Below are 57671 nucleotides of genomic sequence, written 5' to 3'. Positions count from 1 at the left end.
GGCCATCATCCACCCGCACCACGCACGAATCATTATTGTGCCCCGCGACCGGCAGTGCTGGCGGCCACAGAGCGGTAAAGCGCAGCCGCCCCCACTGCCACTGCTGGCCACGCACGCAAGGCAGATGTCCGGGTTCCCCCAGCGCGCTGCGGATCGTCAGCGCCGGGCGGGCACGTAGCAGCGCGTTCAGCCCGCCACGGTGATCGAGATGCCGGTGGCTCAGTATGACACCCTGTAGCGTGCGCCCGGTGTAGTTCAGCCAGGGCAAAATAGTGCGCTCGCCGGCATCGCCCTGCTGCCACGCCGGCCCGGTGTCATACAGTACCACCTCCCTTCCCTGCGTGATCGCAACCGCCAGACCATGACCAATATCGAGAAAATCGATTTGCCAGTCGCTCTGCTGCGCGTCAGTGCGTCCCAGCAGCAGTGCCAGCAGCAGGCTGGCGAAGCGGGCCGACGTACGGGCAATCAGCCCGCTGCGCCACAACAGCAATCCACCCCAGATCACCATGAGAGCGGGCAACGTCTGATGCAGGCTCAGCCAGCCAGCGGGCAGCCACTGGAGCGCCTGCACCAGATAGTCCACTGAACGATCGGCTAACCACCACAGCGGCTGTGCCGCCTTTTGCAATGGCACAAGCAGCGCCAGCAGCAGCAGCGGCACCGTAATAAAGGAGATAACCGGCACCGCCAGCAGGTTGGCCAGCAGCGCGGTCAGGCTGATGCCCTGAAACAGAAAGATCTGCAGCGGCGCCATCAGAATCATCATGCCGAGCTGCAGATGCAGTAGCTGCAGCGGCAGCCAGCGACGCCGTGTGCGGTAAGGATATGGCAGGGCGAACCAGCTGAACCAGATAATCAGCATCGCTACCGCCAGGGCCGAGAGCCAGAAACTCTCCGACAGGACCGCCAGCGGATCAAACAGCAGCAGTGCGCCCACGCACAGCAGCCAGATTTGCCAGGCGCTGAGCTGCCAGCCCGCTGCGCGTATAGCGCTCCAGAGCGTCAGCGCAAGCATAGCCCGCTGCGCGGGCGCATGGCTGCCGGCGATCCAGCAGTAGAGAGCAGCGGTCAGCCAGCTGACGATCAGCGGGAACCGCCAGCTGATATAGCGGGCAGGTAACGCAAACTGTATCGCCCGCGCCAGCAGCCAGCCACCAGTGGCCGCCAGCGCAATATGCATTCCGGAAATGGCCATCAGGTGCGCGGTGCCGGTATCGCGCAGAAGCTGTCGCAGCGGCGCCTGCATCTGCGAGCGATCGCCAAACGCCAGCGCCTGCAGAATTGCCGGCTGCTTTAGCTCCGCGAGCGCGGCCTGATAGCGAGTCACCAGGGTTGCCCGCAGGCTGCAGCGTTCTGAAATCTGCTGCTGATGCATGATACGCCCCTGCAGCGGCAAATGATTTGCAACCCGCACGCGCTGCAGATCGTATCCGCCCTCATTCAGGCGACCATGTACTGCCCGCAGCCGCAGCCGCATGTGCCAGCGCTGCCCTGCGCACCAGTTTTCTGTGTCACTCACATTACTGATTTGTACAAACAGCGGCGGAAACTGCAGCCGTCCGTCAACGCGGATAAGCCTGACCAGCAGCAGGTTTTGCCGGGTGTCGATTGCGCTGACGCTGACCGTGGCGTCCACCGGCCGTCGGGTGAGCAGCTCCATCGCATTCAGCAGGCTGCGCGCTTCACCCTGTGCCCAGCACGCTACCAGCAGCGTTATCCCTGCCAGCACGGCAGCTTTATGCGACCGATGCAGTAAAAAAATAGCGATGAGAGTCAGCACGGCCAGCGTGATGCCGGATGGGATCTGCGGCAGCAGCAGCAGAGGCAGGGTGGCAAGAATGGCGATACCTGCGCCGGTGGTCCATGTAATGTGCATATTTCTCTCCGTCAGACAGCGCCATTGTGCGGCAGTCAGTGAGAGAAAAAAGCTTACGTCAAATGAAGTTGCGTCAGCGCGTCAAAACTTTTCCAGGTGCAGCGATATACATTACAGCGCGGCGGGATCGCGCTCGCAAATCACAGAGCGGCAGCAAAAAAAAACGACACCCGGAGGTGTCGCTTTATGGTTCGGTAACGGCTTAGCCGTAGATATTTGCACGGTCACGCAGTTCTTTGCCTGGTTTGAAGTGGGGAACGTATTTACCTTCCAGTTCCACTTTGTCACCCGTTTTCGGGTTACGACCAGTGCGCGGTGCGCGGTAGTGCAAAGAAAAGCTGCCGAATCCCCGGATTTCGATGCGCTCACCCTGTGCCAGCGTCGTGGCCATGTGCTCGAGCATCTCTTTGACCGCATCCTCAACGACTTTCGCCGGAATATGAGTATGCTGGCCAGCAAGTCTTTCAATCAGTTCTGACTTGGTCATGAATCCTCCGGTTAATCCCTGTTTGGAAAGGTATGACAGCTTTTACCGAAACCGGACGATATAACTATCGTCCGGTGCTTCGGGTCGATTACTCGCCTTTAGCCGCTTTGAACGCTTCAGCCATTGCGTTAGAGAAGTTGCTCTCATCCTGTTTGGTGTTAACAGTGTTGATAGCTTCTTTCTCGTCAGCCTGGTCTTTTGCACGTACAGACAGGCTCACAACACGGTTCTTACGGTCAACGCCGGTGAATTTAGCTTCAACGTCGTCGCCTACGCTCAGAACCTGAGTCGCGTCTTCGATGCGATCCAGTGAAGCTTCAGAAGCGCGCAGGTAACCCTCTACGCCATCAGCTAATTCTACTGTAGCACCTTTCGCGTCAACTGCAGTGACTTTACCAGTCACGATAGCGCCTTTCTTGTTCAGGGTGATGTAGTTGTTGAATGGATCTTCAGCCAACTGCTTCACGCCCAGAGAGATGCGCTCGCGCTCTGCATCAACCTGCAGTACAACGGCAGCGATTTCGTCGCCTTTCTTGTACTCGCGAACGGCTTCTTCGCCGGTTGCGTTCCAGGAGATGTCAGACAGGTGAACCAGACCGTCGATGCCACCGTCCAGGCCGATGAAGATACCGAAGTCAGTGATTGACTTGATTTTACCTTCAACGCGATCGCCTTTGTTGTGGGTCTCTGCGAACTGCTGCCATGGGTTAGATTTGCACTGCTTCAGACCCAGGGAGATACGACGACGCTCTTCGTCGATGTCCAGAACCATAACTTCAACAACATCGCCCACGTTAACAACTTTAGATGGGTGAATGTTCTTGTTGGTCCAGTCCATTTCAGAAACGTGTACCAGACCTTCAACGCCCTCTTCAATTTCTACGAAGCAGCCGTAATCAGTCAGGTTGGTTACACGACCGGTCAGGCGGGTGCCTTCCGGATAGCGCTTAGCGATAGCAACCCATGGATCTTCGCCCAGCTGTTTCAGGCCCAGAGATACGCGGGTACGCTCGCGGTCGAACTTCAGCACTTTAACAGTGATTTCGTCGCCCACGTTGACAATTTCGCTTGGATGCTTAACGCGTTTCCATGCCATGTCGGTGATGTGCAGCAGGCCGTCAACGCCGCCCAGGTCAACGAATGCGCCGTAGTCAGTGAGGTTCTTAACGATACCTTTGACTTCCATGCCTTCCTGCAGGTTTTCCAGCAGCTGATCGCGCTCAGCGCTGTTTTCAGATTCGATAACGGCACGACGTGAAACCACGACGTTGTTACGTTTCTGATCAAGCTTGATTACTTTGAATTCAAGCTCTTTGCCTTCCAGATGCAGAGTATCGCGAACCGGACGCACGTCAACCAGTGAACCTGGCAGGAACGCACGAATACCGTTCAGCTCAACTGTGAAGCCACCTTTAACTTTGCCGTTGATAACACCGGTAACAGTTTCAGCGTCTTCGTAAGCTTTTTCCAGCGTGATCCAAGCTTCATGACGTTTAGCTTTCTCACGGGACAGCAGGGTTTCACCGAAGCCGTCTTCTACTGCGTCCAGAGCAACGTCAACTTCGTCGCCCACCTGGATTTCCAGTTCGCCAGCTGCGTTCTTGAACTGCTCTGCAGGAATTGCAGATTCAGATTTCAGACCCGCATCAACCAGCACGACGTCTTTGTCGATAGAGACAACAACGCCACGAACAATGGAACCCGGACGGGTTTCGATTTCTTTCAGGGACTCTTCAAAGAGTTGAGCAAAAGATTCAGTCATATTGATAATCTTAGGATTCTTCAATTTAACGTCCACCTGACGTCACTGTCGGATGGGGTTGTTTCACATGCCCTGCACCGGTTCCGTGGTACAGGGTTACAGCAATTCTGTCACCGAAAGATTATACACCCAGTTTCTGCCGGGCGTAATCAAGCGCCTGCTCAATCACCTGCTCAATCGACATGCTGGTTGAATCCAGCACCAGAGCATCAGCGGCAGGCACTAAAGGGGCGATAGCGCGATTACGATCGCGGTCATCGCGTTCCTTTATCTCGGATAAAAGGCGCTCAAAGTTAACATCAATGCCGCTTTTCTGCAACTGCAGCATACGTCGCTGAGCACGTTCTTCCGGGCTGGCATCAAGGAAAATCTTCACTGGCGCATCGGGGAAAACCACCGTGCCCATATCACGCCCGTCGGCAATCAGGCCAGGTTCTTCACGGAAAGCGCGCTGGCGACGCAGCAGCGCTTCGCGCACGCGCGGAAAGGCTGCAACGCGTGAGGCGGTGTTGCTCACCTCCTGCGTGCGGATTGCGCTGGTCACATCCTCACCTTCCAGCACCACCTGCATCTCGCCGTCAGCCGAAAGAAAACGCACGTCAAGATGGGCGGCCATCGGCACCAGCGCCTCTTCGGATTCAATATCTACCTGGTGATGCAGCGCGGCGAGCGCCAGCACGCGGTAGATCGCGCCAGAATCGAGCAGGTGCCACTGCAATGACTCCGCCATCGCTTTGCATAATGTCCCTTTGCCTGCGCCGCTTGGGCCATCGATAGTAATTACCGGGGCGATTACCGTCATTGTTCTCTCCTGTTACAGCCTGCTTATTAACAGTCTCGTAGACTATCTGAATTGCGCAGTAGTATACGCTGCCTGCGGCCGGTTAGTTACCCCCGCACACCGACAGCGGTGACAGTTTGCGCTTTTTCAGATGAATTTCTGTACGGAAAGACCAGCGGAGTACAAAGCGATCCGGCGCCAGCGCGCCGGATCGGGCTATCAGGAGGCGCGGCTGACTTTTGCCAGCTGCTGGAAATAGTCCGGAAACGTTTTGGCCGTGCAGCCTGGATCGAGGATCGTCACCGGCGTATCGGACAGCGCGACCAGCGAAAAGCACATCGCCATGCGGTGATCGTTATAGGTGCCGATATCCGCATGCCGGAGCTGCGCAGGCGGCGTAATCCGGATAAAATCGTGGCCCTCTTCGACTTCTGCCCCCACTTTACGCAGCTCAGTTGCCATCGCCGCCAGCCGATCGGTTTCTTTCACGCGCCAGTTGTAAATATTACGCATCAGCGTTGTGCCCTGCGCAAACAGCGCCGTCGTCGCGATAGTCATCGCGGCATCCGGGATATGGTTCATATCCATGTCGATGGCGTTCAGTTCACCACGCGTACAGGCGATGTAGTCATCCCCCCACTCGATAACCGCACCCATGCTTTCCAGCACGTCAGCAAAGCGGATATCGCCCTGTACGCTGTTGCGGCCAATGCCGGTAACCCGAACGGTGCCGCCGCGAATGGCTGCGGCGGCGAGAAAATAGGAGGCTGAAGAGGCGTCACCTTCCACCAGATAATCGCCCGGTGACTGGTACTGCTGCTGGCCTTTGACAATAAAGCGCTGATAATTCTGGTTTTCAACCTCTACGCCAAAGCAGCGCATCAGATGCAGCGTGATATCAATATACGGTTTAGAGACCAGCTCACCTTTGATCGTGATACAGGTATCCTGCTGCGCCAGCGGTGCCGTCATCAGCAGCGCAGTCAGGAACTGGCTGGAGACGCTGCCGTCTACGCTGACGTCACCGCCACTGAATCCGCCATTCAGGCGCAGCGGTGGGTAATCACTCTGTTCCAGATAATCAATTCTGGCACCGCCCTGACGTAGCGCATCGACCAGGTGACCGATAGGACGCTCTTTCATGCGCGGCTCACCGGTTAACACCACGTCGTGATCGCCCAGGCAGAGTGCAGCAGCCAGTGGACGCATCGCGGTACCCGCGTTGCCGAGAAACAGCTCCAGCGGCTGTTGCGCATGAAGGGCGCCACCGTTGCCTGTGACTTCGCATACGGTGCGGTCAGGAGAAAGCGTGTAGCTGACGCCCAGCGCCTGCAGCGCAGTGAGCATATGCTTTACATCGTCGCTGTCCAGCAGGTTAGTCAGACGCGTTGTGCCGTTAGCCAGCGCGGCCAGCAGCAGGGCGCGGTTTGAAACGCTTTTTGAACCTGGCAGGTTGACCGTGCCGTCGATGCGGGCAATCGGTTGAAGAGTGAGGGAGTCCTGCATGTGAAACGAAATCTCCAAAAATACGAAACCCCGTCTGGTGACGGGGCCTGATACCAGACAAGCTGGCGTGAAACACAGATTAGCCGTGGCGACGCTCGAACTCTGTCATAAATTCAGTCAGCGCCTTAACGCCTTCCAGCGGCATGGCATTGTAGATAGACGCACGCATACCGCCTACGACACGATGGCCCTTCAGCGCATGCAGGCCTGCTTTCAGCGACTCTTCCAGGAACAGTGCATCAAGTGAGGCATCCGCCAGCTGGAACGGCACATTCATACGCGAGCGGTTTGTGCTGGCAACCTCATTACGATAAAAACTGCTGTTATCAATGGTGCCATAGAGCAGTTCAGCCTTTGCCTGATTCAGCTTATCCATCTCACCAATACCGCCCTGCTCCTTCAGCCATTTAAAGACCAGACCAGAGAGATACCAGGCGAAGGTGGGCGGCGTGTTAAACATGGAGTCGTTTTCTGCCAGCACGCTGTAATCAAGAATGGAAGGAACATGGCGCTGTGCTTTGCCCAGCAGATCCTCACGTACCACCACCAGCGTCAGTCCCGCCGGACCAATATTTTTCTGCGCACCGGCATAAATAACGCCATAGCGGCTGACGTCGATCGGCCGGGAAAGAATGGTAGAAGAGAGATCGGCAACCACAATTTTGTCGCCAAAATCGGGCTCTTCATCAATCGCCAGACCGTCAATGGTTTCGTTAGGGCAGAAATGCACGTAAGCAGCACTGTCGCTCAGCTGCCAGTCGCGCATCGGCAGCAGCGCGCGCTTACCATCCAGCGTGGTTTTGATATCGATCGCGTTTGGCGTGCAATACTTTTCTGCTTCTTTGATTGCACTGTGTGCCCAGTAGCCGCCATCGATATAATCAGCAGTGGTCGCGTCACCCAGCAGGTTACCCGGGACAGCCGCAAACTGCGCGCGGGCGCCACCGTGACAGAATAAAACTTTGTAATTGGCCGGGATTTTAAGCAGATCGCGAAAATCCTGTTCCGCCGCTTCCGCCACGGCCATAAACTCTTTACTGCGGTGGCTAATCTCCATTACTGACGTGCCTAAACCATGCCAGTTGGTCAGCTCCTGCTCTGCGCGACGAAGTACTTCCACCGGCAGCATTGCCGGGCCGGAGCTAAAATTGTAAACCTGCGTCATGTCCCCTCACCACTCTCAGCTTGAACGGTTATGAATCTCTCCCCGGTTTTATCATTGCCTCCGGACGGCTGCAATCATTTATCCGGCCGCGATCACATTTCTGGCGCCCGCTCCGCCGCAGCTTATATTACAAATGTAACGCACTGCGGGATATTGTGAGGCTTGCTGCACCAGGCCTGCGCGGCAGCGGCCCGCTGCTGTCCGTACCGGCGTCATGCAGAGAGAAAATGCCGGCGATGATAGCGCCACTGCGGTAAAACCCGTATTATTGCGCGCTTTACGCCCACCTTATCGACTTGAGAGAGCGCCACTATGACGCAAACGTTTATTCCAGGAAAAGATGCTGCGCTGGAAGACTCCATCGCCCGTTTCCAGCAGAAGCTGCAGGATCTGGGTTTTAATATTGAAGAGGCTTCATGGCTGAATCCGGTTCCGCACGTCTGGTCCGTACATATTCGCGATCGCGATTGCCCGCTCTGCTTTACCAATGGCAAGGGCGCGAGTAAAAAAGCGGCGCTGGCCTCCGCGCTGGGTGAATATTTTGAGCGTCTCTCAACCAACTACTTTTTCGCCGACTTCTGGCTGGGTAAATCCATCGCGAACGGCGATTTTGTTCATTACCCTAATGAGAAGTGGTTTCCTCTGCCGGCTGACGAAAGCCTGCCTGAAGGCATTCTTGATGCACGCCTGCGTAAATTCTACGATCCGGACGACAGCCTGAGCGCCGCTGATTTAATCGATCTGCAGTCCGGTAATGCAGAGCGCGGCATTTGCGGCCTGCCGTTTACGCGCCAGTCCGATCAGCAGACTGTTTATATCCCGATGAATATTATCGGCAACCTCTACGTTTCTAACGGTATGTCCGCAGGCAATACCGCTAATGAAGCGCGCGTACAGGGGCTGTCTGAGGTTTTTGAGCGGCATATTAAAAACCGTATTATCGCTGAATCTATCAGCCTGCCGGAAATTCCGGCTGAGGTGATGCAGCGTTATCCTGATGTCATTGAAGCTATCGGACGACTGGAAGCGGAAGGCTTTCCTATCTTCGCTTATGACGCCTCTCTGGGTGGCAACTATCCGGTTATCTGCGTGGTGCTGTTCAATCCGGCCAATGGCACCTGCTTCGCCTCATTTGGTGCCCATCCTGACTTTGGTGTGGCGCTGGAGCGTACCGTTACCGAACTTCTGCAGGGACGCGGTCTCAAGGATCTCGATGTTTTCACGCCACCAACTTTTGACGATGAAGAAGTGGCTGAACATGCCAACCTCGAGACGCACTTTATCGATTCCAGCGGCCTGATCTCCTGGGATATGTTTAAAGATGAAGCAGACTACCCGTTTGTGGACTGGAGCTTTGCCGGCACCACCCAGGAGGAGTTCGCTACGCTGATGGCGATCTTCGCTGCGGAAGATAAAGAAGTCTATATCGCAGATTACGAACATCTGGGCGTGTATGCCTGCCGCATTATCGTACCGGGCATGTCTGATATCTATCCGGCTGAAGATCTGCTGCTGGCGAATAACAACATGGGCGCTTCACTGCGCGAAACCCTGCTGGCACTACCGGCCAGTGAGTGGCAGCCTGAGGAGTATCTGGCACTCATTGAACAGCTGGATGAAGAGGGTCATGACGACTTTACCCGCGTGCGTGAGCTGCTGGGCCTTGCCACCGGTAAAGATAATGGCTGGTACACGCTGCGTATCGGCGAGCTGAAAGCGATGCTGGCGCTGGCGGGAGGCGATCTCGATCAGGCGCTGATCTGGACGGAGTGGACCATGGAGTTCAACCAGTCTATTTTCAGCGCGGAGCGTGCTAATTACTACCGCTGTCTGCAGACGCTGCTGCTGCTGGCTATGGAAGATGAGCGTGAACCGGTACAGTATCATCGTGCGTTTGTGCGGATGTATGGTCAGGCGGCGGTTGATGCCGCGTCCGCTGCGCTGAGCGGTGAAGCGCCGTTTTATGGTCTGCAGGTTATTGATGAAGATCTTCATGCGCTGCCTGCCCATCAGGCGCTGCTGGCCGCCTATGAAAAACTGCAGGCGGCAAAACGTCGCTACTGGTCTGCTGCATAACCGCTGCGCCAGCGTGGTCTGCTGACTCATCTGAAACCGGTATGGCCAGGCGGTCATACCGGTTTTTTAACCGTATGAAATGCTGATTAAAATAATAATGTAAAGTTTAAAATTATTTTTTTATAACATGTTCAAATACTTAAATGATTTTGCTGCTGCATTTCTTCTTCTCTTCCGCTTAAAGATGATCCATATCAATTCCGCTGCTTACCCGCTTTGTTAGCATCTCCTCAGACCTGTTACGGAGAGCGTAAGCGTGAAAGCTGACAACCCCTTTAATGCTTTACTGCCTGCGGCAATGGCTAAAGTTGCTGAAGAAGCGGGTGTCTATAAAGCGACCAAACATCCCCTGACAACCTTTTTCCTTGCCATTACCGCCGGCGTCTTTATCTCAATCGCATTTGTGTTCTATATCACTGCAACCACCGGCAGCGCGCCGCTGCCCTGGGGCATAGCCAGGCTAATCGGCGGCATCTGCTTTTCACTGGGTCTGATGCTGGTAGTGGTATGCGGTGCCGATCTTTTTACCTCAACGGTGCTCATCGTCGTGGCTAAAGCCAGCGGGCGTATCAGCTGGCTACAGCTGGCCCGTCACTGGCTGAATGTCTACATCGGTAATCTGTGCGGCGCGCTCTTTTTCGTCATGCTGATCTGGCTGGCGGGTGAGCATATGGTTGCCGGAGGTGCATGGGGTCTTAATCTGCTGCAAACCGCCGATCACAAGATGCATCACAGTTTTATACAGGCCGTTGCACTGGGTACGCTGGCCAATCTGCTGGTCTGCCTGGCCGTCTGGATGAGCTATTCCGGCCGCAGCCTGACTGACAAGATGATTGCCATGATTCTGCCGGTGGCGATGTTTGTCGGCAGCGGCTTCGAGCACAGCATCGCCAACATGTTTCTGATCCCGATGGCCATCCTGATCCGCGATTTTGCCGCACCGGAATTCTGGCAGCTCACCGGCGCCACTGCCGCTCAGTTTCCGGCACTCAATCTCAGCGACTTCGTTTTCAACAATCTGATCCCGGTTACGCTCGGCAATATTGTTGGCGGTGGTGTGCTGGTTGGATTGACCTACTGGGTTATTTATCTGCGCGGCTCCGCGCCGGCAGCGTGATTGCGGCCGGAGGCAGCGATGCGTCCGGCAAGAAAGTCTCCTTACATAAGGCAGGTATATCATGTCCGAACTGAATGAAAAAATGGCAGCAGCCTGGAAAGGATTTAAGGCCGGCGAGTGGCAAACCCGCGTTAACGTACGCGACTTTATCCAGCTGAACTATACGCCGTATGAAGGCGATGAGGCATTTCTCGCAGGTGCCACCCCCGCCACAACGGCACTGTGGAACCGCGTGCTGGAAGGGATCAAAATTGAAAACCGCACGCATGCACCGGTGGACTTTGATACCGATCTGGCTTCAACCATTACCTCGCACGACGCAGGTTATATCGATAAATCGCTGGAAACCATCGTTGGGCTGCAGACTGAAGCACCGCTGAAACGCGCCATTATCCCTTTTGGCGGCATCAAAATGGTGGAAGGCTCCTGTAAGGTCTACGGGCGCGAACTCGATCCGGCGCTGAAAAAAATCTTTACCGATTACCGTAAAACCCATAACCAGGGGGTATTTGATGTCTATACGCCCGATATTCTGCGCTGCCGTAAATCAGGCGTGCTGACCGGCCTGCCTGACGCCTACGGCCGTGGTCGTATCATCGGCGATTACCGTCGCGTTGCGCTCTACGGCATTGACTATCTGATGCAGGACAAAGTGGCGCAGTTCACATCGCTGCAGCACGATATGGAAAACGGCGTGGATCTGGAAGCCACCATTCGCCTGCGCGAAGAGATCGCTGAACAGCATCGCGCGCTGGGCCAAATCAAAGCGATGGCGGCAAAATATGGTTGTGATATCTCGCTGCCGGCTACCACCGCACAGGAAGCGGTACAGTGGACCTACTTTGGTTATCTGGCGGCAGTAAAATCGCAAAACGGTGCCGCCATGTCGTTTGGTCGCGTGTCTACTTTCCTCGATATCTACATTGAACGCGATATGCAGGCTGGCAGGCTCACCGAAGAGCAGGCGCAGGAGCTGATTGACCATCTGGTCATGAAGCTGCGCATGGTGCGTTTCCTGCGCACGCCGGAATATGATGAGCTCTTCTCAGGCGACCCTATCTGGGCGACCGAATCACTCGCCGGTATGGGCGTTGACGGGCGCACTCTGGTGACCAGAAATACGTTCCGCTTCCTGAACACGCTGTACACTATGGGTCCCTCCCCTGAACCCAACATGACCATTCTCTGGTCCGAGAAGCTGCCGCTCAACTTTAAGAAATATGCGGCTAAAGTCTCCATCGATACCTCGTCGCTGCAGTATGAAAATGATGACCTGATGCGTCCTGACTTTGATAATGATGACTACGCTATCGCCTGCTGCGTCAGCCCGATGATTGTCGGCAAGCAGATGCAGTTCTTTGGCGCACGCGCCAACCTGGCTAAAACGCTACTGTACGCTATCAATGGCGGGGTTGATGAAAAACTCAAAATGCAGGTCGGACCGAAAGAAGCGCCGATTACTGACGAAGTACTCGACTTTGACACGGTCATGGCGCGTATGGATCACTTTATGGACTGGCTGGCGAAGCAGTATGTCACCGCGCTGAACGTCATCCACTACATGCACGATAAATACAGCTATGAAGCTGCGCTGATGGCGCTGCACGATCGCGACGTTTATCGCACCATGGCGTGTGGTATCGCCGGGCTATCAGTGGCAGCAGACTCCCTCTCCGCCATCAAATATGCACGGGTAAAACCGGTGCGTGACGCGGATGGGCTGGCCACGGACTTTGAGATAGAGGGCGACTATCCGCAGTTCGGTAATAACGACCCGCGCGTAGACGATCTGGCCTGCGAGCTGGTAGAGCGGTTTATGAAGAAAATTCAGCGGCTGCAGACCTATCGCAATGCCGTGCCGACCCAGTCCGTGCTGACCATTACCTCAAACGTGGTATACGGTAAAAAAACCGGTAATACCCCGGATGGCCGCCGCGCCGGTGCGCCGTTTGGCCCGGGGGCTAACCCGATGCACGGACGCGATCAAAAAGGTGCCGTGGCCTCGCTGACCTCGGTGGCTAAACTGCCGTTTGCCTATGCAAAAGATGGTATCTCCTACACCTTTTCTATCGTGCCCAACGCGCTCGGCAAAAATGATGAGGTACGAAAATCAAACCTGGCGGGCCTGATGGATGGCTATTTCCATCATGAAGCGGCGCTGGAAGGCGGCCAGCATCTGAATGTTAACGTCATGAATCGCGATATGCTGCTGGACGCAATGGCGCATCCGGAAAATTATCCGCAGCTCACCATACGTGTTTCAGGTTATGCGGTACGGTTTAACTCGCTGACCCGGGAGCAGCAGCAGGATGTGATCACCCGGACCTTCACTGCCTCACTCTGATGATAAACAGGGCTCCCTGACAGGAGCCCTGCTTCAGAGTGCGTTTTGCCAGCGTGCTGACGCGGGAACGCTGGCAAAACGGACTTCCCTGCTGAGCACAACAGAGATTGTGCTGCCTGAAACAGGCCAAACCGGAGAACCATCGCTATGTCTGCTGTCGGTCGTATTCACTCTATTGAATCCTGCGGGACCGTCGACGGTCCTGGCATCCGTTTTATCACCTTTTTTCAGGGCTGCCTGATGCGCTGCCTCTACTGCCATAATCGCGATACCTGGGATACTCACGCAGGTAAAACAGCGACGGTTGAAGAGCTGATGCGGGATGTGATCGCCTGTCGCCATTATATGAACGCGTCAGGCGGTGGTGTGACCGCCTCCGGCGGAGAAGCGATCCTGCAGGCTGAATTTGTGCGCGACTGGTTCCGCGCCTGTAAGCATGAGGGCATTCATACCTGCCTGGATACCAACGGCTTTGTGCGGCGCTACGATCCGGTAATCGATGAGCTGCTGGAGGTCACCGACTTAGTGATGCTCGATCTGAAACAGATTAACGATGAGATCCATGAAATTCTGGTCGGCGTTTCCAATCACCGCACGCTCGATTTTGCCCGCTACCTGCAGAAGAAAAACAAACGCACCTGGATCCGCTACGTGGTTGTGCCGGGCTATTCAGATGATGACGACTCTGCACACCGCCTCGGCAGGTTTACCGCCGACATGCAAAATGTGGAAAAAATAGAGCTGCTTCCCTATCACGAGCTGGGCAAGCATAAATGGGAGGCTATGGGGGAAACGTACCCGCTGGCTGGCGTCAGGCCGCCAGCCAGGGAGACGATGGAGCGGATCAAAGCGATTCTGGCAGGCTACGGGCACAGCGTAATGTACTAAACCCCGCGCGCGCGACCTGCTCTCTGATATTTACACCAGTCAGGCGTGCGCCACCGGCGTCGCATGATGATCGGCTTTGCGCAGCAGCATGACCAGATAGACCAGTGCCACCGCAGCGATCATCACAAACAGCAGCTGGTCAGAGTAACGCTGCATCAGCATTGAAGTCATTGCCGGCCCCACCAGGCTGCCCACGGTATAGCTGAACAGCAGCGCCTGATTCATCGCCACCAGCTCATGGTGCGCAACGGTCTCACAGGCCCATGACATGGCAACCGGATAGAGCGTAAAGCCTGCCAGCCCCAGCACAAACAGTGCCGGTGCCATCGCCGTATCGCCCAGCATCGCCACGGCGCCGAGGATCACGACAAACACCTGCACGCGCAGGACCATCAGGCGGCCAAAGCGATCGGCCAGACGTCCGACGGGCCACTGTCCGATAATACCGGAACTTACCAGCAGCGCCATCCAGTAACCTACTGAAGCATCGCTCATACCGCGATGCGACAGATAGAGCGGCATCAGACCATAGAGCGAGCCCAGCACAATACCGGAAATGATGCAGCCATTGATGCCCAGACGTGAACTGCGGCGGCGCAGCATGCTCCAGATACGCGTAGTGGACGCCTCTTCGCTCTCTCCGGCCGTGCTCACCTGCACAAAAAGCAGTGGCAGCATAGCGCAGACAATCAGCGCCGTGACCCAGGGGATCACGTGCAGCAGTTCAGTGGACACGCTGCTGACCAGCAGCTGTCCGGCTACCGTACCGAGATAATAGACAATCATATAGGCAGCCAGCAGCTGACCGCGGTTACGCACCGTACCGCTGCAGAGCAGCGCGCTTTCAACCACTACCCAGATTAGCGCGCAGCCCACGCCAGCGCTGAAGCGCAGCAGCGTCCAGCTGGAGAAGCCTTCCAGCAGCACCATTCCCATCGTCGCCAGGGCAAAGAGCACGCTGGCAAAATAGAAGCAGCGGTTAAAGCCGTAGCGCGCAATCAGCCAGCCAGCCAGCAGCGTGCCCGCCAGATTACCGGTGTAATAGGCGGAACTCGCCATTCCTACCTGCCAGGTAGGCAGCTGCTCGTGAGCAAGCCAGAGCGGCACCAGCGTATTCAGCACAGCGATAGAAACCGTCATCAGCATTAAGCCGCAGAGCAGCAGCAGGACGGGGCGCGACCAGGTAAGCATAAGGATAAAACCAATGGAAAGAAGCGAGAATTGCGCGCAGTTTGCCACTGGAAAATGGAAAGTCAACGAACAGAAAAACAGCACCGCACAATTTGCTGCTGAACAATTTATTTTTTTTATCTTCAGGCGGTTAGAAGCATCATCGCCAGAGCGGAATTAAAATCTATCGCTATGAATTTACAGATTTTTAGCGCTTAACCGCTGCTTCTCTTCGATAACGTTTATTTGTGATAACTTTGCAGCAAAATCAGATTGCTGCGAACGGCATCGCCCATAAAAAAACCCGGCCAGTGCCGGGTTCTTTTTATCAGCATACGATCAGCCGATATACTCCAGACCGCCCATATAAGGACGCAGCACGTCCGGTACGGCAATGCGGCCATCAGCCTGCTGATAGTTTTCCAGAACCGCGACCAGCGTACGCCCTACCGCCAGACCCGATCCGTTCAGCGTGTGCAGCAGACGCGGCTTTTTATCGCTCTTGCTGCGGCAGCGTGCCTGCATACGACGCGCCTGGAAATCCCACATGTTGGAGCAGGAAGAGATTTCACGATAGGTATCCTGCGCCGGCAGCCAGACTTCGAGATCGTAGGTTTTGACTGCGCCAAAGCCCATATCGCCGGTGCAGAGCAGCACTTTACGGTATGGCAGATTAAGCAGCTGCAGCACTTTCTCCGCATGTCCGGTCAGCGCTTCCAGCGCATCCATAGAGGTTTCCGGCGCCACGATCTGCACCATTTCCACTTTATCAAACTGGTGCATACGGATCAGCCCGCGCGTGTCGCGACCGTATGAACCCGCTTCAGAGCGGAAACAGGGCGTATGCGCGGTCAGCCTGATCGGCAAACTCTCTTCTTCGACGATTTCATCACGCACCAGGTTGGTCAGCGGCACTTCAGCGGTAGGGATCAGCGCATAGTTGCTGCTGCCCGCTTCTTCACCCAGCGGTTTGGTGTGAAACAGATCTTCGCCAAATTTTGGCAGCTGCCCGGTGCCATACAGCGTATCGTGGTTAACCAGATATGGCACATAGGTTTCCAGGTAGCCATGCTCCTGCGTGTGCAGATCGATCATAAACTGGCTCAGAGCGCGATGCAGACGCGCAATCTGGCCCTGCATGACGATAAAGCGGGAGCCGGTCAGTTTAACGGCGGCGGCAAAATCCAGCCCTTTAACAGATTCACCCAGCTCTACGTGATCTTTTACCGGGAAATCAAACTGGCGCGGCTCGCCCCAGCGGCTGATTTCCAGATTCTCACTGTCATCTTTACCCAGAGGAACGTCATCAGCTGGCAGATTAGGCAGCGCCAGCGCAAAATCGCGGATCTCATTTTGCAGCACATCCAGTTCCGCTTTTGCCGCATCCAGACGTTCACCCAGCGTATTCACTTCCTGACGCAGCGGCTCGATATCTTCCCCACGGGCTTTTGCCTGGCCGATGGATTTGGATCGGGCATTACGCTCAGCCTGCAGATTTTCGGTTTCGACCTGCAGTACTTTACGGCGCTCTTCCAGGGAGCGCAGCGTATCCACATCCAGTTTAAATCCCCGGCGTGCCAGTTTTTCTGCGACTGCGTCTGGCTCGTTACGCAGCAGATTGGGATCGAGCATGCTTATCCTGTGTAATAAAAAGTTGATTAAAAAATGAGGGGTTGCATCCCACTGGAATGCAATGAATTCCTTACTCACCTTACCGTAACGCGTTTATCAGCGGTAGCGTTTTATCGGGCTATTTTCATCCTGCTCAGCCAGCCAGGCGAGTTTTTCACCGATCTTCCCTTCCAGTCCGCGCGGCACAGGATGGTAATAACGGATATCGCGCATTTCCGGCGGGAAAAAGACTTCGCCGGCCGCATAGGCGTTGGGTTCATCATGCGCGTAGCGATAACTTTTACCCAGCCCCATCTCTTTCATCAGCTTTGTCGGCGCATTACGCAGATGATCCGGCACATCGTAATCAGGATGCTCGCGCGCATCGCGCAGCGCCGCTTTGAAAGCCGTGTACACTGCGTTGCTTTTCGGCGCACATGCCAGATAGACAATCGCCTGCGCAATCGCACGCTCGCCTTCTGCTGGCCCGACGCGCGTAAAGCAGTCCCAGGCTGAAATGGCTACCTGCATTGCACGCGGATCGGCATTACCGACATCTTCCGAGGCGATAGCCAGCAGGCGCCGTGCGACATAGAGCGGATCCCCGCCGGCGGTAATAATCCGGGCGTACCAGTAGAGCGCCGCGTCGGGCGCAGAGCCGCGCACCGATTTGTGCAGCGCCGAGATGAGATCGTAAAAGCGATCGCCCTGGTTATCAAAGCGCGCTGCACGCTCGCCAGCCACTTCGGTCAGCAGCTGCGGCGTCAGCTCCCGCTTGCCCTGCGCGCTGACATCTGCCATATCCGCCATCATTTCCAGCGTATTCAGCGCACGGCGCGCATCACCGCTTACCAGTTCGGCAATCATCCGGCGCGTGGCGTCAGGCAGCACGATATCACTGTCACCATAGCCACGGGTGCTATCTTCCATCGCCTGCGTCAGCACCTGCTCAATATCCTCTGTCGTCAGTGATTTGAGCAGATAGACGCGCGCACGCGACAGCAGCGCAGAGTTGAGTTCAAACGAAGGGTTTTCTGTGGTAGCACCGATAAATGTGATGGTGCCATCTTCGATGTGCGGCAGAAAGGCATCCTGCTGGCTTTTATTGAAGCGATGGACCTCATCCACAAACAGGATAGTGCGGCGGCCGGCGTGGCGGTTTTGCCGGGCGCGCTCGATCGCCTCACGAATATCTTTTACGCCTGACGTGACCGCTGAGATGCGTTCCACATCAGCATTACCGTAGTGCGCGATGATCTCTGCCAGCGTGGTTTTGCCGGTGCCCGGCGGTCCCCAGAGGATCATCGAGTGCAGCTGCCCGGCTTCAATCGCACGCGGCAGCGGTTTGCCAGGGGCCAGCAGATGCTGCTGGCCGATATACTCCTGAAGCGTCGTGGGCCGCATTCTGGCGGCCAGCGGTTTAAACGCATTTGAAGGGGCAAAATCCAGAGAGAGATTACTCAACTCAACCTCACTGACGCTGGTCGTCTACCGTTACCCCTTTTGGTGGCGTAAAGGTAAATTTATCGGGACTGATAGCACCATTTTTCTGGCTCTTCAGCTGATAGCTGCTGCGCTGGCCATCCTGCTCAACCGCGCTGAACTGATTGATAGTGCCCGATGACGATACGTTAATGGTAAACTGTTTCAGGTTACCGTCGCTGTTTTTCGGCGTCAGTTCAAAGCTGTCACCCTGCTGTTTGATGTTGTACTGCTTCCAGTCGCTGGGCTGGTTACGGGCAATAAGCATAAATGGCGTATTGCTGGTGGCATTCTGCAGCAGGCTCACGCTGGCCTGTTCAACAAACGGATTGTAGAACCACAGATTTTTGCCGTCGGAGACAATAACGCTCTCATCCGGCGCCGTCATGTGCCAGTTAAACAGGCTGGGACGCTTGACCCACAGCTCACCTTCACCATCCTGCACATTGGCACCGCTGCCGTCGGTGACTTTCTGGCTAAAGCTGGCATGGAAGCTGTTTACTTTATTCAGGCGCTGCTGCAGGTCGCCGGAGGCATCCGCCAGAGCTGATGCTGAAACAAAACCGGCCAGCAGGCCACAGGCAATAACGCGTAATTTCATCTGATTCGATTCCTTATTCACTGTTCCTGATACTCACTGCTATTAAACGTAGTTGCCGTATTGTCTCTTCGACAGAAGAAAAAGCCGAAAGGTCCTAAAGAGATATGGGGATTGCGCAACAGATAAACAATGGGCCAGTTGTTAACTGGCCCATCAGGAAAGTTGTGCTGTCAGCCGGCGTTACATCTCATGTGGCGGCGGTGAAAGCACCTCGCGGTTACCGTTATGGCCCGGCTCAGAAACGATCCCCTGCGCTTCCATCTGCTCAATGATACGTGCCGCACGGTTATAGCCGATACGGAACTGACGCTGTACACCAGAGATAGAGGCGCGACGTTTCTCAACCACAAAGGAGACGGCCTGATCGAATAGCGGATCGAGCTCTTCATCACCATCCATCCCGCCTGCGCCGCCTTCGCTCTCCTCGCCCGCGGTGATGCTGTCGATATACTGCGGGCGTCCGCGCGCTTTCCAGTCCTGCACAACAGCATGCACTTCCTGATCGCGCACGAAGGCGCCGTGCACGCGTACTGGCATTGAGGAGTTAGGTGGCATATAGAGCATATCACCCATTCCCAGCAGCGATTCTGCGCCGCCCTGATCGAGGATGGTACGCGAGTCAATCTTACTTGATACCGTAAAAGCGATACGCGTAGGAATGTTGGCTTTAATCAGACCGGTAATCACGTCAACCGACGGACGCTGGGTCGCCAGCACCAGGTGAATACCGGCAGCACGGGCTTTCTGCGCCAGACGCGCTATCAGCTCTTCTACCTTTTTACCCACCGCCATCATCAGATCGGCAAACTCATCCACCAGCACCACGATATAGGGCAGCTTTTCCAGTACGGGTGGCGTCATGTCCATGCTGTCACCCGGCTTCCAGAACGGATCGGGAATCGGACGGCCCATCGCCGCAGCCTGCTCAATCTTTTCGTTATAACCGGCGAGGTTACGTACGCCCAGCGCAGACATCAGTTTGTAGCGACGCTCCATCTCCACCACGCTCCAGCGCAGCGCGTTAGCAGCGTCTTTCATGTCGGTGACCACCTCGGTAAGCAGGTGCGGGATCCCTTCATAAACTGACAGCTCAAGCATTTTCGGGTCGATCATGATAAAGCGCACCTCTTCCGGGGTCGCTTTATAGAGCATGCTGATGATCATGGTGTTAACGCCAACCGACTTACCGGAACCGGTGGTACCGGCAACCAGCAGGTGTGGCATTTTAGCCAGATCGGCGACAACAGGCTGTCCGGAGATATCTTTACCCAGCACCACTGACAGAGGAGAGGGATTATCGCGGAACTTATCGCAATCCAGCACTTCACGCAGATAGACCGTCTGACGATGTTTGTTCGGCAGCTCAAGTCCAACGTAAGGTTTACCGGGGATCACCTCTACCACACGCACTGCCACGGCTGAGAGTGAACGCGCCAGATCGCGGGAAAGGTTTGAGATCCTCGCCGCTTTAACGCCCGGCGCCAGATCGAGCTCAAAGCGGGTGATCACCGGACCCGGAGAGATCCCCACCACTTCCGCTTTTACCCGGTAGTCAGCCAGACGCGCTTCTACCAGGCGCGCCGTCTGTTCCAGAGCAAACATATCCACCGGCTCTTCTTCTTCCGGTGGAGCCGTCAGCAGCTCAAGTACCGGAAGCGGCGTGGAAGGTTTTTCCAGCGGTCGTTCATGACGCACCAGGAAAGGGTGAAACAGACTATCCTGCGCCGGTACAGCCGGTGCTGCGGCAGGCTCTGCTGCAAATCCGGCGCTGCCCGCTTCACTGTATGAAGGCGGTGAGGCCGGCTCTGCGGGCATAGCAGGTTCTGCTGCCGGTGCGGCTGGCCGCTGCCACTGTGCGGCGGGTTCCGCTGCCGGTGCAGCTGGCTGCTGCCACTGTGCAGCGGGTTCTGCGGCCGGTACGGCTGGCTGCTGCCATTGTGCTGCGGGTTCTGCGGCCGGTGCGGCTGGCTGCTGCCACTGTGCTTCAGGCTCCGGCGTTGCCGCAATAGTAAACAGCGGTTCACTCGGCGTATCATCAACCAGATCTTTCATCGGCGAGAAGTCAAAAGCGGCTGAGGTATCCAGATTGAACACCGGCGCTTTTTCTTCCTGCGGTGCGCTGTAGCGCTGCTGCTGCTGCGCCGCAAACTGGCTCGCCAGCTGCGCCTGATGCTGTGCCTCCTGATCGTCCTCTTCAGTATGCGACTCCCAGCTTTCACCATAGCGCTGCTGCTGCTGTGACTGAAATGCATCACGCAGCTGCGCTTCCTGAAGCGTAGCCTCTTCCTCATACTGCGGCTGATGCAGCGTGGCGCTTACGTCAGGCTGTTGCTGCTCGGCTTCTTCGCGCGCTTTCTCTTCTGCCATACGCTGTGAAGGCAGTTTGATGCCATAAGAGGCGAGTTCACGTCGGGTCGGCAGTTTAACTTTGTTAGGTCGCGGCAGCTCCGGACCAATCCCCTGTTTTACCTGCGGGTTACGATCGCGCTCAGGCACAATGTCAAAAACAGGCGACAGCGACTCTTCCGCACGCTGTACGGCAGCAGTGGCAGCACCTGTGGCCGCAGCGGCCGTAAATGCAGGGGCAGCAGCAGAGAAGCGATCGGCACTTTGCCAGTCGCCCATGCGCGGGCCATCTTCATCCGGTGCAGCAGGCGACGCGACAGGCTCTGCCGGCAGTTCAAAATGATAAAGCGGTGGCGTCTGTGGTGCTGGCGTGGCGGTCACAACCGGTTGCGATGTGACCGGCTGCGGCACGGCAGCCTGCGTAACTGCTGGCTCCGCCGTCAGTGCAGGTTCTGCTACGGCAGCCGGAGCGGGCGGCGCCTGACGGGCAGCTTCACTGACAGCAGAAAGCGCCGCAGCGGTTGCGCCGGACGCTTTGACCAGCAGCGGTTCGCTGGCCAGCTCAGCAGAGAGTGCAGGTGCAGGCGCTCGCGGCGCAGCCAGCAGAACATCCTCTTCGTCAGCAGCCTGAGACGCTACAACCGGACGCGATGGGACATCCGCTTCCTCTTCATACTCATCCTCTTCCCAGCGATCGTCATGACGAGAGCGGTTGCTGGCAAATGTCAGCACGCCCATCACCACGCTCCCGATTTTTTCAGCGATAGCGAGCCATGACCAGCCGGTATAGAGCGTGATGCCTGCGGCCCAGATACAGAGCAGCGTCAGCGTGCCGGTTGCACCATGCAGCCACGGCGCCATGGCATTGCTGACCAGACTGCCAATCACCCCGCCTGAGGCAAAGTACCAGATATCATCCACGTTCAGTGCAGCCAGTCCGCAGGTGGTCACCACCAGGGCCAGCACGCCTATCAGACGCAGTCCAACGGCAAAATAGTCGATATAATCCTGCCGATCGCGCTGACGGAAAGTGATCCAGCACAGTCCCAGGATAACGGGTGGAATGGCATAGGCCATCACGCCAAAGATAAACAGCAACGTATCTGCCAGCCAGGCACCCGGGCTACCCCCGATATTGTGGATAGGTTCATGCCATGCGGTCTGAGACCAGCTGGGATCGGAAGGGTTAAAACTGACCAGTGACACCATCAGATAGATGGCGAACAAGGCTACAAGGATGAGCAACGCCTCGAGCAGACGACGTCCACTGCTCAGCGGTTGTAACGAAACATCTTTATCTTCTGTGTATTCCTGGCTCAAGAGAACTCTCCAGGTGCCTGTAAAATAAGAAGGCAACAGCGCCGGAAGAGCCCGACGCTGGTCCTGTATGAATTCACAGGAGTGTACCTAAATCCTGCACGCTTTGCACCTTCCCTGCGTTAGCGGGTTTTTATGACCAGCCGGTTACTCTGTTTTACCTCTTCCATCACGACATAGGTACGGGTGTCGTTTACGCCTGGCAGGCGCAGCAAGGTTTCTCCCAGCAGTTTACGATAGGCAGACATATCAGGCACGCGGGTTTTCAGCAGATAGTCAAAGTCACCGGAAACGAGGTGACACTCTTGAGTTTCCTCAAGTTTTTGCACTGCGGCGTTAAATTGCTCAAACACGTCAGGGGCACCGCGATTCAGAGTAATCTCAACAAATACCAGCAGGGATGCATCAAGGTAGTGCGGGTTGAGCTGAGCGGTGTAGCCCAGGATAAAACCCTGTCGCTCCAGACGGCGAACACGCTCAAGGCATGGCGTTGGCGATAGGCCTACGCGCTTGGAAAGCTCAACATTGGAGATACGACCATCTTTTTGCAGTTCATTCAGGATATTTCTGTCGATACGATCCAGATCTTTTCCGGGGCGCTTTTTATTGTCTACCATTATTATTGTCTCTCTTAATTCCTTCCCTATGCCTGCCACAACCCTGAAAAATGCGTATTCCAGAGCCTTACTAAATTGAAGACTATAAGCCTGTGCAGTCGCGCACCATCCGTATGACGCATGCTGTCTGTCCACATCATGCGTCACTACCAATGTCAGGCTGAGATTTTCTGACGCCACTGCGCAAAACAGCACTGAATTACCGTTCTGAACCGCCAGAGACTCTCTGCTTCTTCCAATGTTTTCGCAAATGCGCAGGCGATTGTCAAAGTAAAACATCTAAATTCAGTACAAGATGCCAGATACCGTGCTGGACCCCTGTTTTTAAATGATATTTTCAGGGCAGCGATGCCTTTTATTTACTCAGAATGCACTCTTTTAGCGCAACACTGCAGCGGAGATGCGTTTCATCGTCTACGCCGCTTGCAGCAATCGCTAACAAAATGGTGCAAAGCTTTTTTTGCTGTCCTAATTTCCCTACAATCAAAATTACTGTTGTCAGAAACACACTGAGGAATGCATGAGTACGGCCAAACACAGCAAACTGCTTATTCTGGGCTCAGGCCCAGCCGGTTATACCGCTGCAGTTTATGCGGCACGCGCTAACCTGAATCCGGTTCTGGTTACCGGTCTGGAAAAGGGCGGCCAGCTTACGACGACCACCGAAGTTGAAAACTGGCCAGGCGACCCGCATGACCTGACCGGGCCGTCGCTGATGGAGCGTATGCATGCGCATGCCGAAAAATTTAACACCGAAATCCTGTTCGATCATATTCATACCGTTGACCTGCAGCAGCGCCCTTTCCGCCTGACCGGCGACAGCGGCGAATATACGGCGGACGCCCTGATTATTGCGACGGGTGCCTCTGCGCGCTATCTGGGTCTGCCTTCTGAAGAGGCATTTAAGGGCCGTGGCGTCTCTGCCTGTGCAACCTGCGACGGGTTTTTCTATCGTAACCAGAAAGTTGCGGTGATCGGCGGAGGCAATACTGCTGTTGAAGAGGCACTCTACCTTGCCAACATCGCGTCTGAGGTGCACCTGATCCACCGCCGCGACACCTTCCGCGCAGAGAAGATTCTGATCGACCGGCTGATGGAAAAAGTGCGCAGCGGCAACATTGTGCTGCATACGCACCGCACGCTGGAAGAAGTGACCGGTGATCAGATGGGTGTGACCGGCGTGAAGCTGCTGGCAACTAACGGTGAGCCTGCAGAATCGCTTGAGGTCGCAGGCCTGTTTGTCGCCATCGGCCACAGTCCAAATACCGCTATTTTTGAGGGCCAGCTGGCGCTGGAGAATGGCTACATTAAGGTGCAGTCCGGCCTGCACGGTAACGCCACGCAGACCAGTATTCCGGGCGTCTTTGCCGCAGGCGATGTGATGGATCACACTTATCGTCAGGCGATTACCTCTGCCGGTACCGGCTGTATGGCAGCGCTGGACGCAGAGCGCTATCTGGATGGTCTGGTTAAAACCGATCGGTAACGTGTTAATAACCTGATCATAATCAAAGTAAGGCGATCTGTTCAGGTCGCCTTTTTTATGTACCGCGTGCTAAAGTGCTGCCGATCGCAATAACCGGATACTTTATCAGGTTTTCGCTTTGTTTCAGAAGAGCAGACGACAGTATGAATAAATCACGGCAAAAGCGCCTGCTGAGCTGGTTACGGCAGCAGCGGGCTTCCGGTGCTACCGCCCTGCGGCTGGCTGCGCTATGCGGCTTTGCCTCCGCACTCGTCCTTATCGCCCAGGCGTGGCTGATGGCTACGCTACTGCAGCAGCTGGTCGTCTCCGATCGGCCCCGCTCGTCGCTGGTCACTCATTTTCTGCTGTTGCTGTTCTGTTTTCTGTTGCGTGCCGGCTTTAACTATGGCCGGGAGATGGCAGGCTTCCGCGCCGGTCTCGCCATCCGGCGGGCGCTGCGGCGCCAGCTGCTTGATCGCATCGATGCGCTCGGACCGGCCTGGATACAGGGCAGGCCTGCCGGCAGCTGGTCAACGCTGCTGCTTGAGCAGATTGAACAGCTGCAGGAATATTATGCGCGTTATCTGCCACAGATGACGCTGGCGGTCGTAATTCCCTGCGCAATTCTGGTAGCTGTGTTTCCTGTTAACTGGGCTGCAGGGCTGATTCTGCTGGTCACCGCTCCGCTGATCCCGCTATTTATGGCGCTGGTGGGCATGGGTGCAGCGGATGCCAGCCGGCGTAACTTTCTTGCGCTATCGCGCCTGAGCGGCGATTTTTACGATCGTCTGCGCGGACGCGATACGCTGCGGCTGTTTCACCGCGCAGCGGCTGAGAAACAGGCTATTGCCGCCAGCACCGATAGCTTTCGGCAGCGAACCATGGAGGTGCTGCGCCTCGCTTTTCTCTCCTCGGCGGTGCTGGAATTTTTCGCCTCGCTGGCGATTGCCGTTGTCGCCGTCTATTTTGGCTTTTCATACCTTGGCGAATTTGATTTTGGCCATTACGGTACCGGCGTAACGCTGTTTGCCGGCTTTCTTGCGCTAATCCTTGCGCCGGAGTTTTTCCAGCCGCTGCGCGATCTGGGTACCTTTTATCACGCCAAAGCGCAGGCGGCAGGCGCAGCAGATGCGCTGGAAACCTTCCTGCAGGCGACACCGGATGCCCGGCCACAGGAGCCGGTTCGCCCGTGGTGTGACGAGGAGCCTCTGACGCTGACCGCAGAGGATCTGGTGGTAATGAGTCCTGGCGGCCACGCGCTGACGCAGCCGCTTAATTTTACCCTGCGCGCAGGCTGCCGGGTCGCGCTGGTCGGTGAAAGCGGCGCAGGCAAAACCGTGCTGATGAACGCGCTGCTCGGTTTCCTGCCCTGGCAGGGCGTGCTGCGGGCCAATGGCGTGGATCTGCGTCATATCGATCGTGCAGGCTGGCAGCGACAGCTTGCCTGGGTGGGACAGAATCCGCAGCTGCCCGCACAAACGCTGCGCGATAACCTGATGCCGGATCGGCCCGTTGAGGAGAGCAGACTACAGGCTGTATTAGCCCAGGCTGGCGTAAGCGCATTTCTGACGAGCCTGCCGCTGGGGCTGGATACGCCGACTGGCGAGGATGGCGTCGGGCTTTCCGTTGGTCAGGCACAGCGGATTGCGGTTGCCCGCGCGCTGCTGAAGCCGGCAAAACTGCTGCTGCTGGATGAACCGGGTTCAGGCCTGGACAGTACCAGTGAATATCACGTCATGCAGGCGCTTAATCAGGCGGCACGGCAGCAGACGACGTTAATGATTACGCACCAGCTGCACGATCTGGCGCAGTGGGATGAAGTGTGGGTCATGCAGCAGGGTGCGCTGGTACAGCGGGGAAGCTGGCAGCAGCTCAGCAGGGAGCCCGGGCTGCTGCAGGAGATGATTCGGCAACGTCAGCAGGAGGTTCCACTGTGCGCTCATTAATGCCTTTTCTGCGTCTGTTCCGGCAGCACCCCTGGCGCCTGGGATTGGGGATCGCGCTGGCTATCCTCACCCTGCTTGCCAGTGTGAGCCTGCTTACGCTCTCGGGCTGGTTTATGGCTGCTTCCTCGCTGGCAGGGCTGGCCGGACTCTACACCTTCAACTATATGCTGCCGGCAGCTGGGGTGCGCGGTGCCGCGATTATACGCACCGCCGCGCGTTATTTTGAGCGTCTTGTCAGTCATGACGCCACTTTCCGGGTGCTGCAGCATCTGCGTGTCTACACCTTCAGCCGTCTGATGGCGCTGGCACCTGAGCAGCTGTCGCGCTTTCGTCACGGCGAGCTGCTGAATCGTTTTGTCAGCGATGTCGATACGCTCGATCATCTCTACCTGCGTATTATTTCGCCCCTGGCGGGTGCGGCAGTGGTCATTATCGTCGTAACCTGCGGTCTCTCTCTGCTCAGCCTGCCTCTGGCGCTGCTCTTAGGCGGCTGCATGCTGCTGACCCTGCTGCTGCTGCCCGCCCTCTTCTGCTATTTTGGTCAGGCTTCCGGCGCGCGTATCGCCCGTTCTCAGGCGAGCTGGCGGCTGCAGCTTGCCGGCTGGCTCATGGCCCAGGCTGAGCTGCAGATCTATGGTGCGGCAACGGCCTGGCGTCAGCGGCTGGACAGCACAGAGCGGCAGTGGCAGCACGCGCAGCAACAGCAGCATCACCTGCAGGCGTTTGCGCAGAGCCTGCTGCTGCTGATAGCCGGTCTGACCGTAACGCTGCTGCTGTGGGTGTCAGCTGATTCTGTCGGGGGCGCAACGATTGCGCTGTTTCTGTTCTGTGGCCTGGCGGCGTTTGAATCGCTGGCACCGGTTGCCGGCGCTTTTCTGCCGCTGGCGCAGGTCAGCAGCGCCGCCCGGCGCGTACAGGAGATTATCGACCAGCCGCCTGCCATCCATTTTCCGCCAGCCATGCAGGATACGGCGCCGGGTATCAGCCTCACGCTGGATAACGTTTCATTTAGCTATCCGCAGCGCCCGGAGCCGGTATTGGCGCATTTTTCACTGCAGCTGCGGCAGGGCGAACGTATCGCTCTGCTCGGCCCGACCGGCTGCGGTAAATCGAGCCTGCTGGCGCTTATCACCCGCAGCCGGGAAGCCACCGCGGGTACTATTCAGCTGAATGATACTCCGCTCTCACAGTGGGATGAGACCAGCCTGCGGCAGCGTATCAGCGTGGTGACGCAGCGCGTGCATCTTTTCAGCCAGACGCTGCGGGATAATCTTTTACTCGCGCGCCCCACTGCCAGCGACAGTGAGCTGACTGCCGCTCTGGCACAGGCCGGGCTCGGCTTTCTGACTGAGCAGCCTGACGGTCTGGATAGCTGGATGGGTGAAGGTGGCAGGCCCCTTTCCGGCGGCGAACTGCGGCGCCTGGCCATCGCCCGCGCCCTGCTGCACAATGGCGATCTCTGGCTACTGGATGAGCCTACCGAAGGACTGGACGCCAAGACCGAGCAGCAAATTCTGCAATTACTGCTGCGGGTCAGCAAGGGTAAAACGCTGATTGTGGTGACACATCGCCTGCAGGGTCTGGAGAAGATGGATCGCATCTGCGTCATGGATCAGGGTGCCATTGTGGAATCAGGTTCTCATAACGAATTAATCTCAAAAGCGGGTCGCTACTGGCGTTTCCGTCAGCGCTTTGCGTTATAGTCTGGAGATGACGCTTTTGAGTAGCTGATGCCATGAGACTGGTACAACTTTCACGTGATTCACTGCACTTTCCGCCGCCGGAAATGGCGCTGCGCGAACCAAACGGTTTGCTGGCTATGGGCGGCGATCTCTCGCCTGCACGTCTGATTAACGCCTACCAGCACGGTATTTTCCCCTGGTTTTCGCCCGGCGATCCGATTCTCTGGTGGTCGCCCGATCCGCGGGCCGTGCTGATGCCAGACGCCTTTCATCTCAGCCGGAGCATGGCGCGTTTTCACCGTCGCTCTCCCTATCGCGTGACCATGAACCACGCCTTTGCACAGGTAATTGAAGGCTGCGCGACCGGACGTCAGGAGGGCACCTGGATCACTTTTGAGGTCAAACGCGCCTGGCTGCGCCTGTATGAACTGGGGCATGCGCACTCTATTGAAGTCTGGCATGAAAACAGCCTGGTCGGGGGCATGTACGGTCTGGCGCTCGGCCAGATGTTCTGCGGAGAATCGATGTTCAGCCGGCAGGAAAACGCCTCGAAAACCGCGCTGTGGGTATTTTCGCAGCACTTCCGGGCTCATCAGGGCAGGCTTATCGATTGTCAGGTGCTTAATCCCCATACGGCATCGCTCGGCGCCACGGAAATTCCGCGCGCTGACTATCTGCAGGAGCTAAAAAAGCTGGCGTGGCAGCCGGTTGCTGAAGGGTGCTGGCAGACGCAGACCCTTTTTTAGCCCTCTCCGCAGATGTTTTGCACACAAATCCACATAAAAGTGATACAATAAGCGAGTTTGGTATGTCGTCCGCGCTTCGCTGTGGCGAGCCGGAATTGCCAGGCTGGGAATCTCACCTGTTTCCTGAAACTGTTTCATCCGCCCCTGCCGGGCCGGCTGCTGCAGATTCTTAGCCCGCTAATCCCCCGCAGACGTCAACAACACCCGAATTTATCCGTACTGCACGCGCGACAGCGCGACGCACGGCGAAGCGTTGGCAAAAACAGCCAACGTTTCTTTACATAAATCATGGAATTCGGCATTATCTTGCCGGTTCAACAGTTTGGTAGTTCACCCAGAGGATTCGATGGCCAAAGAAGACAATATTGAAATGCAGGGTACCGTACTGGATACGTTACCTAACACCATGTTCCGCGTAGAGCTTGAAAACGGGCACGTGGTTACCGCTCATATCTCCGGTAAAATGCGCAAAAACTATATCCGCATCCTGACGGGTGACAAAGTCACTGTAGAGTTGACCCCGTACGACCTGAGCAAAGGCCGCATTGTCTTCCGCAGTCGCTAAGCTGCTGCACACGTCGCGGGCTGGTTAAGTTCCCAGCCGCAAAAAAAGGCCGGATAATTATCCGGCCTTTTGTTTTATTGCCCTGCCGTTAGTGCACAGTGCCTTCCGTTTTGCGCTTTTCTGCGCTCAGGAAGTGGTAGGTAAGCTGATTTTTTTCTTTATCCAGCGCCACTGACACTGAGCCACCATCCACCAGCGAACCAAACAGCAGTTCATTGGCCAGCGGTTTTTTCAGGCTTTCCTGTACCGTACGCGCCATCGGACGCGCGCCCATCGCTTTATCGTAGCCTTTTTCTGCCAGCCAGTCGCGCGCGTCGTCGCTCACTTCCAGTGAGACGCCCTTCGCATCCAGCTGCGCCTGCAGTTCAACAATAAACTTATCGACGACCTGATGGATCACCTCAGCAGAGAGATGACGGAACCAGATAATGTTGTCGAGACGGTTGCGGAACTCTGGCGTAAAGATCTTTTTGATCTCCTCCATCGCATCCGTACTGTTATCCTGCTGAATCAGGCCGATTGACTTACGTTCGGTTTCGCGTACGCCGGCGTTAGTGGTCATGACCAGTACCACATTGCGGAAGTCCGCTTTACGCCCGTTGTTGTCGGTCAGCATGCCGTTATCCATAACCTGCAGCAGCAGATTAAAGACATCCGGGTGCGCTTTCTCGATTTCATCCAGCAGCACCACAGCGTGCGGATGCTTGATCACCGCATCCGTTAACAGACCGCCCTGGTCAAAGCCCACATAGCCAGGAGGTGCGCCAATCAGACGACTGACCGTATGGCGCTCCATATATTCCGACATATCAAAACGCAGCAGCTCAATGCCCAGCGCTTTCGCCAGCTGCACGGTGACTTCTGTTTTACCTACCCCGGTCGGGCCGGCGAACAGGAAAGAGCCGACCGGTTTGCGATCCTGCCCCAGACCAGCGCGGCTCATTTTAATCGCTTCGGTCAGAGCCTCAATCGCATTATCCTGACCAAATACCAGCATTTTCAGGCGGTCGCCCAGGTTTTTCAGCGTATCGCGATCGGTGGCCGATACGCTCTGTTCCGGTATACGTGCAATCCGTGCCACAACCGATTCAATATCGGATACGTTAACGGTTTTCTTACGCTTGCTCACCGGCACCAGACGCGCCCGCGCGCCCGCTTCATCGATGACGTCAATGGCTTTATCCGGCAGATGACGATCGTTGATATATTTTACCGCCAGCTCTACCGCAGCACGCACGGCTTTAGCGGTATAACGCACGTCATGATGCGCTTCATATTTCGGCTTCAGTCCGTTGAGGATCTGCACGGTCTCTTCAACCGAAGGCTCAGTAATATCAATTTTCTGGAAGCGGCGCGCCAGTGCGCGATCTTTCTCGAAAATATTGCTGAACTCCTGATAGGTTGTGGAACCCATGACGCGGATTTTACCGCTGGAGAGCAGTGGCTTAATCAGGTTAGCGGCATCCACCTGCCCGCCCGATGCCGCACCGGCACCGATGATGGTGTGGATCTCATCAATAAACAGGATGCTGTTGTTATCCTGCTCCAGCTGTTTGAGCAGCGCTTTAAAGCGTTTTTCAAAATCGCCGCGATATTTGGTGCCCGCCAGCAGAGAGCCGATATCCAGTGAATAGATAGTGCACTCTTTCATCACTTCCGGTACATCACCCTGCACAATACGCCAGGCGAGTCCTTCAGCAATCGCGGTTTTACCCACGCCCGATTCGCCCACCAGCAGCGGATTGTTTTTACGCCGGCGGCACAGCACCTGCACGGCGCGCTCCAGCTCTTTTTCGCGCCCGATAAGCGGGTCGATACCGCCAACGCGAGCAAGCTGGTTAAGATTGGTGGTGAAGTTCTCCATACGCTCCTCCCCGCCTGCCTGCTCTTCATTGACCGGATTGTCCGCGTTATTCTGCGACTGGCCGGGCTCATCTTTACGTGTGCCGTGAGAGATGAAATTCACCACATCGAGACGGCTGATTTCATGTTTGCGCAGCAGATAAGCCGCCTGCGACTCCTGCTCGCTGAAAATGGCAACCAGGACATTGGCGCCTGCAACTTCACTGCGACCGGAAGATTGAACGTGGAATACCGCCCGCTGCAGCACGCGCTGGAAACTGAGCGTAGGTTGCGTATCGCGCTCAGCTTCGCCGGCCGGCAGCACCGGCGTGGTTTGTTCAATGAAGGCTTCGAGTTCCTGACGCAGAGCCACAATATCCACCGTACAGGCTTCCAGTGCCTCTCTGGCCGACGGGTTACTGAGCAGTGCCAGCAACAGATGTTCGACGGTCATAAACTCGTGACGGTGCTCGCGCGCTCTGGCGAAAGCCATGTTTAAACTGAGTTCCAGTTCTTGATTGAGCATTTGGCACCTCCCCCAATTATCGCTCTGACTGCCTGTTTCCTATATGGAGACAGGTTCAGGCTTTTTCCAGCGTACACAGCAAAGGATGTTGATTCTCTCTGGCATAGTTGTTCACCTGCGCAGCTTTTGTCTCTGCTACTTCAGCGGTGAAAACACCGCAGACTGCCTTTCCATGATAGTGAACTTTCAGCATCAGTTGCGTGGCGCGTTCAATATCATAAGAAAAGAACTTTTGCAGAACGTCAATAACAAATTCCATAGGTGTATAATCGTCATTATTCAGGATGACTTTATACATTGAAGGCGGCTTTAACCCTTCACGTACTTTGTCTTCGGCCAGGTGTTCAAAATTAAGCCAGTCGTTTGTGTTTGCCATAATCATCCATTGGAATTCTGCGTTGCGGTCATGCATTTTAGCCTGCACTAACCTGAAGTTTAACACGTCTGTCAAGCCGGGTTTGCTATCGCTGCTATCGGTACGAAAAGCAGATGCGCGACCTGTATCACAAAATTCTCAATAGCGTTAACTGCCTCAAATTTTGGTGATTTTCTGCCCATGCATCCGGGCCGATTGCTTGACGATAAGGTCCGTTTCTCTACATTCTACATGCACAAGCTGATTGAGTTTTAAACAACCTCGACTCACAGCTGCGATGACCTCACCTACTTATCAGAATGTCTTGCGAGGGAAGTAAAAGCATGGAGACGGGTACTGTTAAATGGTTCAACAACGCCAAGGGCTTCGGCTTTATCTGTCCGGTTGGCGGTGGCGATGACATCTTTGCGCACTACTCCACCATTCAGATGGAGGGTTACAGAACGCTTAAAGCGGGTCAGCACGTTCAGTTTGATGTTCACGAAGGGCCAAAAGGCAACCATGCCAGTCTGATTGTGCCCTGTGAGGCGTCGCTGCTTTCCTGACCGGCGCAGCGCGCGGTTATTCTGACCACTCCGCCCCTGAAATGCCAGCCGGTAACGCTGGCATTTTAATTTTCATCTATCCTGCACGCCGCTGTGCCAGCATTTTCACCTGACTAAAAAGCGCTCTGAACAGCGGCGGAATCGCCTGCGGGCCGCGCTCCCCGGCCGCCAGCGCCACGGCAATGGCCAGCTCAGGCTTGGAGCTGTGATGGATCGCCTGCGTAATAATACGCCGTGGCGTCATCGCAATGTTTAACGGCAGGTGCGCCATCTGATGATAAACCGCGCGGAATCCGTGCTGATAGAGAAAGTGCTCAATGTCAGCTGCCGGGAACTGTGTCAGGTGCACCTCCTCCTTTTCGTGGGTCAGCAGCTGGCTGCGGGTGGTCGCCGCATATTTCTTTCCTGCCTCATCGCCATCGGTCAAGACGTGCCAGGCAATTCCCATACGCCGGGCAAATTTCAGCAGCGGCTTCAGGCCAGCCTGGGCAAACTCGATCACCCGGATCCCTTCTGCGGCAAAATGATCGCCCTGCTGTCGCGCCAGCTCGTTAACGATCCACACCTCCGTCTCGCCCTCTACCAGCAGCCAGCAGCGGGCAAACAGCGCGGCGGGTCGATTCACGCGAATATGAAACGCGATGCGGCGATGATCCTCGGCGCTTAGCCCCGCTTCGCCGATACGCCACGCCGCTACGCGGCTCGCTTCACGCACCAGACGGCAGAGGTTTTCCAGCGGCGTCTGGGAAACCAGTTCACCTGAGTTGGTGGTGACCAGCCGCTGCAGCGGCAGCAGCGTCAGTAAATTCCAGGTAACCGAAAGCATTATCGGGTGCAGCCGGGTTTCAGGATCTTCGACCAGCAGAACAGGCTGCGCGCCGTCTGGCAGCGCACTGCTGCCGGGCAGCAGTGCCAGCAGCCGCAGCTGCACCGCGCGACGATGCTCTGCATCGGCACCCGCCAGCAGCCGGTTAAGCGCGTCCAGCGCCTGCCAGCCTGCGCTGCCGTCGCGCAGTTCCGGTGCCATTCGCGGGTGACTGACGCCGGGTTGCTGAACGAGAAAATAGTGCGCCATCAGCTGCTGCATTGTCTGTACGCCCTGCAGCAGCACCTCATCGCTCACCGCCCGGCCGGCCGCCGCGCGATTGAGCTGCCGCAACACGTTCTGCAGCGCCTGCAGACTCCGATCCCGCCCCTCACCGCCCGGTTCATGCGCCCGATGGCGCTGTCCGAACCGCGCGTCGCGTAAACGCAGCACCGGATGGTGCTGCCGCAGCCAGCTTATCGCCGCCGCCGTCGGCTCCGCTGCCAGCAGCTGATTACGCGCGTCAATAAAACGCCAGCTGCTTTTCACGCCGTTCGCTTTGCAGGTAGCCCGCAGACTGAAGCGCAGATAGCTCCCCTGTTCATCATGCTGCCAGAAAGGCTGCAGCAGGGTGTTTTCCCGCTCTGCTTCACAGGCGCGAAAGCGCACCACTATCTGTAGCGTGCGCCAGCGTGCCGCGGGGGCCGCGGCGGGGAAATGGAAATCCTCTTCGCTGAGGGTGGCGTGCGCGCTGGCCGGATCCAGCATGAGTGAGAACGCGTCCAGCAGGCTTGATTTGCCCCAGGCGTTTTCACCTATCAGAAGATTCGTCATCGTAAGCGGCAGCGAGAGCTGGTTAATGCCGCGAAAGCCGCTGATATCAATATGATCCAGAATCATAGGATTATCCTGTACAGAGGTTGCCTGAGCATGATGTACGGTGGCGTATGGGTCAAGACGCAGATTATTGGCAGACGGTGATTTACAGCGTGCGCTTTTTTGATTAGCGTGGCGTCCTTTTCCCACGGACGGATGTTCGCTATGTATGGTCTGATGATTATTCTGCTGCCGCTGATTGCCGGTTATCTGCTGCATCTGCAGCAGCCGGCACTGCTCCGCGCGGTGGCGCGGCTGCTCAGTGCGCTGGTCTATATCATTCTGTTTTTTATGGGTGTAAGCCTGGCATTTCTTGACAATCTCAGCACGAATTTGCTCACCATTTTTTATACCGCTTCTATCTCTGCGCTCTCAATTCTCGCCTGTTCGCTGCTGGCATTCTGGCTGCTTGAGCAGCGCCTGCCGTGGCGGCATCAGCATAAAGCGCAGGCGCTGCCATCGCGTCTCGCGATGGCGCTGGACTCACTCAAGCTGTGCGGCTCGGTGCTGGGCGGATTTCTGCTCGGACTGACGCAGTGGGCTCCGCTGCGCCATGCGGCTACCGTCAGCGAATATGCTCTGATCCTGATGCTGTTTCTGGTGGGCGTTCAGCTGCGCAGCAGCGGCATGACGCTGCGGCAGATTACGCTTAACCGGCGGGGTGCGCTGGTGGCGGCCGTGTCACTGGCTGGCGCGCTGGCCGGAGGCGCGCTGGCCGCTGTCTTCCTTGGACTGCCGCTGAAAACCGGCCTCGCGCTGGCCAGCGGCTTTGGCTGGTATTCGCTTTCCGGCATTCTGATGACGGACGCGTTTGGTCCGGTTATCGGCAGCGCAGCGTTCTTTAACGATCTGCTGCGTGAGCTGATCACGATTATGCTGATCCCGCTGCTTATTACCCGGCACCGCAGTATGACGCTGGGCCTGAGCGGCGCCACCTCGATGGATTTTACCCTGCCGATTCTGCAGCGCGCTGGCGGCATGGAGATCGTCCCTGCAGCCATCGTGCACGGCTTTATCATGAGCCTGCTGGCTCCGGTGCTGATCGCCTTTTTTTCCGCCTGACGGCTCTGCAGCGCACTTTTTCACGGCTGGCGCGCAGCGGCTTCGTCTACGCTTTCTGACTGACAGATTTTTGCCATCAGCATAGATGGCACCCCATCAGAAAGGAGCAAATGATGAAACAAACTGTGGCCGCCCTGCTGGCGCAAACGCTGGAGAGCGCAGGCGTAAAACGTATCTGGGGCGTAACCGGTGATTCGCTTAACGGCCTGAGTGACAGCCTGAATCGCATGGGTACGATTGAATGGATGCCAACGCGACATGAAGAGGTGGCCGCGTTTGCCGCCGGTGCAGAAGCGCAAATCAGCGGCGAGCTGGCGGTCTGCGCCGGCTCCTGCGGTCCCGGTAACCTGCACCTGATTAACGGGCTATTTGACTGCCATCGTAACAATGTGCCGGTGCTGGCGATTGCCGCGCATATTCCTTCCAGCGAAATTGGCAGCGGCTATTTTCAGGAGACGCATCCGCAGGAGCTGTTTCGTGAATGCAGCCACTACTGTGAGCTGGTCTCTAATCCGGAGCAGCTGCCGCAGGTTCTGGGCATCGCCATGCGCAAAGCGATCCTCAACCGCGGGGTCTCTGTAATTGTTTTGCCGGGTGACGTGGCGCTGCAGTCCGCCCCGAAAAGTGCGCGCAGCGAATGGTATCCGCCGCAGCTGCCGCAGGTCGTGCCGGCCGCGGCGGAGCTCGCTGCCCTGGCGGAAACACTTAACGGCGCGGGCAATATTACGCTGATGTGCGGCAGCGGCTGCGCCGGTGCCCATGCTGAAGTTGTCGCCCTGGCAGAACGGCTTAAGGCGCCGGTAGTGCATGCGCTGCGTGGCAAAGAACATATTGAATATGACAACCCGTATGATGTTGGCATGACCGGGCTGATTGGTTTCTCTTCCGGCTATCACGCCATGATGAATGCCGACACCCTGATCCTGCTCGGCACGAAATTCCCCTATCGTGCCTTCTACCCCGCCAGCGCACGCATCATTCAGATTGATATCAATCCCGGCAGCCTGGGCGCGCACAGCCATGTCGATATGCCACTGGTGGGTGACGTTAAAGCCACTATCCAGGCGCTGCTGCCGCAGCTTGAGAGGCATGACGATCGCCATCATCTCGATCGTGCACTGGAGCACTACGCTGACGCCCGCAAGAGCCTTGACGATCTGGCAACCGCAAACGACAACCAGGCGATCCATCCCCAGTATCTGGCACAGCAGATCAGCCGCCACGCCGCTGACGACGCCATTTTTACCTGCGATGTCGGCACGCCCACCGTCTGGGCGGCGCGCTATCTGCAGATGAACGGCAAACGGCGCCTGCTGGGCTCGTTTAATCACGGCTCCATGGCCAATGCGATGCCGCAGGCGCTGGGTGCGCAGGCTATCGACAGAGAGCGTCAGGTTGTGGCGCTGTGCGGCGACGGTGGCTTCAGTATGCTGATGGGAGACTTTATCTCGGTAGCGCAGCTGAAACTGCCGGTGAAGCTGGTGATTTTTAACAACAGCGTGCTGGGCTTTGTGGCAATGGAGATGAAAGCGGGCGGTTATCTTACTGACGGCACCGACCTGGAAAATCCTGATTTTGCTGCGATTGCCACCGCCTGCGGCATCAAAGGTATCCGGGTTGAAAAAGCGTCAGATCTTAATGCGGCGCTGGAACAGGCTTTTGCGCATGATGGTCCGGTCCTGGTGGATGTGCATACGGCTAAAGAGGAGCTGTCGATGCCGCCGCAAATCAAAGCGGAGCAGGCAAAAGGCTTCAGTCTCTATATGCTGCGCGCCATCCTTAACGGACGCGGCAATGAGATCACCGAGCTGGCGAAAACCAACTGGCTGCGGTAAAACAAAGCTCCTGCCGGACAGGCAATAATGCGGGCGAACAGCCCGCTTTTTCTTTCAGGAGAGCCACGTGATCGATTTGCGCAGTGATACCGTAACCCGCCCGAGTGCGGCGATGCTGGACGCCATGATGAACGCCGCCACCGGAGATGACGTCTATCGTGACGATCCCACGGTCAATGCACTGGAAGCCGAAGCGGCGGCGATAAGCGGCAAAGCGGCCGCGCTGTTTTTTCCTACCGGCACTCAGGCTAATCTGGTGGCGCTGCTGTGCCACTGCCAGCGCGGCGATGAATATATCGTTGGCCAGCAGGCGCACAACTATAAATATGAAGCGGGGGGCGCGGCGGTGCTGGGCAGTATTCAGCCTCAGCCAATCCTTGCTGCCGAGGATGGCACCCTGCCGCTGGAAGACGTTGCCGCTGCGATTAAGCCGGACGATATTCATTTTGCCCGTACCCGCCTGCTGAGTCTGGAAAATACCCATCACGGCAGAGTCCTGCCGCTCAGCTATCTGGAGCAGGCGTGGCACTTTACCCGCGAACGCGGGCTGGCGCTGCATATTGATGGCGCACGTATCTTTAATGCCGTGGTGGCACAGCAGGTGACGCTGGCAGAAATTGCACGCTACTGCGATTCACTGACTATCTGCCTCTCAAAGGGGCTGGGCACGCCGGTAGGCTCGCTGCTGTGCGGCGACAGCGCTTATATCGGGCAGGCGCGGCGCTGGCGTAAAATGACCGGTGGCGGTATGCGCCAGGCGGGCATTCTGGCGGCGGCCGGACGCTATGCACTACAGCACAACGTGACCCGGCTGCAGGAGGATCATGATAACGCCGCGTGGCTGGCAGAGCAGCTGCGCACGCTGGGTGTGGAGGTGATAAGCCAGCAGACAAACATGCTGTTTGTGCAGGTTCCGCCAGAGCAGACAGAAGCGCTGCAGCGCTGGATGCACGCCGCCGGTATTCTTATCAGCGTGGGCACCCGGACGCGCATGGTGACCCATCTGGATGTGTCCCGCGCCGATCTGCAGCAGGTCGTCGCACGCTGGCAGGCGTTTCTGCAGTCAGCGGGCTGACCGCTAGCGCGCCGCGCCATACTGTGCCAGCAGCGCCCGGGCTATCGCCAGCGTCTCTGCGTCAGCAACACCCCGGTAGTCGCGCGGGCGGAAGTGCATCTGAAAAGCCGCAATCAGCCGGCGCTGCATCTCAGGCGTTGTCGCGCCCGCCACGTCATAGCCATACTGCTGCAGCGCTGCCAGCAGCGGCTGCGGATCCACAACGGCGCTGGCAGACTGGCCCGCCAGATAGCGTGCCACAACAGCCGGATCGGGCCAGGCGCCACTGCCCTGCGCGGCCAGCTGCTGCCAGGGAAAGAGCGGGCCGGGGTCCTGCTTGCGCTGCGGCGCGATATCGCTGTGGCCCACTATATTTTCGGGCGTAATACCATAACGCTGCTGCAGATCGCGCAGCAGCGCCGCCAGTACGGCGATTTGTTCGGCTGTATAAGGCTGCCACCTTAGCCCGGTCAGCGTACGCTGATAGCCTGCATTGACTATCTCAATTCCTACCGACGTGTCATTAATCCGGGTTGCACCGCGCCAGAAACTCGGTCCGGCATGCCAGGCAAGCTGCTGCTCCGGCACCAGCTGCCAGACCACTCCCCTGCCCGCTCTCTGCGGCGGCTGGCGCGGGATCAGATAGTGTGCGCTGACCTGCCGATCGGTCAGGGTTGCCAGCGAGGAGGAGAAATCGTCCGCGGTGTAGTGGATCACCACAACTTTAATGCGCGGTCGTGCCCCCTGCGCCGGATGGGTGGTATCGGCCCAGTAACCCTGACGCGCTTCCATTGGGGAGTGACAGGCGCTGAGCAGCAGCGCCATCGCTGTAACCAGCAGTAAACGCATTAGCGCACGATAACGGCGGTGCCGGAGACGCTCACCATCAGCATACTGCTGTCTTTACCCACGGTTTCGTAATCGATATCGATACCGACTACCGCGTTAGCACCCAGTGCTTTTGCCTGATCGCCCAGCTCCTTAAACGCAATCTCACGCGCCTTGCGCAGCTCTTTTTCATAGGCGCCCGAGCGGCCCCCTACGATATCGCGAATACCGGCAAAGAAATCGCGAAATATATTGGCGCCCAAAATCGCCTCGCCGGTTACAACGCCGCAGTATTCGGTAATGCTGTGGCCTTCCAGAGTTGGTGTCGTCGAAAATTTCATGGTTATCTCCTGAAGATGTCGATGGAACCCGCACGCATGGTGCTGAAAAAGCACGACTATACTCTATGCTAAAACCCATGCTTTGCCACAGAACAATAAGGAACCGGAGATGAGAATCAAAGCCCTTGCACTGCTGGCATCAGCAGCAACGCTGCTGAGCGCCTGTACCACCGTAGAGCCGGTTATCAGGGATAATGGCCCGCGCAGTGCGTCCTGTATCGATGGCGGGCCGGATAGCGTGGCGCAACAGTTTTATGATTTACGCGTGAAGGCTCCCTCAGCAGGCCTGCCTGACCCTGCGCTTCTGGCCAGATATCGCCCTTATCTGAGCGATCATCTTTATCAGACGCTGCTGCAGGCGCGGGAAAAACGCAATCAGCCGGCAGAGTGGCGTCAGGGCGATCTCTTTTCCAGCCTGGCGCAGGGGCCGGCCGCCGCTGAGGTTGACAGCGCCTCTTCAATCCCCAACCGCGATGCGCGAAATATCCCGCTACGCGTGACGCTAACGCGCGGAGATAAACAGTGGCGCGATGAGGTGCTGATGATCCGCGAAGGCGAATGCTGGGTGGTGCAGGATGTGCGCTATATGGCGGCGTGGCCCCACGCCGGTGGCGGTTCACTCAGCCAGCTGCTGGAGCAGAAAAAATAGCGCATTTTTTTGTTATCCCGTTCACACATTAGGGTGCCGCATCGGTAGAGAACCCCTGACCGGTGTTAACGTCGGACGTGGAAGTCGCGCAAACCACGCCTGACGCAGGCTGCACAATTTTCTACTGCACCGGAGCGGGTAAGCGCTGTTTAATAAATTTTAAGTCACCCGATTTGCATAACTATGCCGGGAACGTTAAGATTTGCGGCACTATTTGCTCTCTATATTTCCGCGCATGAGTATTCAATTAAACGCTATTAACTGCTTTTACGGTGCCCATCAGGCGCTGTCTGACATCAACCTGGAGTGTCCGCAGGGAGAGACGCTGGTGCTGCTTGGTCCCAGCGGTGCCGGTAAGAGCTCACTCCTGCGCGTACTCAATCTGCTGGAGCTGCCGCGTTCTGGTACGCTGCAGATTGCCGGTAACCAGTTTGACTTTACCAAAACGCCTGCTGACAGCGCGATTCGCGAGCTGCGCCAGAACGTCGGCATGGTATTCCAGCAATATAACCTCTGGCCCCACCTGACGGTTATGCAAAACCTTACTGAGGCTCCCTGCCGGGTGCTGGGCCTGACAAAAGAGGCGGCGCGCGCACGCGCCGATAAGCTGCTGGAGCGCCTGCGCCTGACACCTTATGCCGATCGTTTTCCGCTGCACCTCTCCGGTGGTCAGCAGCAGCGCGTGGCGATTGCCCGCGCGCTGATGATGGAGCCGCAGGTGCTGCTGTTTGATGAGCCCACCGCCGCGCTCGATCCGGAAATTACCGCGCAGATCGTAACGATTATTCGTGAACTGGCACAGACGCAGATCACGCAGGTTATTGTGACCCACGAGGTAGAAGTGGCGCGCAAAACCGCCAGCCGCGTGGTCTATATGGAGAATGGTCACATCATTGAACAGGGTGATGCCAGCCGCTTTACACAGCCGCAAACCGATGCGTTTGCACACTATCTCTCGCACTAAGTCAGGATGCTAATAATGAAAAAAGTTGTACTTGCTGCCCTGCTCACCACGCTGAGCCTGAGCGCTTCTGCTGCACAGACGCTGCGTTTCGCTACCGAAGCCTCTTATCCGCCGTTTGAATTCGTTGACGCTGAAAATAAAATTCAGGGGTTCGATGTTGATCTCGCTAACGCACTCTGCAAAGAGATGGATGCGACCTGCACCTTTACTAATCAGGCGTTCGACAGCCTGATCCCGAGCCTGAAATTCCGCCGTTTTGACGCGGTAATGGCCGGCATGGACATCACGCCAGAACGTGAAAAGCAGGTGCTGTTCAGCAAGCCTTACTACGATAACTCTGCCACCTTTATTGCGCAGAAAGGCAAACTGGCTGATGTTGCCGCCCTTAAAGGCAAGCGCGTCGGCGTACAGAACGGCACTACTCACCAGAAGTTCCTGACTGACAAGCATAGCGATATTACTATCGTGCCTTACGACAGCTATCAAAACGCCGTACTGGATCTGAAAAATGGCCGCATCGATGCCGTCTTTGGTGATACCGCCGTGGTTAATGAGTGGCTGAAGCAGAACGCAACGCTGGCACCGCTGGGTGAAAAGGTCACGGATAAAGATTACTTCGGCACCGGCCTGGGCATCGCCGTGCGTCAGGGCAACGCTGAACTGCAGGGTAAGTTCAACGCGGCACTGGATAAGATCAAAGCTGACGGCACCTACAAGACTATCTACAGCAAATGGTTCCAGCAGTAATCTCTGATGAATGAAATGATCTCTCTTGCAAGCGCCGCCGGGATAACCGTCGGCCTTGCTGTTTGTGCGCTGATCGCCGGCCTTGTGCTGGCGATGCTGTTTGCTGGCTGGGAGTCGCTGCGCATAAAACCGCTGGCGTGGGTCGGCACCGTGCTGGTCACGCTGATCCGCGGTCTGCCGGAAATCCTGGTCGTCCTTTTTATCTATTTTGGTGCCTCACAGCTGCTGCTGACGCTCTCTGACGGTTTCAGCCTTAATCTGGGCCTGGTAACCATTCCGGTGCAGCTGCAGATTGAGAACTTTGATGTCAGCCCGTTTCTCTGCGGGGTGATTGCGCTGGCTATGCTCTATTCCGCCTATGCGTCACAGACGCTGCGCGGCGCGCTGAAGGCGGTACCGGCAGGCCAGTGGGAATCAGGTCAGGCGCTGGGGATGAAAAAATCCGCCATCTTTTTCCGTCTGATTATGCCGCAAATGTGGCGACATGCGCTGCCGGGCCTCGGCAACCAGTGGCTGGTGCTGCTGAAAGATACGGCGCTGGTGTCGCTGATCAGCGTTAACGACCTGATGCTGCAGACGAAAAGTATCGCTACGCGTACGCAGGAGCCGTTTACCTGGTATCTGGTGGCTGCCGCTATCTATCTGTTAATTACGCTGTTCAGTCAGGCGATTTTACGCCGCATTGAATTACGCACCACGCGTTTTGAGCGGGGAGCCTGACGCATGCTCGACTATTTACCCGAACTGTTAAAAGGTCTGCATACCAGCTTAACGCTGACGCTGGCCTCACTGGCGGCCGCACTGCTGCTGTCGCTGCTCTGTACTGTCGTGCTGGCGCTGAAAGTCCCGGTCGCCAGCCTGCTGGTAAAAGGCTATATCACGCTGTTTACCGGTACTCCCCTGCTGGTGCAGATTTTCCTGATCTACTACGGGCCGGGCCAGTTCCCCTCCATCCAGAGTGTGCCCTGGCTCTGGCATCTGCTGTCGCAGCCCTGGCTGTGCGCGATGCTGGCGCTGTCGCTCAACAGCGCCGCCTACACCACCCAGCTATTTTATGGTGCGGTACGCGCAATTCCTGCGGGTCAGTGGCAGTCGTGCGCCGCGCTCGGCATGAACCGCAAAGATACGCTGCGTATTTTGCTGCCCTACGCGTTTAAGCGCGCCCTCTCCTCCTATTCCAATGAGGTGGTGCTGGTGTTTAAGAGCACCTCGCTGGCCTACACCATTACGCTGATGGAAGTGATGGGCCACGGTCAGATGCTTTACGGACGCACCTATGACGTAACGGTCTATGCGGCAGCGGGTCTGATCTATCTGGTGGTTAACGGCGCGCTGACGCTGCTGATGCGGCTGATAGAGAAACGCGCACTGGCATTTGAGCAGCGCAGCTGATCGCCATCGGAGCGGCTGCTTTTGCGCCATGCCGGCGTCAGAGCAGCCGCCCTTCGTAAAGCCTTACTTATCCAAAATAATTGCATAAAAATTCATTAAATGGCATTGTGTCATGCATTCCGCCTCTGGCTTGCTTATGAGAATGACATAATGAAAAAATGGATTATCGCCGCAGCGCTCGCTGCGATTACTGTGAATGCTTATGCAGCTGAAAAAATACGTTTTGCCGTTTCCGCTACCTATCCGCCGTTTGAATCACTGGATCACGACAATCAGATTGTGGGCTTTGATATCGATCTGGCGAAAGCGCTCTGTGCGAAAATCAAAGCGGAGTGCACGTTCACAAATAATGCGTTTGACAGCCTGATCCCGTCGCTGAAGTTCCGCCGTTATGATGCGGTGATTTCCGGTATGGATATTACCGCCGAGCGCAGTAAGCAGGTCGATTTCAGCCAGCCTTACTATGCTAACTCCGCTATCGTCATTGCCCGTAAAGGAGAGTTCAGCGATTTCAGCCAGCTGAAAGGCAAGCGTATCGGCGTAGAGAACGGCACCACCCACCAGAAATATCTGACTGAAAAGCATCCGGACGTGGTAGCGGTCGCGTATGACAGCTATCAGAACGCGATTCTCGACCTGAAAAACGGCCGCCTCAATGGCGTATTTGGCGACAGCGCCGTGGTGAGTCAGTGGCTGAAAGCCAATGAGGATCTCGCTACCGTAGGCGAGCACGTGACCGATGCCGCTTACTTTGGCACCGGCCTGGGTATTGCCGTGCGTAAAGGTAACAGTGCCCTGCTGAATGAGTTTAATACCGCGCTGGCGGCTCTGAAAGCTGACGGCAGCTGGCAGCAAATTAACCAGAAGTGGTTCCCGGAGTAACTTCTCTTCTCAGCGCGTGCTGCGTTATGCAGCACGCGCCCGATCGTTGCGCGTCAGCAGGCATAACACTTCAAAATGGGCAGTGTGCGGGAACATATCAAACAGCTGCACTCTTTGTATGTTGTAATCACTAAGCCGGGCAATATCCTGCGCCAGGGTGGCAGGATTGCAGCTGGAGTAGAGAATAGAAGCCGGAGACATGCTGCTTAAATAGTCGCACAGCTCGCTGCCAATGCCGCGGCGCGGCGGATTAACCAGCACCAGCTGCGGTACGTCTTCCCGTGAGGTCGCGAAACGGGTGGAATCCAGAGCGGCAAAGCGCACCTTTTCCAGCCCCAGCTGCTGCGCGGATTGCTGCGCACAGGCTATCGCTTCAGCGCTGATCTCAATGCCTGTCAGCGTCATCTCCGGCGTGGCGCAGTGCAGACCAAATCCCCCCACGCCGCAAAAGAGATCCCACATGCTGGTTACGTTCAGCTCCGCTACCCAGTCGCGCGCGGTGGCGTAGAGCGCGGCCGCCACCTGCGGGTTGGTCTGGAAAAAGCTTTGCGGACGGATATAAAGCGGCACCTGATTAAAGCGTTCCGGCAGCGCCTGCTGGGCGGTCAGCGCAATCTCTTCCTCCCCCTCCAGAATTGCCATATGTACCGGCTGAATATTGGCAGAGATCACCTTTAGCTGCGGCAGCTGCTGCTGCAGCCACGGCAGTGCCGCCCGCAGCTGCGGCACCTTACTGGCTGAACGCAGCACAAAACGCAGCATCATGCCGCCCTCGCTGCTTTCTGTCAGCAGCAGAAACTTCAGCTCGCCGCGCCTGCGCGTCACGCTGTAAGGCGTAAGACCGGCACGAGCGATAAAAGGTTTGAGCAGCGCAAACACCGGCGCAAAGCTGGCGGGATAGAGCGGACAGGCGCAGAGATCGACCGGGTCGCCATCAGGCGCCACCAGACCAAAAACCGGGCGCTCCACGCTGCCGCTGACGACCATTTTGGCCTTATTGCGAAACCCCTGCTCTGCCGACGTCACCGGACGCCGCCATTCGCTGACCGGCATCGCTGCAAGCAGCTGAGCAAGCCGCGCCTGCTTATCGCTGACCTGCTGCAGATAGGGTTTCTCCAGCCACTGACATGAACGGCAGCGGCCAGCGTCATAAAGCGCGCAATGCATGGAACAACCTGTACTCGGAGAAAAAATGGGGGGCGATTGTATCACCGGGCGCGGAAAAATGCGCGGCTGCTGGCTGGCACAAAAAGCAGCAGTACAATCAGCACGTCCGGCAGTTTCTGCTGCAGCGTGTGGTGAATAATCTGCAGATTGTTTTCGCCCGAAATACTGAATATCTCCGGATAGATCCAGCCGACCGACGCCATCAGCATATACAACAGCACCACAACCTGGCTGAGCGTATAGCCCCAGCGTCCGCGATTGCTGCCGCGCATCAGGGTAAAAGCACAGCGCAGTTCAAACAGAAAAATCAGCTGGCTGGCGATAAATATCAGGGTAGAGTCCCAGGCCTGTGCGCTGCGGTGCACAAAGTTAGCCATCTCCTCATAGCCCAGCTCGCCAGCCATCATCATTACGCTGAGACAGCGGGTAATAATAATCGCAATACCGGCAATCGTTACCGGCACTGGCGTTGAGCTCAACACAGCGTTTTTCAGCGTTTCCGACATCACCCAGGCTCCATAAGAAAAGGCTGGCAACGCCAGCCTTGCTTATAGTGGCAAACTCACGGGATTTCAGCCACGTTTTGCTTTCTGAATATCACGCAAACGCTGTTTTTCTTCATGCGCCATAAAACGCCAGGCGATGAAACCGACCAGCCCCACCACAAACAGAATAATCGACGCCAGCGCGTTGATCTCCGGATTCACCCCGCGTCGTACCGTGGCGAAGATCGCCATCGGCAGCGTGGTCGCCCCCGGACCGGTAACAAAGCTGGCGATCACGAGGTCATCCAGCGACAGCGTAAAGGCCAGCAGCCAGCCGGTTACAATGGCGGGAGCAATCATCGGCACGGTGATCACAAAGAACACCTTCAGCGGCGTAGCGCCCAGATCCATGGCCGCCTCTTCGATAGAGCGATCCAGTTCGCGCAGGCGGGCGTTAATCACTACCGCAACATAAGCGGTACAGAATGTGACGTGCGCCAGCCAGATAGTCAGCATGCCGCGGTCGCCCGGCCAGCCCAGCGTGTTCGCCATCGCCACAAACAGCAGCAGCAGTGAAAGACCAGTAATCACGTCAGGCATAACCAGCGGTGCGGTCAGCATAAAGGCGAAACCGCTGTGACCGCGAAAGCGGCCAAAGCGCACAATAATCACCGCCGCCAGGGTACCCAGTATCACGGCCATGGTGGCTGAAAGCCCGGCAATGGTCAGGCTCAGCCCGACGGCATCGAGCATCGCCTCATCCTGAAACAGCACGCGATACCAGTGAAAAGAGAAACTCTCCCACACCGTGACCAGTTGCGAGCTGTTAAAGGAGTAGACCACCAGCAGCAGCATGGGCGCATAGAGAAACAGAAAGCAGAGCACCAGAATAGCGGTGCGCCACGGCGAGCGAATAACCGGCAGCTGATTCATGCTTTCTCTCCCGCAGCGCGATTTTGATGCTTGTGGAACCAGATAATCGGCAGGATCAGGATCAGCAGAATGGTTACCGCCAGCGCTGAGGCCACCGGCCAGTCGCGGTTATTAAAAAACTCCTGCCAGAGAATGCGGCCAATCATAATACTGTCCGGGCCGCCCAGCAGTTCCGGGATCACATACTCCCCCACCGCCGGTATGAACACCAGCATCGATCCGGCGATAATGCCGCCTTTGGTCAGCGGCACAATCACGCTGAAAAAGGTCTTCAGCGGACGCGCGCCTAAATCCAGCGACGCTTCCACCAGCGAATAGTCGATACGCGTCAGCGCGGTATAGATCGGCAGCACCATAAAGGGCAGATAGCAGTAAACAATACCGATATAGACCGCCGTATTGGTATAGAGAATCACCAGCGGATGATCGATAACGNAAAAAGCGATTCAGGATGCCGTTATTATTCAGTAACCCCATCCAGGCATAGACGCGCACCAGGAATGAGGTCCAGGAGGGCAGGATCACCAGCAGCAGCAGTATAGTGCGCATCGACGGCTTGCTGTGCGCGACCGCCCAGGCGAGCGGATAGGCGATAAGCAGGCAAATTACCGTGGAGATCGCCGCCACTTTTAGCGAGGTCAGGTAGGCTTCAGCGTAAAGCGGATCGTCAGTCAGCGTGAAATAGTTGCCGAGGTTCAGCACGACATTCAGCTGGTCATCTGCCCAGGTCACCAGGTCGGTGTAAGGCGGGATGGCGCGGGCGATATCGGCAAAGCTTATTTTAAGCACAATCAGAAACGGCAGCAGAAACAGCAAAATCAGCCACAGGTAAGGCAGCGCAATCACCAGCTTGCGTCCGTGCTGCATCTTCATACGGGTTGCCCAGCGCTGCAGTGGCGTGCCCGCCAGGACCGGCTGAGGTCGTGGAGAAATCTGACTCATAACCGCCTCCTAGACCGTCAGAACCACACAGCTGTCCGCATCCCAGCAGAGACGCACTTCATCTCCCCAGACCGGCGCACCTTTGCGAAAACGATGCGCGTTCTGCAGCTGCGCGCTGATCATCTGGCCACTGTGCAGGCGCACGTGGTAAATCGACAGATCGCCCAGATAGGCGATATGCGCCACCTCGCCCACGGCAAAGTTGCAGCCGTCAGCCGGTACCGTGTCGCACAGCATCACCTTCTCCGGGCGCAGCGCAATGTGGACCGGGACATTGTCGACAATGGAGACATCCGTCTGCACCTTCAGCGGATGCATCAGGCCGGGGCTATCAATCACCACGCCATCGTCACGCCGCTCGCGCAGCAGCCCCTCAAATACGTTTACCGAGCCGATAAACTCTGCGCTATAGCGGCTGGTAGGGTGCTCATAAATCTCTTCCGGCTCGCCAATCTGCACAAACTTACCGCGATTCATGATGGCAATACGCCCGGCCATGGTCATCGCCTCTTCCTGATCGTGCGTGACCATGACGCAGGTAGCCCCCACGCGCTCCAGAATATCCACCACCTCATGCTGCATGCGATCGCGCAGTTTTTTATCCAGTGCGCCCATCGGCTCATCCAGCAGCAGCAGTTTAGGCCGTTTTGCCAGGCTGCGGGCCAGCGCCACGCGCTGACGCTGCCCGCCTGAGAGCTGATGCGGTTTGCGGCTGGCGTACTCCTGCATATGCACCAGTGCCAGCATCTCCGCCACGCGGCTGGCGATTTCTGCTTTGGATAATTTATCCTGCTTCAGGCCAAAGGCGATGTTTTGCTCCACTGTCATATGCGGAAACAGCGCGTAGGACTGAAACATCATATTGATAGGGCGCTGATAGGGCGGCACGTGAGAGAGATCCTGACCATCCAGCACAATCTGGCCGCTGCTCGGGATCTCAAATCCCGCCAGCATGCGCAGCAGCGTCGATTTGCCGCAGCCAGATGCACCCAGCAGGGCAAAGATTTCACCTTTGTAGATAGTCAGGCTGACATCATCTACGGCGTGCTGACCCTCAAACGACTTGGTCAGGTTACGGATCTCCAGCAGCGGCGTTAATGCCTTTGCTGATTTACTCTGGGGACGGGAAATCGCGTCGTTCACTAACATTTCTCCGGCGCTAAGCGGGGTAGCGCGGCACAGCCAGCCGCTGGAATGGCACAGCAGAGGCCCGTACTGCGCCTCTGCTGTGATTACCGGTCAGGGATATCGTTCAAAACGAATCACTTACCACTTTTTACTTTAGTCCATGCGCGGGTGCGTGCGCGATCCAGTTTCGGATCCTGGACCTTGAGCACAAACAGCTTCGCCATCGCGTCCGGCGTCGGGAAGATGCCCGGATTGTTGCGGACATCGGCGTTAATCAGCGGCAGCGACGCTTTATTGCCGTTGGCATAATTGATTTTGTTGGATACCTCAGCGATCACTTTCGGCTCCATGATGTAGTTCAGCCACTGATAGGCAGCATCCATATTTTTCGCATCTTTCGGGATCGCCATCATATCAAAGAACGCCAGTGCGCCCTCCTTCGGCACGCTATAGCCCAGGTGAACGCCGTTGTTCGCTTTTTCAGCCCGATCTTTCGCCTGCAGAATATCGCCAGACCAGCCTATCGCCACGCAGGTGTTACCATTCGCCAGGTCGTTGATATATTGCGACGAGTGAAAATAGCGAATATTTGGCCGCAGCTTCATCAGCAGATCGGTCGCCGCCCCGGTGTAATCTTTGGCGTCAGCGCTGTTGGGATCTTTGCCAAGATAGTTCAGCACCGTGGCGAAGATCTCTTCCGGCGCGTCCAGGAAAGAGACACCGCAGCTTTTCAGTTTTTCGAGGTTTTCCGGTTTCAGTACCAGATCCCAGCTGTTAACCGGCGCGTCCGCACCAAGCGCGGCTTTGACTTTCTCAACGTTATAACCGATGCCGGTGGTGCCCCACAGATAAGGAATCGCGTATTTATTACCAGGATCGTGCTGTGCCACTTTGGCCATCAGGTCTGGATCGAGGTTTTTGTAGTTCGGCAGTTTACTTTTGTCGAGTTCCTGAAACACGCCCGACTGCAGCTGACGCGCCAGAAAACTGGATGAAGGCACCACAACATCATAGCCGGTGCTGCCCGCCATCAGTTTGCCTTCCAGCACTTCATTGGAGTCAAAGACGTCATACACAACTTTGATGCCGGTCTGTTTTTCAAAGTTGGGCACCGTATCGGCCGCAATATAATCGGACCAGTTATAGACGTGCAGCGTTTTATCCTCTGCCTGAGCAGCAACAGCCGATGCCATCACCACACCAGCCACTGCGGCTGGCAACCATTTTTTTGTCTGGTTGTTCATCTGTTATTTTCTCCTGAACGGGTCAATAAACGCTGCATACAGCCGATCCGATGATTTCCTGTCTGAAAATAGCCAGACATACAATGAATCACTCTTCAGCGGACGTTAAATAGTAAATACCTATAGCCAGTACTGAGGGGGTGAGTCAGCAACCTGCAAATGGGTAGCTATGCAGACGCGTAGCGGCGGACCTTCCCTGAAATCAGTATAGCGCTGCTGAGCGGAAGCCTGTCCGGCACAGCTTCGCAAGAATAGCCCCCCTGATCTCTGCGCACCAGACCCCAGCGTAAAAAACGCCTTTTTACGATATTTTATGCACTTTTGTGCTATGTGGTCTGGCAGTTACGGCATAAAGCATGACTAAAATCTGGCGGGAGCGGGCAAATAACAGAATAAAAAATGGCAGGAGAAAAGCAGAAAGAAAACTGCCGCAGTCTGCGGCAGTGAATATAAAGCGGAATTAGTGCAAAACCCCTGAACTGCTGACCCCGGAAGGACGCTCCTCCTCCTCACCCATCATCAGCAGGTGATTTGCAAAGGCTTCCATAATCACCATAGAACCCCCCTCTTCACTCTGTTTCATAAAGTGCGTGAACTGACTGAAGGTGATGCCGGCGGTAACACTCAGTGACTGACAGACAATCAGCTTGGGCAGATTATCATCCTGAATATCGATAAAAGCTTTGATGGTCAGCGAGCTGGCATTAATTTGCGACAGATCGCCGACCAGCGGAATAAGCGCTGTGGGTTTCACTTCAGCCAGCGCAGAAAACAGAATAACGTTATCCACCAGGTCAATTTTTGCGTCAAACACCCCGTCAAAATTCTGCATGTGCGGCAGATGTAATGCCTGGCAGGCATCACACTCGAACCAGGTGATATTTTGTTGATCCAGCCAGCGACGCAGCATGTCGATGTCAGGAACGACCAGTGAATCCATCGCTATTTCCTGTGGGGTGAATAAATAAGCGCCTTAGCTTACGGAAAAATGGGGTCAGATGCCACGAAAACCACCGGAAAACGCTATCTAGCCACCGGTTTTAGGACGATAGCCGGGGCAGGCGTGCTGCTCAATCCAGTCGATCATCATAGTGGCAATATCCAGGCCGGTGCAGCCCTCAATACCTTCCAGACCGGGTGAGGCGTTGACCTCCATAACCAGCGGACCGCGGCTGGCACGCAGAATATCGACGCCTGCCACGGCCAGCCCCAGCGTTGCCGCAGCTTTAATAGCGATGTCACGCTCCCGATCGCTGATAGTAACAGGATGCGCGGTGCCGCCACGATGCAGATTTGAGCGAAATTCCCCCTCTTTTGCCTCACGTTCGATGGCAGCCACCACGCGATCGCCAATAACCAGACAGCGAATATCACGGCCCCGCGCTTCTTTAATAAACTCCTGCACCAGAATATGCGCATGAAGACCGCGAAACGCATCAATCACGCTTTCGGCGGCCTGACGCGTCTCCGCCAGCACAACGCCAATCCCCTGGGTGCCTTCCACCAGCTTAACCACCAGCGGCGCCCCGCCCACCATACGGATCAGATCGCCGGTATCATCCGGCGAGGAAGCGATACCGGTCACTGGCATATCGATGCCCTCGCGCGCCAGCAGCTGCAGCGAGCGCAGCTTGTCGCGGGCGCGGGTGATCGCCACCGATTCATTGAGCGGATAGCTGCCAAGCAGCTCAAACTGGCGCAGCACCGCGGTGCCATAAAAAGTTGTGGCCGTGCCGATACGCGGGATCACCGCATCAAAATGACCGAGTATCTCACCCTGATAATGCACGGCCGGCAGCGCTGCGTTGATATTCATGTAGCAGGAGAGCGGATCGATCATCGCAATCTGATGCCCGCGAGCCTCAGCGGCTGCGCGCAGCCGCTGACTGGAGTAAAGCGTGCTGTCGCGGGTGAGAAGCGCCATTTTCATGCGGCCGTCCTCCTGACTTAACGCGTGGCCCAGCCCTGACTGTGCAGATAGTCGAGCATAAACGGACGCGTCTCTTTAACGATCAGGCGCTGGATGAGATCGCTCCAGGTTTCGGAGCGCTGGTTGCTGTCGCGCTGCTGATAGTACTCCGTGATTTGCTGGTCATACTCTGCCAGCACCTTTTCATCTACCTGATGATAGCTGTTTTCATGAACCAGCATCGCCTGCGGCATACGGGGTTTTACATCCGGCGAGGCTGACGGATAGCCGATACAGAAGCCAAACAGCGGCAGCACAAATTTTGGCAGCTCCAGCAGCGCGGTTACGTCCGCAATGTTATTGCGGATCCCGCCGATAAAAACGCCACCCAGCCCAAGCGACTCGGCGGCCACCATCGCATTTTGCGCCATCAGTGCAGTATCCACACAGCCCAGCAGCAGCTGTTCAGCCCGTCCCAGCTGAGCATCCGGGCAGATTTGCAGATGGCGGTTAAAATCGGCGCAGAAGACCCAAAACTCCGGCGCATCCGTTACCCATGACTGGCCGCCCGCCAGCTCCGCCAGCGCGCTGCGCTTTGCACGATCGGTGATGCGTACGATGGATGAGCACTGCAGAAAACTGGAGGTAGAAGCCGCCTGCGCTGCAGCAATAATCGCGCGGCGCTGAGCGTCATCAATACCCTGCTCAGTAAAAGCACGAATGGAACGGTGGCTGCATAGCAGATCGATTGTCGGCGTCATTATGTTCTCCGGTTATTTCCTGGTGTGAGTATGATCAAAAAGGTGCGGTGCCATGACTTTGGCGGTACGCCACATAATCAGCCATGCCGCAGGCAGCATCAGTGCAATGCCCAGCAAAAAAAGTAGCGTAGCCAGCGGCTTTTGCCCAATAGCGGCAGGCGCTGGCAGCCAGTTATTCATCAGCAAAAGCGCGCCGGTTACCGCGCAGGCGCCCAGCGCCTCAAGCAGCAACACGGGTTTTGGCAATTTTGCAAGGTTACGCATTGTGATACCTCTGCTGTTTGCGGGTCTGGTCCGGCGTATCGCTGCTGTCAGCATAGCCCGTCAGGGATAGCGCACATCCATCAGAGTAACAGGTATTTTCTGCTTCTCTTAAGCAGCATGAGCGGGCATGATGTGAACCATTATTCACGCTGTGCTGTGACTTTGCTCACAAAACAGCAGCGGAAGGAGAGAAGCAATGATTGCAGTAATTTTTGGCCGTTCAGGATGCCCTTATTGCGTACGCGCTAAAGAGTTAGCCGCTAAGCTGACCAGCGACCAGGATAGCTTCAACTACCAGTATGTTGATATTCAGGCAACCGGCATCACCAAAGCCGATCTGGAGGCGCGCGCCGGTAAACCGGTGACCACGGTGCCGCAGATTTTTATCGACGATCGGCATATCGGTGGTTACACCGAATTTGCTGCCTGGACCAAAGAGAATCTTGGTATAGAGGCATAAAAAAACGGGCCATACGGCCCGTTTTTTTTAATCGATGCGCATAGCCAGCATAATGCGCAGCAGACGAACCAGTAGCGCACCACATCCTGCCCAGAACAATGCACTCAGGCTCCAGGCCAGCCCCATCAGCGGCGTATGACTGATCTGCTCTGTCAGCATCACCCAGCTCATCCCCAGCAGCGTTCCCGCTATCGCTGACCACAGCGTTGACACCATCGGACTGGCGGGCTGCAGCAGCGCAATCGCCACGCCGGGTAATAAAAACAGCAGAAGTTCTGGCTGACCATGCCGCATATGGAGCGGCACGCTCCAGAAGTGGTGGGCAAAAATAAACACCAGCGTATAAAGCGTCGCGCCTGACGCGAATGCGGACCAGCGATGGCTGCGCTGCAACATAACAATCCTCAACGTTAACGTTAAAACAGAACTTTTAATGCCTGGCGCACATGCGTGGAAATAAATAGAAACAGCTACAAACAGAAAGAGTGAGCAATGCGGATAGCTGAAGCAAATAATAATGTTTAGAATAATGTCGCTTCAGAATCGGGTGAGACAGGAAGGCCAGCCCCGACGTTTACCGCTCTGATTAAGATAGCTAAAAATCCTCCTCCTATCAACCTGTTACACGTGAATAAGAAGTTAAAACTGTGAACATTAACGTCGCAGAATTGTTAAGCAAAAATGACGTTCTGTTATTATTTGTCGTATTAGCGCTCGGCCTCTGTCTGGGAAAACTGCGTCTTGGTTCCGTCCAGCTGGGAAATTCAATTGGTGTACTGGTTGTTTCTCTGATTTTAGGCCAGCAGCATTTTGCGATTAATACCGACGCCCTGAGCCTGGGCTTTATGCTGTTTATTTTTTGTGTCGGCGTAGAGGCAGGACCCAACTTCTTTTCTATCTTTTTCCGCGACGGTAAAAACTATTTTTTCTTAGCCATTGTGATGGTGGTCAGCGCGCTGCTGGTCGCACTCATTCTTGGCAATCTGTTTGGCTGGGATATTGGCCTCACGGCGGGCATGCTGGCAGGGTCAATGACCTCAACGCCGGTGCTGGTGGGTGCCGGTGATACGCTGCGGCAGAGCATCAGCGATCCGCGTCAGTTAAGTATGATGCAGGATAATCTGAGCCTCGGCTACGCCCTGACCTATCTGGTGGGGCTGGTCAGCCTGATTTTCGGCGCCCGCTATCTGCCCCGGTTGCAGCATCAGGATCTGCCCACCTGCGCCCAGCAAATCGCCCGCGAACGCGGTCTGGATGCTGACAGCCAGCGTAAGGTTTTCTTACCGGTGATCCGCGCCTATCGCGTCGGACCGGAGCTGGTCGCCTGGAGCGGCGGCAAAAATCTGCGCGAGCTGGGTATCCATCGCCAGACCGGCTGCTATATAGAACGTCTGCGGCGTAACGGTATTCTCGCCAGCCCGGACGGCGATGCCATGCTGCAACTGGGCGATGAGATCTCACTGGTAGGTTATCCTGACGCCCACGCCCGGCTCGATGCCAGCTTTCGCAATGGTAAAGAGGTGTTCGATCGCGATCTGCTCGATATGCGCATCGTCACCGAGGAGATTGTGGTCAAGAATCACAATGCGGTAAATAAGCGGCTCAGCCATCTTAAACTCACCGATCACGGCTGCTTTCTGAATCGGGTGATCCGCAGTCAGATTGAGATGCCGATTGATGACAGCATCATGCTCAATAAAGGCGATGTGCTGCAGGTCAGCGGTGAAGCGCGCCGTGTTAAAAGCCTGGCCGATCGCATCGGCTTTATCGCCATACACAGTCAGATAACTGACCTGCTCGCTTTCTGCGCCTTTTTTATCATCGGCCTGATGATAGGAATGATCACGTTTCAGTTTAGTAATTTCAGCTTCGGTATCGGCAACGCTGCCGGCCTGCTGTTTGCCGGGATCATGCTGGGCTTCCTGCGCGCCAACCACCCTACTTTTGGCTATATTCCGCAGGGTGCGCTGACCATGCTGAAAGAGTTCGGACTGATGGTCTTTATGGCTGGCGTCGGGCTTAGCGCCGGCAGTGGACTGCAGCACGGGCTCGGCAGTGCCGGCGCCCTGATGCTGCTGAGCGGGCTGCTGGTCAGTCTGGTGCCGGTGGTTATCTGCTATCTGTTTGGCGCTTACGTGCTGCGCATGAACCGCGCGCTGCTGTTTGGTGCCATCATGGGCGCACGCACCTGTGCACCAGCCATGGAGATTATCAGCGACACCGCACGCAGTAATATCCCGGCGCTGGGGTATGCCGGTACTTATGCGATTGCCAATGTGCTGCTGACGCTGGCCGGTACGCTGATCGTGATTATCTGGCCGGTGCTGGCGGGGTAAATTATTTTTGTCTGCCGGGAACCTTTACCGGCCGCCAGCGTCTGAATAAGTGCCACTGCTTTTCTTTGAAATCCCCGGATTGAGGAGCCCGCCAGTCTTATTGACTGACGGGTTTTTTTATATCTGACGCGGGTGCCTTAAGGTTGCGCTAAGCGAATCGCGCCATGCTGTGATCCTGACTTTTTTAACGATCACTCTTCATGCAACTGTCATCAAAGTTAAACACTTCCACAACCTGCTACCGGAATCGGAGCGGGACTATTTATTCTTTGTCACGCCGCTTCTACGCTATCAACCTCATTTTACTGGCAATTCTGGCAGCCCTGTTTATTTACTTATCACGTAATGAGCAGCTTGACATCGCTATCAGCCAGTACTGGTTTGATCCGCTTACGCAGCGCTTTCCCTGGCAACATAGCCGCTGGCTGGATGTTATTAATCATCGTCTTGCCAAGGATGCGATCATTGCCGGAGCCGTACTGCTGCTGTTTCAGGGTATACGCGCCCGCCATGCGCGGCAGATGCTGGTTGCGCTGCTTTTTGGTCTCGGTCCGCTGGTGGTGGGAATAGTCAAAGCGCACAGCGCGCACTCCTGCCCCTGGGATCTGGCGATGTTTGGCGGCAAGGCGCTCTCTTTCCCGTTGCTGGGCAGTGTACCCGCCGGCAGCGGACCCGGCGGCTGCTTTCCGGGCGGACATGCATCGAGTGGCTTTGCGGTGATGGCGCTGTTTTTTCTCTGGTGGCCGGAGCGTCCACGCCGCGCCCTGCTGGCGCTGTTTGCCGGTGTCGCCCTGGGTTTACTGATGGGTTTTGGTCAGGTAATGCGCGGTGCGCACTTTTTTTCGCACAATTTATGGGCCGGCTGGTGGGTCTGGCTGGCACAGCTGCTGACAGTGGCCGGTATATCTTTTTGGGTTAACAAAACGAGGATAGCTAAACGGGATGGAAGCGATTAACCACACCCTTTTTTTATGGATCAATGCCACACCGGCATCACCGGCCTGGCTGCTAAATCTGGCAACCTTTATCGCTAAAGATCTTATTGCGATTGTACCGCTGCTGATTGTGGCTCTCTGGCTGTGGGGACCGCGTGAGCAGGTTCAGTCTCAGCGCGCTCTGGTACTGAAGACCGGAATGGCGCTGATCTATGCGCTGCTGATCTCCTGGTGTACCGGCCAGCTGCTGCCCCACCCGCGCCCCTTCGCTATTGGCCTGGGACACCAGTTTCTGATGCACGCCGCAGATGACTCCTATCCGAGCGATCACGGCACAACTATTTTTACTTTTGCCCTCGCCTTTATTTTCTGGCACCGGCTCTGGTCCGGCATCCTGCTGCTGGCTATCGGCAGCGCTATCGCCTGGTCGCGCGTCTATCTGGGCGTGCACTGGCCGCTGGATATGATCGGCGGATTCCTGGTCGGTATGCTGGGCTGCCTGGCCTCGCAGATGGCATGGCAGCTCTATGGCGATCGCCTGCTGGCGCTGACGCATCAGGTTTATCGCGTGCTGTTTGCAATGCCGATTCGTAAAGGCTGGATCAGGGATTAGGATCGCTGAGCAGCGCGGGGCTGGGCGCTGAGCAGCGCGGGGCTGGTTGCGGCAGCACGCGGCAGCGGAGGGGTTCCGCCCGCCAGGCTTCCGGCAGTTTCAGCGGCATTTCCGCACGCGGACGGGCTAAGGGGCGGGTGGGCGCGCCCCTTAGCAATCCGCGCCCCGCGCCGTCCTCGCGAATTCCCGGACTTATCCCTCCGGCCTTAACGGACCG

Annotated in this window: 51 protein-coding genes and 1 pseudogene (1 of these 52 running past the window's edge); 24 read left to right on the top strand and 28 right to left on the bottom strand. The window is 56.4% G+C overall.

The window, feature by feature from the left end:
• The 6 genes from F3I15_RS07070 to serC form a co-directional block, all read right to left on the bottom strand.
• Positions 1–1879: the 5' portion of a DNA internalization-related competence protein ComEC/Rec2 gene (locus F3I15_RS07070; RefSeq protein WP_150017250.1), read on the bottom strand. 380 nt of this gene lie to the left of the window's left edge; only the first 1879 of its 2259 coding nucleotides appear in the window; its start codon is at positions 1877–1879; its stop codon lies beyond the left edge, outside the window.
• Positions 1880–2081: 202 nt separating this feature from the next.
• Positions 2082–2366, bottom strand: coding sequence for an integration host factor subunit beta (ihfB, locus tag F3I15_RS07065; RefSeq protein WP_010618275.1), 285 nt, complete (start codon positions 2364–2366; stop codon positions 2082–2084).
• Between the two features lie 88 nt (positions 2367–2454).
• On the bottom strand, positions 2455–4128 hold the full coding sequence (gene rpsA / locus F3I15_RS07060) for a 30S ribosomal protein S1 (RefSeq protein WP_052246478.1): 1674 nt from the start codon (positions 4126–4128) through the stop codon (positions 2455–2457).
• A gap of 121 nt (positions 4129–4249) precedes the next feature.
• Entirely contained in the window at positions 4250–4930 is a 681-nt protein-coding gene (cmk, locus tag F3I15_RS07055) for a (d)CMP kinase (protein WP_150017249.1), read from the bottom strand.
• Positions 4931–5128: 198 nt separating this feature from the next.
• Positions 5129–6415: a 3-phosphoshikimate 1-carboxyvinyltransferase gene (gene aroA, locus F3I15_RS07050; protein WP_150017248.1), complete on the bottom strand. Its 1287-nt coding sequence runs from the start codon at positions 6413–6415 to the stop codon at positions 5129–5131.
• A gap of 79 nt (positions 6416–6494) precedes the next feature.
• Entirely contained in the window at positions 6495–7580 is a 1086-nt protein-coding gene (serC, locus tag F3I15_RS07045) for a 3-phosphoserine/phosphohydroxythreonine transaminase (protein ID WP_150017247.1), read from the bottom strand.
• A 312-nt stretch (positions 7581–7892) separates the two neighbouring features.
• On the opposite strand from serC, the gene ycaO reads away from it, so the two are divergent.
• From ycaO to pflA, 4 genes are all read left to right on the top strand, one after another.
• Positions 7893–9656, top strand: coding sequence for a 30S ribosomal protein S12 methylthiotransferase accessory factor YcaO (gene ycaO, locus F3I15_RS07040; RefSeq protein ID WP_150017246.1), 1764 nt, complete (start codon positions 7893–7895; stop codon positions 9654–9656).
• A gap of 256 nt (positions 9657–9912) precedes the next feature.
• Positions 9913–10773 carry a formate transporter FocA gene (gene focA, locus F3I15_RS07035; RefSeq protein WP_150017245.1) on the top strand — a complete coding sequence of 287 codons (861 nt, stop codon included), beginning with the start codon at positions 9913–9915 and terminating at the stop codon, positions 10771–10773.
• Positions 10774–10834: 61 nt separating this feature from the next.
• On the top strand, positions 10835–13117 hold the full coding sequence (gene pflB / locus F3I15_RS07030) for a formate C-acetyltransferase (RefSeq protein WP_150017244.1): 2283 nt from the start codon (positions 10835–10837) through the stop codon (positions 13115–13117).
• Positions 13118–13264: 147 nt separating this feature from the next.
• Entirely contained in the window at positions 13265–14005 is a 741-nt protein-coding gene (gene pflA, locus F3I15_RS07025) for a pyruvate formate lyase 1-activating protein (protein ID WP_150017243.1), read from the top strand.
• A 39-nt stretch (positions 14006–14044) separates the two neighbouring features.
• Here pflA and F3I15_RS07020 read toward each other — a convergent pair whose 3' ends face one another.
• Positions 14045–15196 carry an MFS transporter gene (locus F3I15_RS07020; protein WP_039383545.1) on the bottom strand — a complete coding sequence of 384 codons (1152 nt, stop codon included), beginning with the start codon at positions 15194–15196 and terminating at the stop codon, positions 14045–14047.
• 13 nt (positions 15197–15209) lie between these two features.
• Here F3I15_RS07020 and F3I15_RS18185 point away from each other — a divergent pair, with 13 nt between their 5' ends.
• Entirely contained in the window at positions 15210–15356 is a 147-nt protein-coding gene (locus tag F3I15_RS18185) for a hypothetical protein (protein WP_158530719.1), read from the top strand.
• Positions 15357–15514: 158 nt separating this feature from the next.
• Here F3I15_RS18185 and serS read toward each other — a convergent pair whose 3' ends face one another.
• The 5 genes from serS to lrp form a co-directional block, all read right to left on the bottom strand.
• On the bottom strand, positions 15515–16807 hold the full coding sequence (gene serS / locus F3I15_RS07015) for a serine--tRNA ligase (RefSeq protein ID WP_094111486.1): 1293 nt from the start codon (positions 16805–16807) through the stop codon (positions 15515–15517).
• A gap of 96 nt (positions 16808–16903) precedes the next feature.
• Positions 16904–18250, bottom strand: coding sequence for a replication-associated recombination protein A (locus F3I15_RS07010; RefSeq protein ID WP_150017242.1), 1347 nt, complete (start codon positions 18248–18250; stop codon positions 16904–16906).
• Positions 18251–18257: 7 nt separating this feature from the next.
• Positions 18258–18869, bottom strand: coding sequence for an outer membrane lipoprotein chaperone LolA (gene lolA / locus F3I15_RS07005; protein ID WP_039383538.1), 612 nt, complete (start codon positions 18867–18869; stop codon positions 18258–18260).
• A gap of 180 nt (positions 18870–19049) precedes the next feature.
• On the bottom strand, positions 19050–22535 hold the full coding sequence (locus F3I15_RS07000; protein WP_150017241.1) for a DNA translocase FtsK 4TM domain-containing protein: 3486 nt from the start codon (positions 22533–22535) through the stop codon (positions 19050–19052).
• A gap of 119 nt (positions 22536–22654) precedes the next feature.
• A complete protein-coding gene (gene lrp / locus F3I15_RS06995; protein WP_006118610.1) occupies positions 22655–23149 on the bottom strand; it encodes a leucine-responsive transcriptional regulator Lrp in 495 nt (164 codons plus the stop codon).
• Positions 23150–23669: 520 nt separating this feature from the next.
• Between lrp and trxB the strand changes: the two genes are divergently transcribed.
• The 5 genes from trxB (at position 23670) to infA (ending at position 29553) form a co-directional block, all read left to right on the top strand.
• Positions 23670–24635: a thioredoxin-disulfide reductase gene (trxB, locus tag F3I15_RS06990; RefSeq protein WP_039383533.1), complete on the top strand. Its 966-nt coding sequence runs from the start codon at positions 23670–23672 to the stop codon at positions 24633–24635.
• Positions 24636–24778: 143 nt separating this feature from the next.
• Positions 24779–26560, top strand: a complete 1782-nt coding sequence (gene cydD, locus F3I15_RS06985; RefSeq protein WP_150017240.1) for a cysteine/glutathione ABC transporter permease/ATP-binding protein CydD — start codon at positions 24779–24781, stop codon at positions 26558–26560.
• A complete protein-coding gene (gene cydC / locus F3I15_RS06980; RefSeq protein WP_150017239.1) occupies positions 26548–28263 on the top strand; it encodes a cysteine/glutathione ABC transporter ATP-binding protein/permease CydC in 1716 nt (571 codons plus the stop codon). The genes cydD and cydC overlap by 13 nt, the downstream gene beginning before the upstream one ends.
• A gap of 32 nt (positions 28264–28295) precedes the next feature.
• Entirely contained in the window at positions 28296–28988 is a 693-nt protein-coding gene (gene aat / locus F3I15_RS06975) for a leucyl/phenylalanyl-tRNA--protein transferase (RefSeq protein ID WP_150017238.1), read from the top strand.
• Between the two features lie 346 nt (positions 28989–29334).
• Complete coding sequence (gene infA, locus F3I15_RS06970; protein WP_002211347.1) at positions 29335–29553, top strand: translation initiation factor IF-1; 219 nt, start codon at positions 29335–29337, stop codon at positions 29551–29553.
• Positions 29554–29641: 88 nt separating this feature from the next.
• Here infA and clpA read toward each other — a convergent pair whose 3' ends face one another.
• Together clpA and clpS are read right to left on the bottom strand one after the other, a co-directional pair.
• The gene (clpA, locus tag F3I15_RS06965; protein WP_150017237.1) at positions 29642–31921 is read right to left on the bottom strand and encodes an ATP-dependent Clp protease ATP-binding subunit ClpA; all 2280 of its coding nucleotides are present in this window, start codon (positions 31919–31921) and stop codon (positions 29642–29644) included.
• A gap of 55 nt (positions 31922–31976) precedes the next feature.
• Entirely contained in the window at positions 31977–32297 is a 321-nt protein-coding gene (clpS, locus tag F3I15_RS06960) for an ATP-dependent Clp protease adapter ClpS (RefSeq protein WP_039385772.1), read from the bottom strand.
• A 323-nt stretch (positions 32298–32620) separates the two neighbouring features.
• Here clpS and cspD point away from each other — a divergent pair, with 323 nt between their 5' ends.
• The gene (cspD, locus tag F3I15_RS06955; RefSeq protein ID WP_150017236.1) at positions 32621–32842 is read left to right on the top strand and encodes a cold shock-like protein CspD; all 222 of its coding nucleotides are present in this window, start codon (positions 32621–32623) and stop codon (positions 32840–32842) included.
• Between the two features lie 76 nt (positions 32843–32918).
• On the opposite strand, the gene F3I15_RS06950 is transcribed toward cspD, so the two are convergent.
• Positions 32919–34547, bottom strand: a complete 1629-nt coding sequence (locus F3I15_RS06950; RefSeq protein WP_150017235.1) for an ATP-dependent endonuclease — start codon at positions 34545–34547, stop codon at positions 32919–32921.
• A 141-nt stretch (positions 34548–34688) separates the two neighbouring features.
• Here F3I15_RS06950 and F3I15_RS06945 point away from each other — a divergent pair, with 141 nt between their 5' ends.
• The 3 genes from F3I15_RS06945 (at position 34689) to ltaE (ending at position 38495) form a co-directional block, all read left to right on the top strand.
• Positions 34689–35585: a lysine exporter LysO family protein gene (locus F3I15_RS06945; RefSeq protein WP_150017234.1), complete on the top strand. Its 897-nt coding sequence runs from the start codon at positions 34689–34691 to the stop codon at positions 35583–35585.
• A gap of 113 nt (positions 35586–35698) precedes the next feature.
• A complete protein-coding gene (poxB, locus tag F3I15_RS06940) occupies positions 35699–37420 on the top strand; it encodes a ubiquinone-dependent pyruvate dehydrogenase (protein WP_150017463.1) in 1722 nt (573 codons plus the stop codon).
• Between the two features lie 67 nt (positions 37421–37487).
• Positions 37488–38495 carry a low-specificity L-threonine aldolase gene (ltaE, locus tag F3I15_RS06935; protein WP_150017233.1) on the top strand — a complete coding sequence of 336 codons (1008 nt, stop codon included), beginning with the start codon at positions 37488–37490 and terminating at the stop codon, positions 38493–38495.
• A 3-nt stretch (positions 38496–38498) separates the two neighbouring features.
• Here ltaE and F3I15_RS06930 read toward each other — a convergent pair whose 3' ends face one another.
• Together F3I15_RS06930 and F3I15_RS06925 are read right to left on the bottom strand one after the other, a co-directional pair.
• The gene (locus tag F3I15_RS06930; protein WP_150017232.1) at positions 38499–39323 is read right to left on the bottom strand and encodes an N-acetylmuramoyl-L-alanine amidase; all 825 of its coding nucleotides are present in this window, start codon (positions 39321–39323) and stop codon (positions 38499–38501) included.
• Positions 39323–39643: a heavy metal-binding domain-containing protein gene (locus F3I15_RS06925; protein ID WP_039383506.1), complete on the bottom strand. Its 321-nt coding sequence runs from the start codon at positions 39641–39643 to the stop codon at positions 39323–39325. Before F3I15_RS06925 ends, F3I15_RS06930 begins: the two co-directional genes overlap by 1 nt.
• 109 nt (positions 39644–39752) lie before the next feature.
• Between F3I15_RS06925 and F3I15_RS06920 the strand changes: the two genes are divergently transcribed.
• From F3I15_RS06920 to F3I15_RS06895, 6 genes are all read left to right on the top strand, one after another.
• A complete protein-coding gene (locus F3I15_RS06920; protein ID WP_150017231.1) occupies positions 39753–40292 on the top strand; it encodes a lipoprotein in 540 nt (179 codons plus the stop codon).
• A 235-nt stretch (positions 40293–40527) separates the two neighbouring features.
• Positions 40528–41256 carry an arginine ABC transporter ATP-binding protein ArtP gene (gene artP / locus F3I15_RS06915; RefSeq protein ID WP_039383501.1) on the top strand — a complete coding sequence of 243 codons (729 nt, stop codon included), beginning with the start codon at positions 40528–40530 and terminating at the stop codon, positions 41254–41256.
• A gap of 15 nt (positions 41257–41271) precedes the next feature.
• Positions 41272–42003, top strand: coding sequence for an arginine ABC transporter substrate-binding protein (gene artJ / locus F3I15_RS06910; RefSeq protein ID WP_071668670.1), 732 nt, complete (start codon positions 41272–41274; stop codon positions 42001–42003).
• Between the two features lie 6 nt (positions 42004–42009).
• Positions 42010–42723: an arginine ABC transporter permease ArtQ gene (gene artQ, locus F3I15_RS06905; protein ID WP_071668669.1), complete on the top strand. Its 714-nt coding sequence runs from the start codon at positions 42010–42012 to the stop codon at positions 42721–42723.
• Positions 42724–42726: 3 nt separating this feature from the next.
• Complete coding sequence (artM, locus tag F3I15_RS06900; protein WP_150017230.1) at positions 42727–43395, top strand: arginine ABC transporter permease ArtM; 669 nt, start codon at positions 42727–42729, stop codon at positions 43393–43395.
• A 150-nt stretch (positions 43396–43545) separates the two neighbouring features.
• Complete coding sequence (locus tag F3I15_RS06895; protein WP_150017229.1) at positions 43546–44277, top strand: arginine ABC transporter substrate-binding protein; 732 nt, start codon at positions 43546–43548, stop codon at positions 44275–44277.
• A 24-nt stretch (positions 44278–44301) separates the two neighbouring features.
• Here the strand turns inward: F3I15_RS06895 and rlmC are convergent, their stop codons facing one another.
• The 10 genes and pseudogenes from rlmC to F3I15_RS06845 all read right to left on the bottom strand — a co-directional run bounded on the left by rlmC (position 44302) and on the right by F3I15_RS06845 (position 53110).
• On the bottom strand, positions 44302–45444 hold the full coding sequence (gene rlmC, locus F3I15_RS06890; RefSeq protein WP_150017228.1) for a 23S rRNA (uracil(747)-C(5))-methyltransferase RlmC: 1143 nt from the start codon (positions 45442–45444) through the stop codon (positions 44302–44304).
• A 41-nt stretch (positions 45445–45485) separates the two neighbouring features.
• Positions 45486–45950 carry a YbjO family protein gene (locus F3I15_RS06885; protein ID WP_150017227.1) on the bottom strand — a complete coding sequence of 155 codons (465 nt, stop codon included), beginning with the start codon at positions 45948–45950 and terminating at the stop codon, positions 45486–45488.
• A 66-nt stretch (positions 45951–46016) separates the two neighbouring features.
• Positions 46017–46862 (bottom strand): putrescine ABC transporter permease PotI, encoded by an 846-nt coding sequence (potI, locus tag F3I15_RS06880; RefSeq protein WP_071668666.1) that lies wholly within the window; start codon positions 46860–46862, stop codon positions 46017–46019.
• Positions 46859–47804 (bottom strand): annotated as a pseudogene (gene potH, locus F3I15_RS06875) (putrescine ABC transporter permease PotH). The gene potI and the pseudogene potH overlap by 4 nt, the downstream one beginning before the upstream one ends.
• A gap of 9 nt (positions 47805–47813) precedes the next feature.
• On the bottom strand, positions 47814–48947 hold the full coding sequence (potG, locus tag F3I15_RS06870) for a putrescine ABC transporter ATP-binding subunit PotG (protein WP_150017226.1): 1134 nt from the start codon (positions 48945–48947) through the stop codon (positions 47814–47816).
• A 119-nt stretch (positions 48948–49066) separates the two neighbouring features.
• Positions 49067–50176, bottom strand: a complete 1110-nt coding sequence (gene potF / locus F3I15_RS06865; RefSeq protein ID WP_071668664.1) for a spermidine/putrescine ABC transporter substrate-binding protein PotF — start codon at positions 50174–50176, stop codon at positions 49067–49069.
• Between the two features lie 460 nt (positions 50177–50636).
• Positions 50637–51116, bottom strand: coding sequence for a YbjN domain-containing protein (locus F3I15_RS06860; RefSeq protein WP_150017225.1), 480 nt, complete (start codon positions 51114–51116; stop codon positions 50637–50639).
• Positions 51117–51203: 87 nt separating this feature from the next.
• A complete protein-coding gene (rimK, locus tag F3I15_RS06855) occupies positions 51204–52106 on the bottom strand; it encodes a 30S ribosomal protein S6--L-glutamate ligase (protein ID WP_150017224.1) in 903 nt (300 codons plus the stop codon).
• Positions 52107–52123: 17 nt separating this feature from the next.
• The gene (gene nfsA, locus F3I15_RS06850) at positions 52124–52846 is read right to left on the bottom strand and encodes an oxygen-insensitive NADPH nitroreductase (protein ID WP_150017223.1); all 723 of its coding nucleotides are present in this window, start codon (positions 52844–52846) and stop codon (positions 52124–52126) included.
• A 12-nt stretch (positions 52847–52858) separates the two neighbouring features.
• Positions 52859–53110, bottom strand: a complete 252-nt coding sequence (locus tag F3I15_RS06845; protein ID WP_150017222.1) for a DUF1418 family protein — start codon at positions 53108–53110, stop codon at positions 52859–52861.
• Positions 53111–53306: 196 nt separating this feature from the next.
• Here F3I15_RS06845 and F3I15_RS06840 point away from each other — a divergent pair, with 196 nt between their 5' ends.
• Entirely contained in the window at positions 53307–53570 is a 264-nt protein-coding gene (locus F3I15_RS06840) for a GrxA family glutaredoxin (RefSeq protein WP_039383469.1), read from the top strand.
• 27 nt (positions 53571–53597) lie between these two features.
• On the opposite strand, the gene ybjM is transcribed toward F3I15_RS06840, so the two are convergent.
• Positions 53598–53966: an inner membrane protein YbjM gene (ybjM, locus tag F3I15_RS06835; protein ID WP_150017221.1), complete on the bottom strand. Its 369-nt coding sequence runs from the start codon at positions 53964–53966 to the stop codon at positions 53598–53600.
• Positions 53967–54217: 251 nt separating this feature from the next.
• Here ybjM and F3I15_RS06830 point away from each other — a divergent pair, with 251 nt between their 5' ends.
• The 3 genes from F3I15_RS06830 (at position 54218) to ybjG (ending at position 57454) form a co-directional block, all read left to right on the top strand.
• A complete protein-coding gene (locus F3I15_RS06830) occupies positions 54218–55906 on the top strand; it encodes an aspartate:alanine antiporter (protein ID WP_150017220.1) in 1689 nt (562 codons plus the stop codon).
• Between the two features lie 200 nt (positions 55907–56106).
• Positions 56107–56862 carry a phosphatase PAP2 family protein gene (locus F3I15_RS06825; protein WP_150017219.1) on the top strand — a complete coding sequence of 252 codons (756 nt, stop codon included), beginning with the start codon at positions 56107–56109 and terminating at the stop codon, positions 56860–56862.
• Entirely contained in the window at positions 56849–57454 is a 606-nt protein-coding gene (gene ybjG, locus F3I15_RS06820) for an undecaprenyl-diphosphate phosphatase (RefSeq protein WP_150017218.1), read from the top strand. The genes F3I15_RS06825 and ybjG overlap by 14 nt, the downstream gene beginning before the upstream one ends.
• Positions 57455–57671 lie beyond the last annotated feature (217 nt).

Origin of the sequence: Pantoea sp. M_9 (assembly GCF_008631385.1) — a bacterium.
GTDB lineage: Bacteria > Pseudomonadota > Gammaproteobacteria > Enterobacterales > Enterobacteriaceae > Pantoea > Pantoea eucrina.
The sequence above is the reverse complement of the archived record's forward strand: the minus strand, read 5'-3'. Positions and strand labels throughout refer to the sequence as shown.

Bases quoted from the DNA above. Each gene is read 5' to 3' on its own strand.
- ihfB (WP_010618275.1), bottom strand. From the start codon at position 2,366: ATGACCAAGTCAGAACTGATTGAAAGACTTGCTGGCCAGCATACTCAT.
- rpsA (WP_052246478.1), bottom strand. From the start codon at position 4,128: ATGACTGAATCTTTTGCTCAACTCTTTGAAGAGTCCCTGAAAGAAATC.
- cmk (WP_150017249.1), bottom strand. From the start codon at position 4,930: ATGACGGTAATCGCCCCGGTAATTACTATCGATGGCCCAAGCGGCGCA.
- aroA (WP_150017248.1), bottom strand. From the start codon at position 6,415: ATGCAGGACTCCCTCACTCTTCAACCGATTGCCCGCATCGACGGCACG.
- serC (WP_150017247.1), bottom strand. From the start codon at position 7,580: ATGACGCAGGTTTACAATTTTAGCTCCGGCCCGGCAATGCTGCCGGTG.
- ycaO (WP_150017246.1), top strand. From the start codon at position 7,893: ATGACGCAAACGTTTATTCCAGGAAAAGATGCTGCGCTGGAAGACTCC.
- pflB (WP_150017244.1), top strand. From the start codon at position 10,835: ATGTCCGAACTGAATGAAAAAATGGCAGCAGCCTGGAAAGGATTTAAG.
- pflA (WP_150017243.1), top strand. From the start codon at position 13,265: ATGTCTGCTGTCGGTCGTATTCACTCTATTGAATCCTGCGGGACCGTC.
- F3I15_RS07020 (WP_039383545.1), bottom strand. From the start codon at position 15,196: ATGCTTACCTGGTCGCGCCCCGTCCTGCTGCTGCTCTGCGGCTTAATG.
- F3I15_RS18185 (WP_158530719.1), top strand. From the start codon at position 15,210: ATGGAAAGAAGCGAGAATTGCGCGCAGTTTGCCACTGGAAAATGGAAA.
- serS (WP_094111486.1), bottom strand. From the start codon at position 16,807: ATGCTCGATCCCAATCTGCTGCGTAACGAGCCAGACGCAGTCGCAGAA.
- lolA (WP_039383538.1), bottom strand. From the start codon at position 18,869: ATGAAATTACGCGTTATTGCCTGTGGCCTGCTGGCCGGTTTTGTTTCA.
- lrp (WP_006118610.1), bottom strand. From the start codon at position 23,149: ATGGTAGACAATAAAAAGCGCCCCGGAAAAGATCTGGATCGTATCGAC.
- trxB (WP_039383533.1), top strand. From the start codon at position 23,670: ATGAGTACGGCCAAACACAGCAAACTGCTTATTCTGGGCTCAGGCCCA.
- cydD (WP_150017240.1), top strand. From the start codon at position 24,779: ATGAATAAATCACGGCAAAAGCGCCTGCTGAGCTGGTTACGGCAGCAG.
- aat (WP_150017238.1), top strand. From the start codon at position 28,296: ATGAGACTGGTACAACTTTCACGTGATTCACTGCACTTTCCGCCGCCG.
- infA (WP_002211347.1), top strand. From the start codon at position 29,335: ATGGCCAAAGAAGACAATATTGAAATGCAGGGTACCGTACTGGATACG.
- clpA (WP_150017237.1), bottom strand. From the start codon at position 31,921: ATGCTCAATCAAGAACTGGAACTCAGTTTAAACATGGCTTTCGCCAGA.
- clpS (WP_039385772.1), bottom strand. From the start codon at position 32,297: ATGGCAAACACAAACGACTGGCTTAATTTTGAACACCTGGCCGAAGAC.
- cspD (WP_150017236.1), top strand. From the start codon at position 32,621: ATGGAGACGGGTACTGTTAAATGGTTCAACAACGCCAAGGGCTTCGGC.
- F3I15_RS06950 (WP_150017235.1), bottom strand. From the start codon at position 34,547: ATGATTCTGGATCATATTGATATCAGCGGCTTTCGCGGCATTAACCAG.
- F3I15_RS06945 (WP_150017234.1), top strand. From the start codon at position 34,689: ATGTATGGTCTGATGATTATTCTGCTGCCGCTGATTGCCGGTTATCTG.
- poxB (WP_150017463.1), top strand. From the start codon at position 35,699: ATGAAACAAACTGTGGCCGCCCTGCTGGCGCAAACGCTGGAGAGCGCA.
- F3I15_RS06930 (WP_150017232.1), bottom strand. From the start codon at position 39,323: ATGCGTTTACTGCTGGTTACAGCGATGGCGCTGCTGCTCAGCGCCTGT.
- F3I15_RS06925 (WP_039383506.1), bottom strand. From the start codon at position 39,643: ATGAAATTTTCGACGACACCAACTCTGGAAGGCCACAGCATTACCGAA.
- F3I15_RS06920 (WP_150017231.1), top strand. From the start codon at position 39,753: ATGAGAATCAAAGCCCTTGCACTGCTGGCATCAGCAGCAACGCTGCTG.
- artP (WP_039383501.1), top strand. From the start codon at position 40,528: ATGAGTATTCAATTAAACGCTATTAACTGCTTTTACGGTGCCCATCAG.
- artJ (WP_071668670.1), top strand. From the start codon at position 41,272: ATGAAAAAAGTTGTACTTGCTGCCCTGCTCACCACGCTGAGCCTGAGC.
- artQ (WP_071668669.1), top strand. From the start codon at position 42,010: ATGAATGAAATGATCTCTCTTGCAAGCGCCGCCGGGATAACCGTCGGC.
- artM (WP_150017230.1), top strand. From the start codon at position 42,727: ATGCTCGACTATTTACCCGAACTGTTAAAAGGTCTGCATACCAGCTTA.
- F3I15_RS06895 (WP_150017229.1), top strand. From the start codon at position 43,546: ATGAAAAAATGGATTATCGCCGCAGCGCTCGCTGCGATTACTGTGAAT.
- rlmC (WP_150017228.1), bottom strand. From the start codon at position 45,444: ATGCATTGCGCGCTTTATGACGCTGGCCGCTGCCGTTCATGTCAGTGG.
- F3I15_RS06885 (WP_150017227.1), bottom strand. From the start codon at position 45,950: ATGTCGGAAACGCTGAAAAACGCTGTGTTGAGCTCAACGCCAGTGCCG.
- potI (WP_071668666.1), bottom strand. From the start codon at position 46,862: ATGAATCAGCTGCCGGTTATTCGCTCGCCGTGGCGCACCGCTATTCTG.
- potF (WP_071668664.1), bottom strand. From the start codon at position 50,176: ATGAACAACCAGACAAAAAAATGGTTGCCAGCCGCAGTGGCTGGTGTG.
- F3I15_RS06860 (WP_150017225.1), bottom strand. From the start codon at position 51,116: ATGGATTCACTGGTCGTTCCTGACATCGACATGCTGCGTCGCTGGCTG.
- rimK (WP_150017224.1), bottom strand. From the start codon at position 52,106: ATGAAAATGGCGCTTCTCACCCGCGACAGCACGCTTTACTCCAGTCAG.
- nfsA (WP_150017223.1), bottom strand. From the start codon at position 52,846: ATGACGCCGACAATCGATCTGCTATGCAGCCACCGTTCCATTCGTGCT.
- F3I15_RS06845 (WP_150017222.1), bottom strand. From the start codon at position 53,110: ATGCGTAACCTTGCAAAATTGCCAAAACCCGTGTTGCTGCTTGAGGCG.
- F3I15_RS06840 (WP_039383469.1), top strand. From the start codon at position 53,307: ATGATTGCAGTAATTTTTGGCCGTTCAGGATGCCCTTATTGCGTACGC.
- ybjM (WP_150017221.1), bottom strand. From the start codon at position 53,966: ATGTTGCAGCGCAGCCATCGCTGGTCCGCATTCGCGTCAGGCGCGACG.
- F3I15_RS06825 (WP_150017219.1), top strand. From the start codon at position 56,107: ATGCAACTGTCATCAAAGTTAAACACTTCCACAACCTGCTACCGGAAT.
- ybjG (WP_150017218.1), top strand. From the start codon at position 56,849: ATGGAAGCGATTAACCACACCCTTTTTTTATGGATCAATGCCACACCG.